General features: G+C 69.2%; 52 protein-coding genes, 1 tRNA gene and 2 pseudogenes (1 of these 55 running past the window's edge). 34 read left to right on the top strand and 21 right to left on the bottom strand.

Going from position 1 to position 57671, the window contains the following annotated elements; genetic code table 11:
- From IE245_RS32880 to IE245_RS32830, 11 genes are all read left to right on the top strand, one after another.
- A protein-coding gene (locus IE245_RS32880) for a type II secretion system F family protein (RefSeq protein WP_189954391.1) crosses the window boundary here: on the top strand, positions 1-655 show its 3' portion. The gene continues 266 nt to the left of window position 1, outside the view; 655 of the gene's 921 nt are visible here — the last part of the coding sequence; the start codon falls outside the window, past its left edge; its stop codon occupies positions 653-655.
- A gap of 5 nt (positions 656-660) precedes the next feature.
- Positions 661-1548, top strand: a complete 888-nt coding sequence (locus IE245_RS32875; RefSeq protein ID WP_229851882.1) for a type II secretion system F family protein — start codon at positions 661-663, stop codon at positions 1546-1548.
- Between the two features lie 23 nt (positions 1549-1571).
- A complete protein-coding gene (locus tag IE245_RS32870; protein ID WP_189954381.1) occupies positions 1572-1760 on the top strand; it encodes an LPXTG cell wall anchor domain-containing protein in 189 nt (62 codons plus the stop codon).
- Positions 1761-1807: 47 nt separating this feature from the next.
- Complete coding sequence (locus IE245_RS32865; protein WP_189954379.1) at positions 1808-2503, top strand: hypothetical protein; 696 nt, start codon at positions 1808-1810, stop codon at positions 2501-2503.
- 53 nt (positions 2504-2556) lie between these two features.
- Positions 2557-2901, top strand: a complete 345-nt coding sequence (locus tag IE245_RS32860) for a TadE/TadG family type IV pilus assembly protein (protein WP_229851873.1) — start codon at positions 2557-2559, stop codon at positions 2899-2901.
- Positions 2898-3362 (top strand): TadE/TadG family type IV pilus assembly protein, encoded by a 465-nt coding sequence (locus IE245_RS32855; protein ID WP_189954376.1) that lies wholly within the window; start codon positions 2898-2900, stop codon positions 3360-3362. The genes IE245_RS32860 and IE245_RS32855 overlap by 4 nt, the downstream gene beginning before the upstream one ends.
- Positions 3359-3841 carry a TadE/TadG family type IV pilus assembly protein gene (locus tag IE245_RS32850; protein ID WP_229851870.1) on the top strand — a complete coding sequence of 161 codons (483 nt, stop codon included), beginning with the start codon at positions 3359-3361 and terminating at the stop codon, positions 3839-3841. The genes IE245_RS32855 and IE245_RS32850 overlap by 4 nt, the downstream gene beginning before the upstream one ends.
- Positions 3842-3848: 7 nt before the next feature.
- Positions 3849-7496 carry an AfsR/SARP family transcriptional regulator gene (locus IE245_RS32845; protein ID WP_189954374.1) on the top strand — a complete coding sequence of 1216 codons (3648 nt, stop codon included), beginning with the start codon at positions 3849-3851 and terminating at the stop codon, positions 7494-7496.
- Between the two features lie 405 nt (positions 7497-7901).
- Positions 7902-9161: a hypothetical protein gene (locus IE245_RS32840; RefSeq protein ID WP_189954372.1), complete on the top strand. Its 1260-nt coding sequence runs from the start codon at positions 7902-7904 to the stop codon at positions 9159-9161.
- 39 nt (positions 9162-9200) lie between these two features.
- Positions 9201-9614 carry a hypothetical protein gene (locus tag IE245_RS32835; protein WP_189954370.1) on the top strand — a complete coding sequence of 138 codons (414 nt, stop codon included), beginning with the start codon at positions 9201-9203 and terminating at the stop codon, positions 9612-9614.
- Positions 9615-9657: 43 nt separating this feature from the next.
- Entirely contained in the window at positions 9658-9972 is a 315-nt protein-coding gene (locus IE245_RS32830) for a VOC family protein (protein WP_189954369.1), read from the top strand.
- A gap of 214 nt (positions 9973-10186) precedes the next feature.
- On the opposite strand, the gene IE245_RS32825 is transcribed toward IE245_RS32830, so the two are convergent.
- On the bottom strand, positions 10187-10738 hold the full coding sequence (locus IE245_RS32825) for a hypothetical protein (protein ID WP_189954367.1): 552 nt from the start codon (positions 10736-10738) through the stop codon (positions 10187-10189).
- A gap of 94 nt (positions 10739-10832) precedes the next feature.
- Between IE245_RS32825 and IE245_RS32820 the strand changes: the two genes are divergently transcribed.
- The gene (locus IE245_RS32820; protein ID WP_189954366.1) at positions 10833-11603 is read left to right on the top strand and encodes a transposase; all 771 of its coding nucleotides are present in this window, start codon (positions 10833-10835) and stop codon (positions 11601-11603) included.
- A gap of 65 nt (positions 11604-11668) precedes the next feature.
- A pseudogene (locus IE245_RS32815) lies at positions 11669-12691 on the top strand (tyrosine-type recombinase/integrase); the annotation flags it as partial.
- A gap of 103 nt (positions 12692-12794) precedes the next feature.
- Here IE245_RS32815 and IE245_RS32810 read toward each other — a convergent pair.
- The 4 genes from IE245_RS32810 to IE245_RS32795 all read right to left on the bottom strand — a co-directional run bounded on the left by IE245_RS32810 (position 12795) and on the right by IE245_RS32795 (position 14813).
- The gene (locus IE245_RS32810; RefSeq protein WP_189954364.1) at positions 12795-13043 is read right to left on the bottom strand and encodes a hypothetical protein; all 249 of its coding nucleotides are present in this window, start codon (positions 13041-13043) and stop codon (positions 12795-12797) included.
- A gap of 8 nt (positions 13044-13051) precedes the next feature.
- On the bottom strand, positions 13052-13387 hold the full coding sequence (locus IE245_RS32805; RefSeq protein ID WP_189954362.1) for a hypothetical protein: 336 nt from the start codon (positions 13385-13387) through the stop codon (positions 13052-13054).
- Positions 13388-13620: 233 nt separating this feature from the next.
- Positions 13621-14091: an NUDIX hydrolase gene (locus IE245_RS32800; protein ID WP_189954360.1), complete on the bottom strand. Its 471-nt coding sequence runs from the start codon at positions 14089-14091 to the stop codon at positions 13621-13623.
- Between the two features lie 2 nt (positions 14092-14093).
- Complete coding sequence (locus IE245_RS32795; protein ID WP_189954407.1) at positions 14094-14813, bottom strand: helix-turn-helix domain-containing protein; 720 nt, start codon at positions 14811-14813, stop codon at positions 14094-14096.
- 281 nt (positions 14814-15094) lie between these two features.
- Between IE245_RS32795 and IE245_RS37440 the strand changes: the two genes are divergently transcribed.
- Both IE245_RS37440 and IE245_RS32790 read left to right on the top strand, forming a co-directional pair.
- Positions 15095-15337, top strand: coding sequence for a hypothetical protein (locus IE245_RS37440; protein WP_373305442.1), 243 nt, complete (start codon positions 15095-15097; stop codon positions 15335-15337).
- On the top strand, positions 15325-15570 hold the full coding sequence (locus IE245_RS32790; RefSeq protein ID WP_189954358.1) for a DUF7848 domain-containing protein: 246 nt from the start codon (positions 15325-15327) through the stop codon (positions 15568-15570). The genes IE245_RS37440 and IE245_RS32790 overlap by 13 nt, the downstream gene beginning before the upstream one ends.
- 586 nt (positions 15571-16156) lie before the next feature.
- On the opposite strand, the gene IE245_RS32785 is transcribed toward IE245_RS32790, so the two are convergent.
- A complete protein-coding gene (locus IE245_RS32785; protein ID WP_189954357.1) occupies positions 16157-17023 on the bottom strand; it encodes a GntR family transcriptional regulator in 867 nt (288 codons plus the stop codon).
- Between the two features lie 170 nt (positions 17024-17193).
- Here IE245_RS32785 and IE245_RS32780 point away from each other — a divergent pair, with 170 nt between their 5' ends.
- The 7 genes from IE245_RS32780 (at position 17194) to IE245_RS32750 (ending at position 23053) form a co-directional block, all read left to right on the top strand.
- Positions 17194-17547, top strand: a complete 354-nt coding sequence (locus IE245_RS32780) for an SCO3933 family regulatory protein (protein ID WP_189954354.1) — start codon at positions 17194-17196, stop codon at positions 17545-17547.
- On the top strand, positions 17544-17735 hold the full coding sequence (locus IE245_RS32775; protein WP_189954352.1) for a hypothetical protein: 192 nt from the start codon (positions 17544-17546) through the stop codon (positions 17733-17735). Before IE245_RS32780 ends, IE245_RS32775 begins: the two co-directional genes overlap by 4 nt.
- A gap of 1 nt (position 17736) precedes the next feature.
- Positions 17737-19155, top strand: a complete 1419-nt coding sequence (locus IE245_RS32770; protein WP_189954350.1) for an FtsK/SpoIIIE domain-containing protein — start codon at positions 17737-17739, stop codon at positions 19153-19155.
- Positions 19156-19193: 38 nt separating this feature from the next.
- Complete coding sequence (locus IE245_RS32765) at positions 19194-19961, top strand: DUF2637 domain-containing protein (protein WP_189954348.1); 768 nt, start codon at positions 19194-19196, stop codon at positions 19959-19961.
- A 154-nt stretch (positions 19962-20115) separates the two neighbouring features.
- Entirely contained in the window at positions 20116-21561 is a 1446-nt protein-coding gene (locus tag IE245_RS32760; protein WP_189954346.1) for a replication initiator, read from the top strand.
- Positions 21561-21788 (top strand): helix-turn-helix domain-containing protein, encoded by a 228-nt coding sequence (locus IE245_RS32755; RefSeq protein ID WP_189954344.1) that lies wholly within the window; start codon positions 21561-21563, stop codon positions 21786-21788. Before IE245_RS32760 ends, IE245_RS32755 begins: the two co-directional genes overlap by 1 nt.
- Positions 21788-23053, top strand: coding sequence for a tyrosine-type recombinase/integrase (locus IE245_RS32750; RefSeq protein WP_189954342.1), 1266 nt, complete (start codon positions 21788-21790; stop codon positions 23051-23053). The genes IE245_RS32755 and IE245_RS32750 overlap by 1 nt, the downstream gene beginning before the upstream one ends.
- A gap of 462 nt (positions 23054-23515) precedes the next feature.
- Here IE245_RS32750 and IE245_RS32745 read toward each other — a convergent pair whose 3' ends face one another.
- Positions 23516-31264 (bottom strand): ricin-type beta-trefoil lectin domain protein, encoded by a 7749-nt coding sequence (locus IE245_RS32745; protein WP_229851861.1) that lies wholly within the window; start codon positions 31262-31264, stop codon positions 23516-23518.
- 613 nt (positions 31265-31877) lie between these two features.
- On the opposite strand from IE245_RS32745, the gene IE245_RS32740 reads away from it, so the two are divergent.
- The 3 genes from IE245_RS32740 (at position 31878) to IE245_RS32730 (ending at position 36683) form a co-directional block, all read left to right on the top strand.
- On the top strand, positions 31878-35078 hold the full coding sequence (locus IE245_RS32740; RefSeq protein ID WP_189954338.1) for a VCBS repeat-containing protein: 3201 nt from the start codon (positions 31878-31880) through the stop codon (positions 35076-35078).
- Positions 35079-35435: 357 nt separating this feature from the next.
- A complete protein-coding gene (locus IE245_RS32735) occupies positions 35436-35870 on the top strand; it encodes a hypothetical protein (RefSeq protein WP_189954336.1) in 435 nt (144 codons plus the stop codon).
- A gap of 42 nt (positions 35871-35912) precedes the next feature.
- Positions 35913-36683, top strand: a complete 771-nt coding sequence (locus IE245_RS32730; protein ID WP_189954334.1) for a transposase — start codon at positions 35913-35915, stop codon at positions 36681-36683.
- Between the two features lie 9 nt (positions 36684-36692).
- Here IE245_RS32730 and IE245_RS32725 read toward each other — a convergent pair whose 3' ends face one another.
- From IE245_RS32725 to IE245_RS32700, 6 genes and pseudogenes are all read right to left on the bottom strand, one after another.
- Entirely contained in the window at positions 36693-37004 is a 312-nt protein-coding gene (locus IE245_RS32725) for a DUF2917 domain-containing protein (RefSeq protein WP_229851859.1), read from the bottom strand.
- A 99-nt stretch (positions 37005-37103) separates the two neighbouring features.
- A pseudogene (locus tag IE245_RS32720) lies at positions 37104-37361 on the bottom strand (site-specific integrase); the annotation flags it as partial.
- Complete coding sequence (locus IE245_RS32715) at positions 37358-37543, bottom strand: helix-turn-helix domain-containing protein (protein WP_079174983.1); 186 nt, start codon at positions 37541-37543, stop codon at positions 37358-37360. The pseudogene IE245_RS32720 and the gene IE245_RS32715, both read right to left, overlap by 4 nt.
- The gene (locus IE245_RS32710; RefSeq protein ID WP_189954332.1) at positions 37536-38882 is read right to left on the bottom strand and encodes a replication initiator; all 1347 of its coding nucleotides are present in this window, start codon (positions 38880-38882) and stop codon (positions 37536-37538) included. The genes IE245_RS32715 and IE245_RS32710 overlap by 8 nt, the downstream gene beginning before the upstream one ends.
- Positions 38883-39016: 134 nt before the next feature.
- Positions 39017-40345 carry an FtsK/SpoIIIE domain-containing protein gene (locus tag IE245_RS32705; RefSeq protein ID WP_189954330.1) on the bottom strand — a complete coding sequence of 443 codons (1329 nt, stop codon included), beginning with the start codon at positions 40343-40345 and terminating at the stop codon, positions 39017-39019.
- The gene (locus IE245_RS32700; RefSeq protein WP_229851880.1) at positions 40345-40671 is read right to left on the bottom strand and encodes an SCO3933 family regulatory protein; all 327 of its coding nucleotides are present in this window, start codon (positions 40669-40671) and stop codon (positions 40345-40347) included. The genes IE245_RS32705 and IE245_RS32700 overlap by 1 nt, the downstream gene beginning before the upstream one ends.
- Before the next feature lie 234 nt (positions 40672-40905).
- Here IE245_RS32700 and IE245_RS32695 point away from each other — a divergent pair, with 234 nt between their 5' ends.
- On the top strand, positions 40906-41775 hold the full coding sequence (locus IE245_RS32695) for a GntR family transcriptional regulator (protein ID WP_229851857.1): 870 nt from the start codon (positions 40906-40908) through the stop codon (positions 41773-41775).
- 70 nt (positions 41776-41845) lie between these two features.
- Here IE245_RS32695 and IE245_RS32690 read toward each other — a convergent pair whose 3' ends face one another.
- A complete protein-coding gene (locus IE245_RS32690) occupies positions 41846-42568 on the bottom strand; it encodes a GntR family transcriptional regulator (protein ID WP_189954403.1) in 723 nt (240 codons plus the stop codon).
- A gap of 156 nt (positions 42569-42724) precedes the next feature.
- Here IE245_RS32690 and IE245_RS32685 point away from each other — a divergent pair, with 156 nt between their 5' ends.
- The 5 genes from IE245_RS32685 (at position 42725) to IE245_RS32665 (ending at position 49162) form a co-directional block, all read left to right on the top strand.
- A complete protein-coding gene (locus IE245_RS32685; RefSeq protein WP_189954325.1) occupies positions 42725-42922 on the top strand; it encodes a hypothetical protein in 198 nt (65 codons plus the stop codon).
- Positions 42919-43149, top strand: coding sequence for a DUF7848 domain-containing protein (locus IE245_RS32680; protein WP_189954323.1), 231 nt, complete (start codon positions 42919-42921; stop codon positions 43147-43149). Before IE245_RS32685 ends, IE245_RS32680 begins: the two co-directional genes overlap by 4 nt.
- A 2391-nt stretch (positions 43150-45540) precedes the next feature.
- Positions 45541-46854, top strand: a complete 1314-nt coding sequence (locus IE245_RS32675; RefSeq protein ID WP_189954321.1) for a hypothetical protein — start codon at positions 45541-45543, stop codon at positions 46852-46854.
- Positions 46855-47042: 188 nt separating this feature from the next.
- Positions 47043-48767, top strand: a complete 1725-nt coding sequence (locus IE245_RS32670; protein WP_189954319.1) for a hypothetical protein — start codon at positions 47043-47045, stop codon at positions 48765-48767.
- Positions 48764-49162, top strand: a complete 399-nt coding sequence (locus IE245_RS32665) for a GNAT family N-acetyltransferase (RefSeq protein WP_229851854.1) — start codon at positions 48764-48766, stop codon at positions 49160-49162. Before IE245_RS32670 ends, IE245_RS32665 begins: the two co-directional genes overlap by 4 nt.
- 1588 nt (positions 49163-50750) lie before the next feature.
- Here the strand turns inward: IE245_RS32665 and IE245_RS37435 are convergent.
- Complete coding sequence (locus IE245_RS37435; RefSeq protein ID WP_229851852.1) at positions 50751-51047, bottom strand: transposase; 297 nt, start codon at positions 51045-51047, stop codon at positions 50751-50753.
- Between the two features lie 16 nt (positions 51048-51063).
- Between IE245_RS37435 and IE245_RS37430 the strand changes: the two genes are divergently transcribed.
- The gene (locus IE245_RS37430) at positions 51064-51288 is read left to right on the top strand and encodes an ATP-binding protein (RefSeq protein ID WP_373305443.1); all 225 of its coding nucleotides are present in this window, start codon (positions 51064-51066) and stop codon (positions 51286-51288) included.
- Between the two features lie 296 nt (positions 51289-51584).
- A tRNA-Met gene (locus IE245_RS32650) sits at positions 51585-51658 on the top strand.
- A gap of 496 nt (positions 51659-52154) precedes the next feature.
- On the opposite strand, the gene IE245_RS32645 is transcribed toward IE245_RS32650, so the two are convergent.
- The 6 genes from IE245_RS32645 to IE245_RS32620 form a co-directional block, all read right to left on the bottom strand.
- Positions 52155-52388, bottom strand: coding sequence for a hypothetical protein (locus IE245_RS32645; protein WP_189954314.1), 234 nt, complete (start codon positions 52386-52388; stop codon positions 52155-52157).
- 209 nt (positions 52389-52597) lie between these two features.
- The gene (locus IE245_RS32640; protein ID WP_189954312.1) at positions 52598-53131 is read right to left on the bottom strand and encodes a hypothetical protein; all 534 of its coding nucleotides are present in this window, start codon (positions 53129-53131) and stop codon (positions 52598-52600) included.
- 332 nt (positions 53132-53463) lie between these two features.
- Positions 53464-53835 carry a hypothetical protein gene (locus IE245_RS37425; protein WP_229851850.1) on the bottom strand — a complete coding sequence of 124 codons (372 nt, stop codon included), beginning with the start codon at positions 53833-53835 and terminating at the stop codon, positions 53464-53466.
- 126 nt (positions 53836-53961) lie between these two features.
- Positions 53962-54825 (bottom strand): hypothetical protein, encoded by an 864-nt coding sequence (locus tag IE245_RS37420; protein ID WP_229851848.1) that lies wholly within the window; start codon positions 54823-54825, stop codon positions 53962-53964.
- Between the two features lie 463 nt (positions 54826-55288).
- Positions 55289-56836, bottom strand: coding sequence for an RNA-guided endonuclease InsQ/TnpB family protein (locus tag IE245_RS32625; RefSeq protein ID WP_189954310.1), 1548 nt, complete (start codon positions 56834-56836; stop codon positions 55289-55291).
- Between the two features lie 104 nt (positions 56837-56940).
- Complete coding sequence (locus IE245_RS32620; RefSeq protein ID WP_189954307.1) at positions 56941-57108, bottom strand: hypothetical protein; 168 nt, start codon at positions 57106-57108, stop codon at positions 56941-56943.
- 132 nt (positions 57109-57240) lie between these two features.
- Here IE245_RS32620 and IE245_RS32615 point away from each other — a divergent pair, with 132 nt between their 5' ends.
- Entirely contained in the window at positions 57241-57501 is a 261-nt protein-coding gene (locus IE245_RS32615; RefSeq protein ID WP_189954305.1) for a hypothetical protein, read from the top strand.
- The last annotated feature ends 170 nt before the right edge of the window (positions 57502-57671 follow it).

The following is a 57671-nucleotide window of genomic DNA, read 5'->3' as shown; positions in this document are numbered from 1 at the left end:
CGCCGCCGTCCTCGGCCTGCCCTACGTCCTCAACCCCGGCACCGCGGCCTCTTTGCGGATCGAGCGGCTGGAGGCGCTGGGGCAGTGGCTCAACCACCTCGCCGGCATCCACCAGGCCGGCATCAGCCTTCCGCAGACCATCCGCGCCTCCGCCAAGGCCGCGCCCGGGCCGATCGCAGCGAACGTCCAAGCCCTGTCCGACCGGCTGCGCAGCGGCATGGAGGCCCAGGACGCCTTCGCGCTGTTCGCCGACGAACTCGCCGACGGCGTCAGCGACCACGTCGTGCTGCTGTTCCAGTCGCACGCCGTCTACAAGGGGCCCGGCCTGTCGGACGCCCTCGAAGCGCTCGCGGTCACGATCCACCAGCAGGCGGCGGACGCCCGTGGCATCGAGGCCGACCGGGCGAAGGTCCGCAAGTCCTCCCGCATGGTGTCCATGGTCATCTGCGTCGTCGTCATCGGCTGCATGCTCAACGACGCCTGGTCCGGCTGGTACCAGTCCCCGCTCGGGCAGCTCGTCCTCGCGGGCCTCGGCGGGGCGTTCGCCTACACGCTGCGGTGGCTGCGGACGATCGCGCGGACCGAGCCCGACCCGCGGCTGATCGACCCGCTTCCCGCCTCCACCCTGCTCGCCCTGACGGGAGGTCCCCGGTGATCCCGATGCACGCCGTCCTGCCCGCGGCCGCCGCCGGCGCGCTGATCGGACTTGCCGTCCGCGCGCTGCTGCCCGTCCGCCGGGACCTGGCCTCCGCGCTCGACCGCCTCGACGTCGCCAAGGCCGGCGGCCCCACCGTGGCCTCGGCCGCGCCGGTGTCCACCGGGAGCCTGCCCGAGCGGGTCGGTACCCGGCTGCTCGGCGAGTTCGGCGGCCGTATCACCCTGCCCGCGCAGGACCTGGCGCTGCTGCGCATCAGCCCCGCCGAACACCTCGGCAAGCGGGTGCTGTTCGCCCTGTACGGGCTGCTGCTCCCGCAGCTGCTGCAGGGGCTGCTCGCGCTGGCCGGCGCTCCGCTGCCGTTCGTGATGCCCGTGGTCGTGTCGCTGGCCCTGGCCGCGCTGTTCTGGCTGTGGCCGGGCAAGGAGGTCGCGCGCGACGCGGCCGCGGCCCGGCAGGTCGTCCGGCATGCGGCCGCCTCCTACCTGGAGCGGGTCGCGCTCGCCCGTATCGCCAACAGCGGCGCGGCCCAGGCCCTGACGGAGACCGCGCAGGTCGGCGACGGCTGGATCTTCGCCCGGATGCGGCAGGTCTTCCACCAGGCCGACCTCGCCGGCGTCACCGTGTGGGACGCGCTCAAGCAGCTCGGCGACGAACTCGGCATTCCCGAGCTGACCCGCCCGGCCGACACCCTCGCGCTCGCCGGAGAGGGCGCCGCCGTCTACACCACGCTGCAGGCCCAGGCCCGGCAGCTGCGGATCGCGCTGCTGTCCGACGCGAAGGCCGAGGCGAACGCGGCGTCGGCCGCGATGGTCCTGCCGGTCACGGCCGGCGTCATCCTCATGCTCGTCTTCGTGATGATCCCGGTCACGATCACCATCCTCGGAAGCTGAACACCCAAAAGGGGGAAATCACCATGGACATCCAGACCCTGACCGTGTGGATCAAGAGCCACTACCAGGCCCTGAAGAACCGCGGCGACGCAGGCCAGACCTCTACCGAACTCGCCCTGATCGCCGGAGCCCTGCTGGTCGGCGCCGGACTGCTGGTCCTCGCGATCCGGTCCAAGCTCCTGGAGAAGATCGGCATCATCAGCGGCGGCTGAGCCCGTCGCAGCCCGGCCGCTATCCCCTTCCTCACTCAGGAGAGCCTGTGCCCCCGCGCCCCGTGCCTTCGCAGGGCCCGCCCGCCTGGACGGCGCTCGACGAATACCTGTGGCACACCTGCGAGATCGTCGCCGACGTCGTCCAGGGACAACTCGACCGCCGTCCGCTCGTCGCGACCGTCGCCCCACTGCCCTCCGGTGACCGGGCGCTGGCCACCGGTCCGGCCCGGTCCTACAGGTGGCGGGCCCTGGGAAACGGCAGCTATCACCACAATCAGGTCGTGGCTGCGGGTCCGCCGGCGTTCGTGATCGGCAGTCTCCTCGGCGCCGCGGTCGGTAACTCCAGCCGGCGCAGGGAGGCTGCCCGCAACGCTCAGCCGCGGTGGGTCGCGGAGGTGTCCGGCGAGGTGACGGTCAGCCGGGAGGGGGCGTTCATCGTTCACCCCGTCCGCCCGGCCGGCTCGGTCGTTCTGTATTGGTCCGGCCTGGACTTCATCGACCTGGTCGCACCCGACGTCTTCCAGACCACCTACATCAGCACGGCCAACAATCAGGTGGCGATGCGTATCGCCACCCCCTGGGCTTCCCTGATGTTCGCGCTGGCCGCGCTCACGCGGTTCCCGGCGCATCCCCGGCTTCTCGGCCGGGGGTGGCTTCCGCCGGGATTCGAGCAGCGCAGCGCGGCTATCGGCCGACCCTGCCGGCCGGCTGCCGACCTCGTCCTGGGCGGAGGGGGAACGTGAAACGGTTCCTTTCACGGATACGGGGCGCCGGCGGCGACCGGGGGGTGGGCAGCGTGGAGTTCGCGGTCCTGGCCGTCGTCGTCCTCGCGCTGGGCTTCACCATCATCCAGACCGGTTTCTACTTCCACGCCAAGAGCGTCGCGCAGTCGGCCGCCCGGCAGGGTGTCGAGGCCGGGCGGCAGTACAACGCGGGCGCGGGTGACGGCGTGGCGCAGGCCCAGACGTATCTGGCCCGGTTCGGGGACAGCGTCCGGGGGGCGAGCGTGTCCTCCGGGGGAAGCACGGCGGAAACGGTCCGCATCACGGTTCGCGGCCACGTCGCGACCCTGGTCCCGGGGCTGACCCTGGAGGTCGCCGAACACGCCGACGCTCCCGTGGAGCGGGTGACCGCCCCATGACCCGAACGCTGTACACCCGGCTGGCACGAGCCGTACGGGGCCCGGGCCGCGACCGCGGTTCCTACGCCCTGGAGACCGCGGTCCTGGCCCCGGTGGTGATCGGCATGCTGCTGCTGATGATCGCGTTCGGGCGGGTCACCAGCGCGGCCGGCTCCGTGGACGGCGCCGCCCGCGCCGCCGCCAGGGCGGCGTCCCTGGAACGGGACGCCGGCAGTGCGCAGGCCAGCGCTCAGGCGGCCGCGGCCAGCAGCCTGAACGGCGAAGGCGTCACCTGCCGGGCCTCCAGCGTCACGGTCGACACCTCCGGCTACTCCCTCGACATCGGGCAGGAGGCGACCGTGACCGCGACGATCGCGTGCACGGCGGACCTGTCCGACATCGGCCTGCCGGGCCTGCCCGGCTCCAAGACCCTCACCGCGTCCTGGAGCAGCCCCCTCGACACCTACAGGGGGCGGCAGTGACCCCAGTGACCCTCCTGCTGCACCGGGCCGGGGCCCGGTGGCGGGCGGCCGCGGCCGCCCGCGTTTCCCGCGCCGAGCGTGACCGGGGCTCGATGTCGCTGTACTTCGCCCTGGTCGCGGTGGCGCTGCTGATGGTGATGGGCCTGCTGGTCGACGGCGGCGGCGCGCTGAACGCGGCGAACCGTGCGACGTCGGGCGCGCAGGAGGCCGCGCGGGCCGCCGGCCAGCAGCTGGACGTGGCCCAGGCCATGGAGGGCGACGCGATCACTCTCGACCCGGACGCCGCGGTCGCGGCCGCCCAGGACTACCTCGCGGCCGCCGGGCTTCAGGGCAGCGCCGAGATCACCGGGGACGGGCGCAGCCTCACCGTGAACGTCCAGGACAGCTACACCACCTACTTCGCGCAGTTCGTCGGCGTCGGCACGATCCACGTGACCGGCACCGCGACCGCGCACCTGCAGACCCAGGCCGGAGGCTGAGCCCCCTATGTCCCCCGCTCCCTTGCCCACCGCCGGACTCCTGATGCGGGCCGTGCTCGGGCTCGTCGTCCTGGCCGCCCTCGTGGCCGGTGTCCCCTACCTGCTGCTCACCGTCGGGCATCAGCCCACCGAACTCGCCGACGGCGGGTTCAGTCTGCTGGAACAGGACGACGGCCGGCTGTTCCTCGTCGTGCTGACCTGTCTGGGCTGGGCGGGGTGGGCGGCGTTCACGTTCTCGGTCCTGGTGGAGATCGTCGCCGTGCTGCGCCGCCGGTCCGCCCCCAGGATCCGGGGACTGGGGTCGGTGCAGTCCCTCGCCTCCTTCCTCGTCGGCGGCATCGTGCTGCTCGCCCCCACTGCGGCCTCGGCCGCGACCGTGGCGCCGGCGGTCGCGGCGAGCGCCACCCACACCGTGGGCGAGGCCACCACGACGGCCGGTGTCCCCTCTGCGGTCTCCGTGCGGACGGGCGAGACCGGGACGCTGCAGCACACGGTCGCCTCCGCGAGCGAACTGCCGTGGGACCTCGCGGAGGACTACCTCGGCGACGGCAAGCGGTGGAAGGACATCGCCGCGCTCAACCCGCACATCCCCCAGCTCGCCGCGGGCGACCAGTACCTCCCCAGGGGCGCCGTGATCAAGCTTCCGGCCGACGCACGGCCCGCTGCGGCCGCGGCCCCGGCCGCGGCCGCGGAGAGCTCCGGTCAGGCCCCGGCGTCCGTGACCCAGATCGGCGCTTCCCCGGCCACCGACGCCACCGCCCCGAAGGCGACCACGACGAACACCGCAGGCACCGCGGGCGCGACGGAGGCGGCGGACCGTGTCACGGTCCGGGCCGGTGACAGCCTCTGGTCGATCGCCGACGCCCACGGTGACCCCGAAGACTGGCCCGTGATCTACGAGGCGAACCGGGGCGAACCCGTCCCCGGCGGCGGGACGTTCACCGACCCGAACAAGATCTACCCCGGCCAGGTCCTCGACCTCGGCCCCACCGCCAACGACGACGGCACGGGCCCCGAGCGGGCCGCACCGAAACCGAAGGTGCCCGCACAGACCGAAACCCCCAAGCCCTCCACCCCCGACGCCGATACCGAAACCGACGGCGGGAACAGCGCTGGAGGCGGGAAGACGACCGGCCCCGCTGCGGAAACGCCCGCTCCCTCCCGCAGCGCCCCGGCCCCGGAGCGCACCGGCACCGCACCGGCCACCCCCGCCCCCAACCAGGAGACGCCCTCGGCCGCTCCGGCCACCCCCGCACCCCAGCCCACCGCCCCGGCCCCCGCGAGCGCCGCGCCGGCCACTGCCGAGCAGACCGCTGCGAGCAGCACCCCGAGCACAGTCCTGGCGGTAGCGGGCGGCATCGCGGCCGCAGGAAGTGTCGTGCTGATGCTCCAGCGCCGCCGCGCTCTGCAGCGACGCCGCCGCAAGGCCGGAGAGCACATCGCCATGCCGACCGGCCGGGCCGCGGTCACCGAACGGGCACTGCGCAGCGTGGACAGCAGCGCCGAACTGCTCCTGCTGGACGCAGCCCTGCGCACGCTCGCCGTCCAGCTGGCGGCCCAGGGCCGGGATCTTCCTGCTCTCGCCGCTGTCCAGCTGGGCGACGAGGGAGTTCTGCTGCACCTGTCCGACGCCACGGAGGACGGGGAGGGCCCCGGCCCGGTGGTCCCGTTCAGCCCGGTCGCAGACCGGCCCGGCGTGTGGTGGTGTCCGGCCGATTCCGGCGAGCTCCTCGACGAGGACGTCCTCGCCGACATCGCCGCCCCCTACCCGGCGCTGGTTCTCCTCGGTGGTGACACGGCCGGCGGACTGCTTCTCGTCGACCTGGACGAGTTCGGCGCGGTCCACCTGACCGGCAGCCGCCACCTGCAGATGCTGCGCACGCTGGGCATCTCCCTGGCGCTGTCTCCCCTCGGGCAGGTCGACGTCGCCGTCGCCGGCGAGGACACCGCCCCCGGGCTCGGTCTCCTCGACGCCCAGCGCGTCCAGGAGCACCAAGACCTGGAATCGGCAGCCGACGCCACCCGCAGGCACCACACCGGGCAGCAGCAGCTCATGGCCGACGCGGGCCTGCCGAGCATGTCCCATGCCCGGCTCTCACCGGAAGCCGAGGAATACACCCCCCTGGTGGTCCTGACCGACCTGGACACCTGCCCCGGCCCCGAGGCCGTCAGCCGTGTCGACGCCCTCCTGCGCGACGAGCCCCTGTCCTCAACCACTCTCATCACCAGCAGCACGCAGCCCGCCCGCGGCACGGGAGAGGTGTGGGAGATCGACACCGACCACCCCGACTTCCCGGTCCCGAACTCATCCCTGCGGTGCGTGCTGTCGATGTGCGATGACGACGAGTACGCCGACATCCTCACCCTGGCCATGACGGCGGACTCCCCCACCGGCGTCCCCGCGCCGCCGGCCGTCCCTCTCGACCGCCTCCTCCCCGGCGCCGAAGCCGCAGGTGTGGCCGCCCCCGCACCGCCGGGAGCCGTGCCGCAGGACGGCGACACACCGAGCCTTCTGTCCCGCCTGGCCGACCTCGACGACGAAGACGAGGACGAGGACGAGGACGAGGACGACTCAGACGAGAGCGACGGGCTGGAGGACGCCTCGATCGAGCGCACCCGGGACGACGCCGGGGACACCGCGGCCCCGGCAGCCCTCAAGGCGCCGGCCGATCCCGCGGACGCCACCGATCCCGCGGACGCGGACACGGCGGCCGGATCCGGCGCTGCACCCACCCCGGTGACGCTCCTGCCCGCCTCCGCCTCCCCCGGCCACATCGTCCTGCCCGCCGCCCGAGCCCTGCCCCAGATCACCGTCCGGCTGCCCGCCGCCTCCACCACCCCGCCCCAGCCCGCCGAGGCCGCCACCGGCACTGACGGTGCCGGTGCGGAGCTTCCCGAGATCGTCTTCCCTCAAGGCCAGCCCCTGATCAGCATCCTGGGCACCGTGGAGATCACCGGAGCGCGCGGGACCGTCGACTCCAACCGGCGCACCAGGGCCACCGAGCTCGCCGCCTTCCTGGTCCTCAACCCCGGGGCCACCGCACCTCAGATCGACGAGGTCCTCTCACCGCGCGGCGGCCTGACCAGCCCCAGCACCCGCAACACCCGACTGCGGGACGTCCGGCGCTGGCTCGGCACCGACGACGAAGGCCAGCCGTACTTCCGGCGCATGGCCAAGCACACCGACGGCCACCGGCTCGTCGGAGTGGAATGTGACTGGATCCAGTTCCAGCTCCTGCACGACGCCGCCCTGCAGCTCCCCCGCCCCCAGGGACAGGTCCTGCTGCGCCGCGCGCTCGAACTGGTCCGGGGCCGGCCTTTCTCCGGCGTCAGCTCCACCTACTACAGCTGGGCCGAGCCGATCATCGAGGAGATCAACGACAAGGTCGTCAACTCCGCCGCCCTGCTCGCCGACTGGTGCCTGGAGACCGGAGACGGACGCGGGGCACTGTGGGCGGCCGGCCGCGGCCTCGACGTCGCCCGCGAGCGCGAGGAACTGTGGCGCCACCGGTTCCGTGCGCTGGCACTGCTGGGCGACCACGACGGCCTGGAGCAATCCATCCAGCGCCTGGAGACCCTCCTGACCGATCACGGATGGGCCATGGAAGAAGAGACCGCCGACACCATCCGCATGGTGCAGGCCACCCGCGCCTGACCGGCAACAGACACCGCCCTCCCCACGTTGTACGCGGGGAGGGCGGTGTCGTCACTCCTGGAGCCACAAACGCTGCGCCGGCTGTACCGAGTCGGACGGTGTGGCGCTCCAGAGTGCCCGGGTCCGGCAGATCGTCCTGACCGTCGAGGACCTCGCGGCCGCCGAGGAGGGCCCCGGCACCCAGCTGCCCCTGGATCTCTGAGCGAGAGGCGAGACTGCGCATCGAACCCGTCCTCGACCGGCTCAACGCCCGCTGGGGCCACCGGGTGGTCCAGCCCGCCACCACCTACCGGCACGTGTCGTAAGGGGCTGCCGGTGGCGGGGATCCCGGGCGGGCCAGCAGCCCTTAGGCGGGAGTAGCTGGACCACGGAGGCTGTGTCAGTGTCTTCTGGGATCCTCCTTCGATGATCAACGAGTACGAGAAGCTGCTGGCAGGACTGGACGACGTGAACTGGGCCGGCCTGGACCACGCCTACGGGTCGGCAGAGGATGTCCCAGGGCATATACGGACCCTGTGCGGGAGCGACGACGAGGCGCGGGAGCAGGCTTTCAGGAGCCTGTTCAGCAGCATTTTTCATCAGGGCTCGCGGTATTCGGCCTCTCCGGTCGCCGTGCCGTTCCTCGCGAGGATCGCCGTCGCGGGGCCCGCGGCCGCCCGCGAGGACGCGATGTGGCTGCTGACCCGCCTGGCGGTGGACTGGCACGACGAGTACGACGTGACCACCGGCATCAACGTGACCGGATGGCGTGCGGCCGCGGCGGAGTGGGGTCCGGAGGAGCTTCTGCCGTGGTACGACGAGCAGCTGGCCGCCGAGACGGATCCCGACAAGCGCGCGGAGCTGCAGGAGACGCGGGACTGGGTGGCCGCCGGCAACTCGTTCGACTCCCGGTGGTCGGCGCTGCAGTCGTACGATGCGGTTCTGGCCGAGCTCCCGGGCCTTCTGGTCCTTCTCGATGACGGCGACGCCCGTCTGCGGACCCGGATCGCCTACCTCCTGGCCTGGTTCCCCGAGTTCGCCGCCACCTCCATGCCCCGCCTGACTGCCCTTGCCGGGCAGGACGAGATCCCGGTCACCGCGGCCACCGCGCTGCTCGCCGCCGGCCTCCTCGGCCCCTCCTCCATGGTCCGGGACATCACCCCGTACCTGGAGGCCGAAGACCCGCTGGTGCGGTGGGCCGCGGCCACCGCCCTCATCCGCCTCGCCGGCCTCGACGAAGCGCCCGTCGGCCCCGGCCTGGTCGACCGCGCCGTCGCGGAACTCGCCGCCGCGGCCCGCCACCCGTTCGACCGCGTGACCGACTACTGCGAGGGCGACCTCCACGCCCACATCGAACGCACCCTCCAAACCCTTCCGCCCGGCCCGGATTCGGCCGCCGTGCGCGAGACGCTCGACGCATGCCTGCCCCGCATCGTCTGGGACCACTACGGGTTCCGCACCCGCAGCGCGATCGAGAAGCTCTTCCCCGCTCCCCAGCCGCACCCAGCGCCCCGCTACGCCGACCTGACTACGGCGCAGCAGCAGCTCCTGAGCGATCTCGCCGGCCACCGGCACGACTGGCTCATCCGCTCGTCCGCCGACCGGCTGCGGGACCGCGGCCTTCCACACACGCGGGAAGCCCTGCAAACCTTCGTCGGAGCGCCGTCTGAAACCCCCGCGCAGTGACCTGGGCCGCGGCATCAGCGCACCCCGTACAGTGGTCTGATGTTCGACTATCTGGAGATCAAGGCGCTGCCGCCGGGGCCCCGGTTCGCTGCCACGCTGCGATTCTGGGTCAATGGTGAGGACGTCGTTCAGGAAGCGGTCGACGACGGTGGTCGCGGACCGTACGCGGCTCAGATGCTGCCGGCGGGGCTGCCCAGTCTGTTGCGAGCGACCGGTGAACCGCGCCGCCTGGAGCTGGGGGAACCCGAGTGCACGGGCGGCTGCTGCGGCTTCCTGACCGTGGTCGTACAGCGGTGCGGCGAGATCGTTCAGTGGTCGGACTGGGAAGTACCGGGGTTGTCCCCTCTTACTCCCAACCCCTACCCGCCGCCGGAGCTCCACTTCGACGCGAATCAGTACGACGCCGAAGTGGCTCGCGCTGAGGCGGACCGCTGGTGGCAGGTCTACTCGTAGTCCACCACGACGGGCCTCGCTCGTCAGTAAAGGCCAGGAATCGATGAGTGACCCGATGCCAGTCGGCGTGACGCTGCTGGTGCTGTACTCGCCGCGGCTTGAGGAATGCCGGCGCTTCTACCAGGGCCTTGGCCTGGACTTCGCCGCGGAGCGGCACGGCCAGGGTCCCGAGCACTATGCCGCGATCCTTCCGAACGGCATGGTGTTCGAGCTCTACCCAGCCCGCCCTGGACGCCAGACGGACGCACTGCGCCTCGGCCTGACCGTCGACGGCAGCACAGCCACTCCGCCACTCACACCGGGACGCCATATCCTCACCGACCCCGACGGCCGCACGGTCGAAGTCCACTCGACCTGAGCACGGTCCATCGCTCTCCAGGTCGGAAGTGTGGCTTTGTCCACGAGAACGGGTTCTGGCACAGGTTCCGTGCAGCAGTGACTGAGCGTTGCGAGCCGGGAGGTGGCTGCCTCGCTGGTCAGGACTGGATTTGATCCGGCCCGACGAGGTTAAGGGCTGTCCCGCAAAGATCTCGGTTGCGAGTGCGGAGCTGCCTGCCGAACTGGCGAGGTGCTCAGCCGGTGGTTCGTGAGGTGTCCAGGGACTGGGCGAAGTCGGCGAGCGTGTGGAAGTCGTTCTCGCGTAGGCCGATCCGCGGGTTGACGTGGTGGAGGGGCCCAGGTCCTTGGTGGTGGGCGGTCACGTAGGTCTGATCCAGCTCGCTCTGCTCGTCGTCCACCCAGGCGAAGGGACGGCCGCCTGCGTAGCTCACCAACGGTCCGGTCTTCCAGTGGACTCCATCAGGGCGCTCTTGGAACAAGGCGTCACCGAAGTCCACAAAGGGAAGTTCCGGAAGGCCCAGGACCGGTGCGATCCACCGGTTCGCGTCGTCCATCCATGTGGTGGCCCAGCACAGCTCGAAGCCGAGCCGGAGCAGGATTCGTCCGTGCTCCGGGTTGAGCCAGACCCGCAGGGGGCGCCGTCGGGACGCAAGGCCCCTGTCGTCCTCATGGGCATCGTTCCGCGGAACTCGGAGTGTGGTGTAGCCGTCGGGACGCCTCTCCGGCTTGGCCGCATAGGGGTTGAGCGGCCCGTCCACGTCGAGGAACAGCAGAGGTCGGTTCACGGTTCCCCCCGGGTCTTGCTCACTGTGGACTGCCCCCAGCAGCGTAGCTGTGGGAATGTCTCGGCATGAGGCCGGCCTGCGCGATGATCATGACGTGGCGAGTGTGATCACGGCATCGGAGCCGTCCTGGATAACCCCGTTCGCGGGGCTGAGCCCCCGCTGCTTCGGCAAACTGCTGACCATGCTCCGGCGCCTTGGAGCAGATGCGGTCCACCAAGGGCGGCCGTGGAGCCTGCCTCTGGAAGACCGAGTGCTGCTGGTCACGGCCTACTGGCGACCCAACCTGACGTTGCGGCAGCTCGCTCCGCTGTTTGGTGTCTCGAAGTCGACGGCCGGCCGAGTCATCAACCACCTCGGCCCCCTGCTGGCCCTCCAGCCCCGCAAGCGGTTCGCCAAAGACACCGTGCTCATCGTGGACGGCACCTTGGTCCCCACCCGCGACCACGCCATCGCCGAGAGGTCGAAGAACTACCGGTACTCGACCAACCACCAGGTCGTCATCGACGCCGATACCCGCCTTGTCGTCGTGGTCGGTCGGCCGCTTGCCGGGAACCGCAATGACTGCAAGGCGTGGGAGGAGTCCGGCGCCAAGGCCGCCGTCGGCAAGACCACCACGATTGCCGACGGCGGCTACCCGGGTACCGGCCTCGTCATCCCGCACCGCCGACAGCGCGGCCAGACCGAACTTCCGGACTGGAAAGAGGAACACAACAAGTCCCACAGGCAGGTCCGTGCCCGCGTCGAGCACGTCTTCGCCCGGATGAAGACCTGGAAGATCCTGCGTGACTGCCGCCTCAAGGGCGACGGCGTCCACCACGCCATGCTCGGTATCGCACGGATGCACAACCTCGCTCTCGCCGGTTAGGCAAGCGGGCCGCACGGTGGCCCGCCATGCCCGAGGCGCCCCGGAGATCATTTGCGGGACAACCCTTAGGCAGTGTCGCGGTCCACCAGCTCCGCGAGAACACCCACACCCGCTACGCCGCCTGCGTCCGCCTCCACCTCATCCCCAGCCTCGGCACCAAGAAGATCGCGCGGCTCACCGCCAAGGACATCCGCACCTTCCTCGACCGGCTCCGCGCCACCTGCCAGTGCTGCACCCAGGGACTCGACACCGAACGGAAGAGGTGCTGCACGGTCGGCGAATGCTGCCAGAAGCGACTGTCCGCCTCAACCGTGACCTACGTGCACTCGGTCCTCAAGTCGGCGCTGGAACACGCCGTCCGCGAGGATGAGCTGCCGCGCAATGTCGCCCGGAACGTCAAAGCCGGCACGCACCGGCCCAGGCGCTTCCGGCCCCTGACTGCGACGGAGGCCCGTCGGTTCCTCAACGCCGCCCGCACGGACCGGCTCCACGCGTTGTACGAACTCGCCCTGCGCACCGGCCTCCGCAAAGGCGAACTACTCGGCCTCCGCTGGGAAGACCTTGACCTCAACAGTGGGACCGCCAGCATCCGCCGCTCGCTTCAGCGCACCCGCAGCGGTGGCCTCACCCACCTGCCTACCAAGACCCGCGCCTCCGAACGCCGCATCGCCCTCCCCACCGAATGTCTCCGCTCCCTCAAGGAACACAAGAAGCGGCAGGGCAAGGAGCGTGAGACGGCAGGACCGGACTGGAGAGGCAGCGGCCACGTCTTCACCACCCCGACTGGCGGCCCGCTCGACCCGGCCAACCTCACCCGCCGTTTCCGTAGCTTCCTCGACCGAACCGGACTCCGCCGCATCCGCTTCCACGACCTACGCCACTCGACCGCGACGCTACTCCTGGAGCAAGGCGTGGACCTCGTTGTGATCAAGGAGCTGTTGGGCCACGCACACATCGGCGTCACCGCTGGCGTCTACGCCCACGTAAGGCTCCGCCTCCAACGCCAAGCCATCGACACCCTGAACGGCGCCCTCGGCCCTGTCAACGACAACCCGGACGACCCACCCGCCGCGGCAGGCGTCCGCTGACGTTGCCGTCAGCGTTGCCGTCAAACGCCCGAGAGGCCCCACCGAATACCCATTCGGTGGGGCCTCTCGAAATGTCCACAGCATGCTATGGACTGAGGCTGACTTACCGAGTCACCTGAAGGTGCTCCTCCAGTGTTTCCAGTGAAATCTCACCTTGCACCCATGCCGTGACGTATTGCAGGTCACGAACCGAAAGACCGAAGGCCGATCGAAGCACTTGGGCCAGCCGGAACGGCGCCAACCTCAAGTTTGGATGCTTGTCGATTAGGAAATCAGCGATCTCTGCGATGCTGCACCCAATTCCGCGGTACTCGACGGCCAAGCGCGCCAATCGTTCAATTTCCTCGTCCATCAGTTCCCTTATCTTCGGAATGTGGCAAGGACTTGCTGGAAGTCCCCGTCGAGCCTCGGAACTGCTTCATCGATCCTCGCACGAGTGAAGCCATATCTGGCTGCCTGTCTTCCAGTCCAGGTTCCCTTGGCTGCCGACACAAGGCTCGCACCTCCACGGACAGCTTCATTGAAGCCTCCAAGGTTATCTCCGTAGACCCAGATTCCCTGAACGCCCTGAACTCTGTCCCCGAAGTGTCCCATAACTTCGTCGAACATCGCCTTACCCCGCAACGGCGAACCCTTGTCGGGATTGTTGTGCATCATCATGGTCAGAATGCCATCACTATCGAGGTCGGCAATCACGCCACTTCCACTCGCATCATGCGAGATAGAGTAAGTGCTTTCGTTACCGCCACGCGTAACTCCACAGTTATGAACCAGGACCGGAGTAGCCCCCGCCAGCACATAGTACGTGTGCTGCGCGAGCCCCTCGACCTGCTTTTTCGCTGGTCAAACCCAGCCTGCTGGTCCGGCGACGTGCGTGGGTGTCCGTGGTTGTGCGGGGTTGTTGCCGTCAGCTACTGCCGTCAGACAGTTCAGCCCAGGTACGGCTTCTCGCGGTGTTCCAGGAAGTGCTGGATCCTGAGCCGTTGGGTGTGGTGCATCGGCAACTGCTCGATCTCTTCCGGCGGCACGAACCGGAGTTCGGTGGACTCGTCGGAGATAGCCAACTGACCGCCGGTGATGCGGGCGGTGAAGCAGACGTTGAACTGGCGGCGGACCTCGCCGTCGGTGTAGGCGATGATGTGTTTCGGGTCGGTGTAGGTGCCGACCAGGCCGGTGATCTCTACGTCGAGGCCGGTTTCTTCCTTGGCCTCGCGGACGGCCGCGCCTGGCAGGGAGTCGGTGAGGTCCATTCCGCCTCCGGGCAGGGCCCACAGGTCGTTGTCGCGGCGGCGCTGGAGGAGGATGCGGCCGTGGTCGTCGGTGACGACGGCGGATGCGGCGACGACCATGCTGTTCGGCTTGGGCGCGTTCGGGTCGTCGTAGTACTCGGTGCGGGCCACGGTCAGCCTTCCTCTCGTACGGGGGTTGCTGTCGTCCACACGGCGTCGAAGCTCTCGGCGTAGGTGTCGAACATGCCGCCTGCCTCGTGTCGGCGAAGATGCCATACGGGGGCGGCGTAGGCGTTGACACCCCAGACGTGTGCGTTGACGAGTTGCTGGTCGTCGGCGCGGTAGAGGGAGTTGTAGAGCGTGGTGCTGTGGGTGCGGACTTCGATGCCGGGGGTGCCGGCGAGGGGCCTGTAATGCATGAGCGCGAGGCGACAGCGGGATTCGATGCCGTGGCCGAACCGCTCCTCCTGACCGCGGGCTTGGACGTTGTCGCTGTCGGCATCCCCGATCGCGACGCGGACCGTGCAACCTTCGGCGGCGCGTTCGGTGAGGAGTTCGTTCAGTCGCGGGTACGCCTCGTGGAGGAAGACTGCCGCGTAGACGAGGATGTCGATCCGTTCCCGGGCCTGGGCCATCAGGTCGGTGAACGTCGAGGCGGGGATGTCGGCCCGCTGCTCGTAGAGCGCGACCAGTTCGGGGCTGATGGCGCGGGCGGGGCGGGCTTGGCGGAGTGCCGGCCAGAGTGCGTGCACGTCTTCTCCCAGGGCTTTGGCCGCCTGGAGGGCTGTGGCACGACGTGGGATACGCCCGAGGTTTACCCAGCGCTCGACCGACTTGGGGTCGACCTCCACCTCCTGGGCGAGGGTCGCGTACGTCCAGCCTCCCGCCGCCATGACGGCTCGTAGTCTCTCGTTCGGCACGAGTCTCCCCCTTGTCTCAGGACGACACTAGGGACGTTCTACACGGTGCAGGACGTCCCGAAGTGGGGTTTGGTGGAGGTTCCTTCGTCCCGGTGACCGGCGTGAGGATCGGTGCCGACCCTGCGGCACCAACAGGCCCAGGGGTACACATCAACGCCGCCGAGGAGCGTCACCGTGCGAATGAGCGCCACCCCATGTGTTCCCGCCCTGCGACTGGACGCCCGGTCGCGCGCCGCCTCGCCGGGGTGGTCACGATGACGTCTCCCACCCCTAATGCCGACGGGCACACCGACTCGCCCGATGCCGGCGCCCTGGTGGTCGACCGGCGGAGCGGCAAGGTGGGCGTGGTGATGGGGCACGTGGGGCCGTACGTGCAGCTTCGGCCACCGCGCGGTGGCCGGGAGTGGGACGTGCCGCCAGAGGACGTACGTACGCCGACTCCGACGGAGGAGCTGAGCGCGAAGGTGGCCGTGGCCAACCGGCGGTGGGGACGGTGACCCCTCGCTCGGTCCTGCGCTACGAGACCTGGACTCTCCAGCCCGACCGCGAGCCGGACGCGGAGCCGGTCCTGTACGCGATGCAGTGCGCCGTGGACGGAGAGACCTCGCCGACAAGCGAGGACTTCGCCGAACCACAGGAATGGGTGCTGCGGCACTGCGGCCAGAACCCGTCCCACCACACCTACCGGGAGATCATCACCCGCCCCTGGCGGACCTGGCGCCAGATGTGACCTGCCTCGCTCGCCCAGGCGCCGCACCACGCTGACCCACCCGACTCCCGTCCCTGCCGGGCGCGGCCAATCGAGGCTCCCCCGTCCTCGTCAGCCCCAGCAGGGACGGGCCTTCACATGTGCGCCGTGCCCATGACCGTGAGGTTCTGGCCTCAGCCCCAGAAAGTCAGCCACGACGGCGGGCGCGCCAACGGATCACCCGCCACGTGTGTCTCGCTCAACCCCGCACCGGCATCAGCCCAGTCATCTCCATCGTCACGGCCCCAGCCAAGCACAGTGGCCGCGTTCCGGACGACAGCTCCGCCGGGGTGCCGACGCCGCACGGTACGAGATAGCCGGACGGCCTCTCGGGGACCCGGTCGGACAGCGGGGCTTCCGATTGACAGTCCGGCCTGTGCCTCTGGGCCCTGCGCGCCGAGTGGTCGACGGCCGTCGCCAGCGGGGCGGCAGACAGGAGCGGGCGGCGGTCACCGACCGCCGGCGCGCGGCGGCCCGCGTCAGCGGGACGCCCTTGATCAAGTAAAGAAACTCTGAACAGCTCTCCGGAAGTCAACCCCCTGCTGCCACGCCGTGGCGTGGTTCGGGGTCAGCGTCGGCGTCGGCCTTCGGCAAGTCTGTCGCGGAGGAGTTGGGCCTTGGCGGCCTTCTCCTCGGGGCTGTAGTTGCCGCTGAGGCGCTTGCGTTGCTCCATGACGGCGCGCATCGCGTCCCTGTGGGCTGTGGCGGCTTCGAATTCGACGCTGGCCTTCGTGAAGCGTTCCTCGGCGGCTTCCAGTTCGGCGGCGACTTCATCGTCGGTCTTGCCGCTAAGGCGTACAGCCTCTTCGTCCGCGCGGCGCTGGGCCGCAGACTTGTCAAGCATCTCGTGGTAACGCTTGAGGAACTGGTCGTGCGCGCTGAGTTGGCGGACGAACACACCCCGGCCCTGGACCGAGTAGATCAGCCCCTCGTCCTTGAGTAGCCGCAGGGCGTTCTGCGCGGTGGAGTTGGCGATGCCGAACTGCTGTTGCAGCTCGCGGGCGGAGGGGAGCTTGGCCCCTGGTGCGAGCCGGCCGTCCTGGATCTGCTTGCGGAGTGCGTCCGCGGTCTGCACGTACGGGGGGCGGGGGTCGTCGGTGGGCGCCACCTGCCATCCCCGCCGAAGGTCACCGAGTCCGACGTACGCGGGGTCAGACTCGCTGGCGGCGGCCTCTTCCTCTTCTGGCTCGGGCTCGCCGTCGTGGGCGCGCACGTAGCTGCCCCGCCCCAGGACGGAGTAGATCAGCCCCTCCTCTTTGAGCAGGCGCAGGGCGTTCTGGACCGTCGAACTCGCGATACCGAAGCGCCGTTGCAGCTCGCGTGCGGAGGGCAGTCGCTCGCCCGGACGCAGCTCGCCGTCACGGATGGCGGCGCGTAGGACGTCGGCGGCCTGCACGTAGGGCGGCCGGGGGTCCTGGTCCAGGGGCAGCGTCATGACACGAGGGTAGCGGCGGACCGGCACCCACGGCATACCCGGCCGCCCCTGCGTCCGAGACGCACAGGTGTATCGATACGAATCGAGTGTTGCGGGTGTAGCGGGCGTGCGGTTATGGTCGTGTCGAGTCGATCAAGCGGCTCCATCTCGAACGATGAGGATGTGATGGCATGGCCATGTCTCGAATCCGTGTTGCTCTGCTGCCGTCGGCGGTGTGCATCGCGGGCACCGAACCGGTGCTGAAGATCAAGGACCAGCAGACCGGGGAGGTCGCCTCCGACCGGGAGACCGGCGCATCGCTGTACACGGTGACGGTGATGCTCATGGAGGACGGCCGGGCCGAGGTCCTGAAGATCACGGTCCCGGAGACCGGCCTGGCGGCCGGGCTGAAGCCGGGCGTGATGGTCCGGCCGGTGGAACTGTTCGCCACCCCGTGGGCGCGGATCTTCAACGGTCAGCTTTCCGACGGCGTCGCCTACCGCGCCGCCCGCCTGGAGCTGGTCGCGGCGGAGGCCGCCCAGTGACCGGCCCCGCCAGCCAGGGGCCGCAGCGGGAGCTGCATGTGCTGCGGCCCCTGCCGGGCACCGAGGGCAAGGCGACGTTCTCCGCCTCCGGCGCGGTGCTCGCCCTGCTCGGCCTGACCCCGGCGGACGCGGCCGGGCTGGACCTGGCCGACATCCTCCGCCTGATATCCGAGACCGAGGGGGACTGACATGGAAGCCGTGACGGATTACGGACCGGATGCGCTGCTGGTCGCGACCGTGCTGGTCAGTGTGACGCTGCTGCTGGCCGTGGTGCGCTACGTCCGCGCCGACCGGGGCACGCGCGCCAGCATGCGGCAGGCCCTGCTGGTCCGCTGGGGCTGGGCGCGCCTCGCGCGGATGGCCGGACTGACGGTCACCGACAAGACCCCGGGCCTGCTCGCACAGATCACCGCACAGAAGGACGGCCCCGCCCCGGCGCCCCGGGTGCTGACTCCGAAGATCAAGGTGAAGCCGGACCGGTTCGGCGTGATCGTACGGGCCAGGACCCTGCCGCAGGTCGGGCTGGAGGAGTACCAGAAGGCGGCACGCTTCCTGGCCGACGCCTGGCGGTGCACACGGGTCTCCGTCCTGCCGGACGGGCCCGGCAAGGTGGTGATCCGTGGCGTACGCTCCGACCCGTTGACCACGCCGACCGAGCACCGGCCCACCGGCCGCCCTCCGGGGGACGTGGCCCGCTGGGAACTGGGGGTGGACGAGTACGCCGCACCCGTCTGCGTGTCTCTGGCAAACGTGCCCGGGGTGACGGTGGCCGGCACACCCGGCGCGGGCAAGACCTCGGGGATCAACAAGTTCGTCTGTGACCTCGCGCCGTCGGCGGCCGTGCAGATCGTGGGCTTCGACGGGAAGGTGTCGCGCGCCGCCGAGGGCGACTACGCGGACCTGGTCAAGCGGATGTTCGCGTTCTGCGGCGATGACCTGGACGAGGCCAACGCGCTGTTCAAGCGCCTGGTTCAGCTGCGTCGGCGGCGGTCCTCGGTGATCCGGGACGTGCTGGGCGTGAAGAACATGTGGCACGTCGGCCCCTCGCGGCTGTGGCCGCTCACCGTGGTGCTCATCGACGAGGCGCACACGTACTTCCGCGAGTACAAGGGCAGCGACGCCGAGACGAAACGTTTGGCCGCGCTCACGGCGGAGAACGCCCGACTGGTGGAGGACCTGGTCAAGAAGGGCCGCAGCGTCGGCATCCTGACCATCCTGATCAGCCAGAAGCCCACCGGCGACGCCATCCCGACCTTCATCCGCGACGTGTGTCCGGTCGGGCTGTCGTTCGCGCAGAAGACGGTGGAAGCCGCGGTGGCCGCACTCGGTGACGACATCCGCAACTGGCCCGATGCCAGCCCGGTCACCTTGCAGGACCCCGCCTATGTCGGGGTCGCGGTGATGGCGATGCAGGGCCGTCCCAGCTTCACCCGCATCCGCACCCCGTACGTCTCCGACGCCGACGCCGCCCGTATCGCGGAAGCCACCTCCCACCTGACCGCCGACCCCGCCCTGTGCCTGGACGCCCTCCTCGACACCGCCGGCCACACGGGCCCCGGCGACGACGAAGGACCGGACGGTCCAGCCGTCTCCCTGTCCAAGCCCTGAACGCCCCGATCCCCACGCCCCGAGAGGAGGTTCCGCGCATGGCGGAGGAACGGTTCACCCGGCGCACCGTGACCGTGGTCATGGCGGTCATCGCGGCCTTGGCCTTCGTCTTCTCCTTCGGCAACGTCTGGGCGCTCGCCCTGCGGCTCGGCGTCCCCCGCCCGATCGCGCCGCTGATCGCGCCCATGGTGGACCTGTCCGTCGTCGGACTCCTCGTCGCGCTGCGGTTCCTGGCCCTGCGCGGCGTCCCCGAGCACGACCTGAAGGCCAGCACCCGGCTGTTGCACCTGTGCGGGCTGCTCACCCTGGCGCTGAACACGGCCGAACCCCTGTTGACCGGACGCTACGGCCGGGCCTGCCTGGATACCGTCGCCCCGCTCCTGCTCCTGGGCTGGGGCCACGTCGGTCCTACCTTCCTGGCCCACTTCCACACCGCCGCACACCTGGAGGACGCCACCACATCTGCCCCCGCCCTCGCACCCATCGCTGAGCCGGCGCCCAGCTCGGCGCCCGCTCCCGAGACGGCGGCCTCGGCCCCTGAGCCAGACCCCGCCGCGACACCTGCGCCGACCCTGGCCGAAGTGCCTGCCGTGATCGAGGTACCCGGCTCCGTCACAGTCCCGGCCGTCGCCAAGGCGCCTGCCTCCGGCTCCCGTCCGGCCCTGCCCGCCGCACTGCTGAGTGCGGCCCGGCGCATCGCGGACACCCACCACGCCGAGCACGGAACGCCGGTCACCGCCGCCCAGCTCGCGACCCGCATGGGCGTCGCCCTGCCGGTGGCCACCGCCGTCCTCGCTCAGCTCTGAGCCACCCCGGCCTCCGGCCGGATCGCCCCTCCCTCGAAATTCACGCCCACCCGATGGGCCTGGTTCGTCATGCCCCGAGCAACACCAACACGCCTTCCTGGCTGGCTGGTTGCTGCTCGGGGCCATCCACCCGAACAGAAGGGACACGCCCCGAATGGTCACCCTGGACCTGCGCCAAGTGGCAAGCCCCGCCGTGCGGGACCTGCTCCACCTCGTCAACCACCCCGACTTCGACCGCGCAGAGCAGCAGATCGAACGCCTCGGCGGCTGCACCGAACCCGTACGCCTGACCGGCCAGAGCGCGACCGTCGACACCATGACCGGTGAGGTGCTGCGCTCCTACACCTCGTCCGAGGAGCCCACGGGGAGTCTGCTCACCGCGTGCGGAAACCGCCGCGCCTCCCGCTGCCCGGCCTGCTCCCGCCTCTACGCCGCCGACACCTACCACCTCATCCACGCCGGCCTCTCCGGCGGCAAGAACGTCCCCGACACCGTCCGCACCCACCCCCGCGTCTTCGCCACCCTCACCGCCCCCTCCTTCGGCCCCGTCCACAACCGCCCCACCACCCCCGGCGGCGACATCCGGCCCTGCCGCTGCCGCAAGCTCCACGAACCCACGGACGCCCTGCTCGGCACGCCCCTGAACCCGGCAACGTACGACTACACGGGCGCCGTCCTGTTCAACGCCCACGCCGGAGCCCTGTGGGCCCGCTTCACCACCTACCTGCGCCGCGAGCTCGCCGCCCGACTCGGCATGACCCAGAAGGCCGCCCGCGCGGTCCTGCGGGTCTCTTTCGCCAAGGTCGCCGAGTACCAGCAACGCGGCCTGGTCCACTTCCACGCCGTCATCCGACTCGACGGCCCGGACGGCACCAGCCAGCCCCCGCCGCCGTACGCCACCGCAGCCATGCTCACCGACGCCGTACGCGCCGCCGCCGCACGGGCCCGCGTCACCGTCGAGTCGGACGCGATCGGGGAACGCGAACTCGCCTGGGGCGAACAACTCGACGTACGCGAGATCGCCGCCTTCGGTGCTGACGCCGAATTCACCGACCAGGCCGTGGCCGCCTACGTGGCCAAGTACGCCACCAAGTCCGCCGACGCCTCCGGCGCCCTCGACCGCGCCCTGTTCTGTCGCCCCTGCCAGGGACACGGCGCCACCCCCCTGCCCCACGGCACCCCGCTCCCGTGCACCGCCTGCGACGGCACCGGACAGGCCCGCCCACTGCCACGGCTCGCAGTCGCACGCCATGTGCGGCAGATGATCCGCACCTGCTGGGAGCTGGGCAGGCTGCCGGAGTTCGCCGAACTGAAGCTCTGGAAGTGGGCACACATGCTCGGCTTCCGGGGCCACTTCTCCACCAAGTCCCGCGCCTACTCGACCACCCTCGGCGCGCTGCGCGCCGCCCGCCGCGCCTGGCGCACCGAACAGGCCCGCTCCCACGCCGGCCTGCCCGAGCCCGACCCGGACACCACCCTCGTCGTCGGCCACTGGACCTACCTCGGCTCGGGCTACAGCCCCGGCGCCGCGCTCCTGGCTGCCGCCGTCTGGCATCGCAGGGAGCTGGAACGCCGGTTCATCGCCGAAGGGGGCTGCTGATGACCTTGCCCCCGCCCGCTGTCCTCCACCCGGAGACAGAGCCAGCGCTGGACCTGCTGACGGTGCCCCAGGTCATGGCCCGCCTCCAGCTCGGCCGTTCCGCCGTCTACGACCTGCTCCGCACCCGCCAGCTCGCGTCGATCACCCTCGGCCGCGCCCGCCGCATCCCTGCCCACGCCCTCGCCGACTTCATCCTCGCCCGCCTCGAACAGGAAGCCGCCGCCTGATGACCACGTCCCGAGACACCCCCGCCTCCCGCCGTGTGCGCGCCAACGGCGACGGCACCGTCTACCAGCGCAAGGACGGCCGCTGGGAAGCCGCCGGATACGTCCTCGCCCCCGGCAACACCCAAATGCGCGTCCGCGTCTACGGCACCACCCGCAAGGAAGCCCTGGCCAAGCTCACCGAGAAGATCGCCACCAGCAACCGCGGCCTCCCCGTCCCCTCCGCGCAGGGCAGCCTGGCCGCGTACCTGACCTACTGGCTGGAGAACGTCGCCGTCCACCACCTCCGAGAGAACACCCACACCCGCTACACCACCTGCGTCGACCGCTACCTCATCCCCGGCCTCGGCAAGAAGAAGCTCACCAAGCTCACCGCCAAGGATGTCCGCACCTGGCTCAACCAGCTCCGCACCACCTGCCAGTGCTGCACGCGCGGCATCGACGCCCGGCGCGATGAGCCCCGCTGCTGCGCTGCCGGCCAGTGCTGCCACAAGCTGCTCTCCCCGCTGACGCTCACCTACATACACTCCGTGCTCAAGTCCGCCCTGGAGCACGCCGTCCGCGAGGAAGAGATCCCGCGCAACGTCGCCCGCAACGTCCGCACCGGCACCCCACGACCCCGCCGCTTCGAACCCCTCACCGCCGACGAAGCCCGCCGACTCCTCACCACAGCCCAGGGCCACCGGCTGCGCGCGCTGTTCGAACTCGCCCTCCACACCGGACTCCGCAAAGGCGAACTTCTCGGCCTGCGCTGGGAAGACCTCGACCTTGACGCGGGCACCGCCGCAATCCGTCGAACCTTGCAGCGCACCGCCGCAGGCGGGCTCACCACGCTGCCCACCAAGACCCGGGCCTCCGAACGCCGCATCGCCCTCCCCACCCGCTGCGTCCAGTCGCTGAAGCTCCACCACGAGCAGCAGCAGCGCGAACGTGCGGCCGCGGGCACGACGTGGCGGCACGACGGGCACGTGTTCACCACCGCGCAGGGCCGACCGATCGACCCGACCAACCTCACCCGCGCCTTCACCACGCTCCTCCGCAAGGCCGGCCTCCGCCGCATCCGCTTCCACGACCTCCGCCACTCCACTGCCACCCTCCTTCTGGAACAGGGCGTCGAACTCGTCGTCATCAAGGAACTCCTCGGCCACGCCCACATCGGCGTCACCGCCACCGTCTACGCTCACGTACGCATCCGCCTCCAGCGTGACGCCATCGACACTCTCAGCACGGCCCTCGACGGCCCGACCGGCGCTGCTCTCGTCCGTTGACGTTGCCGTCAACTACTGCCGTCACCCCGTGCAGAAGCCCCGCCAGGAGTCACCTGGCGGGGCTTCTGTTTGCTCGTGTTACGACATAATCGGCACTCTGCTACCGCGTCCAGACGACGCTTTGCGGCAGCACGCCGTCCTCCCAGAGTCGGTCGAGCCTAGCGAAGAGCCTGGGCAGGCTGGTGTCGAACTGTTCCCACGCCGCCGGATCCAACTCCCGCCATGGATCCGAGATGGTCAGACCGGGTGGCAGAGGACCGGTTGAGCCAGACATCTTGCGGCATGCAGCACACCACGTGTAGCTGATTACTGCGGGACGATTCGCGTGTTTCGTATTTCTGAGGTAAGTGCGAACCGAAACCTCTCCACACGAAGGGCAAAGCCACTCTGACTGGTCTCGGAGGAAGTTTCGATCTCGCCCGAGTGCCTCGACTTCCGAGGGAGTGAAGCGCGTTAGCTGAATCATGAACCCGTCCTTCGCCTGAAAACGCCGAGCATAGATTGCCCGAATGCCTCCGCAGCGGACTCTGTTCCACCCATGGATCCTGGCCAAGTGGCATACATCCGGTGATGATGGATCTCGTGGAAGATCGTGGCCACAGCCGTATCCATATCAGCCAGTCCCATGTTGGAGATCTGGATTACCGGACGTCCTCGCGGGCCCAGATTCGGCATCCCATTGCCGTCGTGAGGACTGTTCCCATAGGCAGGCAGACCGTCTCCTGCAGTGCGGATCTCTGGCACGTGCACGATGTCGTACCGGGAAACGCTCATGCCAGCCCTACCCAGTGCCATTTTCACCTGCTTGATGCTAACGGCAGCGCCGTTCTTCCCCCCAGGGGCGCTCTGAGGGTCTACATTGCAGTTGTGAACGAGGATCGGAGTGGCGCCTGCGAGCACATAGTACGTGTGGAGGTCGGAGACAGTCAGGTTGTGAACTGTGGCGGCCTGGGCGGTCCATCGCTCGATCGACGCGATCTGGACGTAGGTGCCCGTGCTGGTACGGAGCCACTGGCCGGACTTCAGGTCGGTGGCGTCGATCCACTTGCCGACTTCGGGGGCCCAGAAGGGGTGGCCGTCGGTCGCGGTGACCTGGGTCTTCTTCGTGCCAGTCTTGCCGTCGGTGTCGATGGTGACCTTGACCAGGTGCTTGAGGCCCTGGCCCTTGATCTCCGCAGTGACCGTTTCGACCCGGGTCTCCCCGGTCTTCTCGTCGGTCGCGACGATCTTGTCGCCGGTCCTGACCTGTTCAATCGGCTTTGTGGAGCCGTCGGCCATCAGGACCTTTGTGCCCGGCGTGAAGCTGTTGTCCGAGGTGGAACACGAACCGCCGCTCGATCCGCCGTTGCCGCGTGCGGATGCTCCGTTGGAGCCGCCGCCCTTGGAGCCGCCGGACTTGGAGCTGCTGGACTTGGTCGTGCCGGCCTTGCTACCACTTCCGCCTCCCTTGCCGTTGCTGGCTGATGAGACCTTCGGGGCTGCCTTGGCCTGGGCCTGCTTCTGGACCGGGTTACCGGTCTTCTTCGTTTTCTGGGCCGCTTGGTCGGCGATCTTCTTGGCTTGTTCCGCGGCTTTCTTCTTCGCCGCCTGAGCCGCCTTCTTGGCTCTCTCTATCGCCGCGATCTTGGCTCTCAGCGCTGACGCTTCGGCCGCCTTCGCTGTCCTGAGGACGACCTCGGCTGCCCGCTTCGCAGCCCGGAACGCCTGGACCGCGTCAATCGTGCGGTTGACGGCTCTCCAAACCGACGGAATCTTGCCGAGCTTGGTCCACGGGATCGCCTCAACGATGAGGCCGCCGCACGACCACATGTCGCCGCCGAAGCAGGCCCTGGCGCTGTCGAGGCCGATGAACTCGCTGAGCGTGCTCCAGGCGACCGAGAGGATCACCGAGGTCAGGGACTTGCCCATGGTCGCCTGTGCCTGCGCGACCTGTGCCGGACTCAGCCCCGCTCCCGCGAGGGCCGCAGCGCGTTCCGACGCGGTCAGCGAGATCGCCAGACCGGTCGGGTCCGAGTGAGTGACGGGGTTGTTGTGCGCGTACGCATAGCCGCTGGACTGCTGCGGGTCGGTCAGGTCGACGATCGGGTCAGCGGAGAGGAAGCGTCCGACCACCGGGTCGTACAGACGTGCGCCGAGCGGTGTGAAGCCGGAGGCGTCGTCGTTCGTCGCGCCGAGGAACCCCTGGTGGCTGAAGAGGCCGGCGGCGGTTGCCGTCGGACTGCGCAGGTTGCCGAAGGGATCCTGCTTGCGGACGCGGACCGGCTGGGTGCCGTACAGCGCCACCTCGGCGTACGGAGTGCCCTGGTGGTCCATGGTGATGGCCACCAGTTGCGAGGCGCTGGTCCCGTAGGAGATGCGCATGACCGCGCCGCCCGGAGCAGAGTACGTGCGCTGGGTGGTGACCAGCGCGCCGCCCTTCTGGACCGTCACCTCGGCCTCGCCGAGGTGCAGCGTGGCCTCCTTGCCCTTGATGGTCAGCAGCCGGCCGCCGTCGGGACCGTAGATGTGCCGGGTGTCGTCCTGCGCCGCCCACTGCTGGGCCGCAACACCGGAGGCACAGGTCGCCAGGACCAGCGGCGTGCTGTTCACCGTGGCGGCGTCCTTGACCGCGATGCACCGACCCGACGCGACATGCGTCAGCTGCCCGGAGGCGTTCCGCCGTACCTGCTGCGCGGCGGTGCCGTCACACTTCTGGACCTGCACCGCCGAACCGGCTGTGTCGGCCGCGGGGTCGGCACACCAGGTGTCGTGCACCGTCAGCGTGCCGAGGTTCGGGTCGGCCTGACCCGGTGCCACGACGAACCTGAACTTCTGCGCCGCCGAGGCGTTGCACTGGTACAGACTGAGCGCCTGGCCCGCCTTCGCCACACCCGAGTTGAGGTCGAGGCACTTGTCCCCGAGCCCCACGTACGAGGTCTTGCCGCCGGTGCCCGTGCCGGTGATCCGGTCGATCTGGCCGTCGTGGGTCCAGGTCAGCGTCTGGCTGTCGCCGTTCTGGATGGACGTGACCGACTTCGTCTCGCCCGTCAGCTCGTACAGCCGTGTCGCCTCGGCCTTCACCGATGCGCCGGCGGGCGTCTTGTAGGCCTTGGACACCTTGGTCAGCGTGTGCGGCTGGGTGCCGTCCGCCTTGCCGTAGGTGTAGTCGGTGACGGCGTCCTTGGTGGTGTCGCCGGCAAGGTCCTTCTCGGTCAGCTTCTTGCGGTTGCCGAGGAGGTCATACTCGTACTCCTGCCAGTAGCCGGAGCCGTCGCCGGCGGAGACAGTCGTGGCCGTCGGGGCGGCCGTGCATGCGGTCTGGTCCTTGCTGGTCCAGGCCTTCTTCAGCTGGCCGAGCGGGTCGTACGTGAAGCACTGCCGCTCGGCGATGCTGGCGGCGTGCTCCCGGATCCCGGTGACGTTGCCGGCCGGGTCGTAGCTGTAGGAGCGCTCGGAGACGAGGACACCGCCGCCGAGGGAATCGTCCCCCGTCTGCTCGCGGTAGACCTGCTGTTTCTGCAGCTCACCGCTGGCCTCGTCGAAGGTGTTCTGCGTCCACACCCGGTACGGCTGGGCACCGAGCGTGGAGCGCATTACCTGGCCGTACGGCGAGTAGACGGTCTCCGAGCCGTACCAGTCCTTGCCGGATATCGAGAGCGGCAGGCCGTCCGCGTTGTAGCGGGCGACGACCTTCTCGGCGGCCAGTCCGCCGACGGCCGGCAGCGTAACCGACTCGACCTGGCCGGTGTCGGAGTACTGGTAGTTGTACGTGTACGAGGGCTCCAGACCCCACGTGTCGGCGATCGACTGCGGCAGGCTCAACGTCGTCGAGGTCGGCTGGTAGTCCTTGTCGTACCCGTTGACCTGCTGCTTGTAGGCCAGACCGTCCGTATAGCGGGTAGCCGCCTGCGGGAGGCCCTTGCCGCCCGGGGCTCCGTCGTAGGTGAAGTCGGCCAGGAGCGTGCCACTCTTGCCGCCGAGCCTCTGCTGCGTGGGACGCGACAGTTCGTCGTAGTCGTTCCATACCGTGACGCCCCGCGCGTTGGTGAGCGTCAGCGGCCGGTCCCTGTGGTCGTACGTCATCGTCGTCGTGCCCGTGTCCGGGTCGGTGGACGAGGACATCCGGCCGCGGTGGTCGTACGTCCAGGACCACGGGTGCCCCGGGGTCGCCGAGGCCGTGGCCTTCGCCAGCTGGCCGCGGTCGTCGTACGTGTAGCGCATCGATGTCGCCAGCGCGGGCGTGCGTGCCGCGTCGGTGTACGTGTCGATCCGGGAGGAGCGGCCCAGGGCGTCGGTGTAGATCCGGTAGGACGGCGAGCCCTTCGGGTTGATCACCGTGGACCAGTCGGAGCCGTACTCGTAGCGGGTGGCCCGGTCCGGGAACGCCTGCGAGGTCGCCCCTTCGGAACCGGGGGCCTCGTACTTGAGGTAGGGCATCTCCTCCACGACGCGGCCGAGCCCGTCGTAGGCGTACTGCGTGACGTTGGGGACGGCCGTGTCGGCGTCAGGGGTGAACAGTTCGCCGGGCACGGCCTTGTGGGTCAGGTAGGCGTTCCGGGTGCGCCAGATCTCGCCGGAGCCGTTGTACAGCGTGTCCGTGAGCAGCCAGCCGCTGCCGGTGGCCTGTTCCTGGGTCTGGCGCTGGCGGCCGAGGCCGTCGTAGATCACGACGGAGGTTTCGATGCGGTTCTCGTGGCCCCGCGTCTTGGTGGTGACGTAGGGCGGTTTGCGCACCGGGTTCGCCGGATCGACCAGGGGGATCGAGTAGATGGCCTGGAAGTCGGGAACGGACGAGGTCGCGCGGCCCACACCCCATGCCTTGGAGAGACGTCCGAGCGGGTCGTACTCCGCCTGGGTGACGCGGTCGTTGAGGTCGGTGGTCTTGAGGCCGACGGAACGGCCGGGCTCCAGCTCCTGGGTCTGTGTGTGGCCCAGTGAGTTCTTCTCGGTGACCGAGAAGACCTGGCCCTCGGACGGGGAGTAGGAGATCGTGGAGATCTTCCCGTCGGGGTCGGTGCGGGAGATGACGCGGCCGATGTCGTCGAAGTGGGTGGTGCCGTCGCTCTGGAAGCCGGTGCCGTCGCCCTTGAGCGACCAGGTGTCGGTGGCCAGACCGCGGGAGCCCGCGGAGAGCGCTGCCACGTCGTAGGGCTGGTGGTCGTAGGCCACGCGGCTGCCGCCGCTGAGCGTCGTCCAGTTGTCGGCGTCCGCCTCCGTGCAGGTGGCGGGTGCGGTGAGGATCTCCTTGGTGACGCCAATGATGTGTTTGGCCGGCTGGTCCAGGTAGGTCATCCTGGTGCAGGACTCGTCGCCCTGCTTCCCTGTGTCGCCGAGGGACTCGACGAGCGTGGGAAGGCCCCTGTCGGCGTCGAAGGTCGTCCTGGTCTCAACGCTGCGCAGGGTTCTCGTGTCGTCTCCGGTGCCGGAGGACTTGGTGAACGACACCGTCTTCGGCTCGGTGACGCGCCAGGACCGCAGCGGGCTCAGGCCGTCGTCGCGCTCGCGGCGGGCGAGTTCGCGGGCGTGCGGGTAGGTGACGGTGCGGGTCAGCCAAGCAGTGTCACCGGCGTTCGCGTAGGTGAGCTCCTCAGCGATACGGCCGGCGAACGGCTCTGCGTCGGCGGCGATCGGCTCGCCCTCGCTGTCAAGAACCGTGCCGGAGCCCATGCCCCGGAAGAATCGGGCGACTGTCTTGGTCCGCTTGCTTCCTGTGCTCGGGGCGTCCACGCCGGTGATCGTGGTGGTTGAGGCGAAGCCCGCGAACTGGGAGTACGTGCGGGTGGATTTCTTGGTGAACTCGCTCTCGGCGAGCTTCCAGCCCGCGCCGCCATAGGTGTAGGACGTCCGCGTCGGGTAGGAGCCGCCGATGTTAGGGAGTTCCTCGACCGATTCGACGACGTACTTGTGGAACCAGTCGATGTCCTCGACGTTCGGGTCCGGGTGCCAGAACGCTGGGTAGCACAGGCGGGTGTTGTTCTTGAGCGCGGTCGTGTCGGTCTTGCCGGGCAGCCCCGCGCCGTTGCTGGGACACTCGGGTCCCGGCTTCTTGTACGTGACGACGGTCTCGCCGCCGTACTCGTTGATGACGCGCGCGATGCGCAGCCGGGAGAACGACGGCTTGTTGTCGTCCTTGATCCGGTTGGGCATGTCCTCGGCGTTGTGCTCGAAGCGCACCGGGTTGAGCTTCGTTTTCGTGTCGCCGGCACCATTCCGGGCGAAGCCCGTGCGCTGGATCGACTCCAGCCACAGTGCGGTGTTGACGCCCGTCGCGTGGACCGGGAAGTTCTGCTTCAGCTGGTACTCGTCCACGTCCTGGCGGGCGGTGGTCGAGGTGAGCCGCTGCGCCGACGTGGTGATCTTGTCGAGGCGCTTGCGGGACCAGAAGGTGGGTCCGGCGTTCCAGCACGTCCTGCCCGACGCGGCGCAGCGCAGGCCCGCGGGTGTGTCGTACCAGGGGCGGAAGTTCCGGGGCAGCTCGGACGTAAAGTTGGCCTCGGTGCAGGTCACCGAGTCGACCGTGTAACAGCGCTCCTCGACCGAGAACCGGACACTGGCCGGTGCCGTCTTCGAGAAGAGGCTGTCGGTGCGCTGTCCGTAGTCGATGCGAGAGAGGTAGCCGTCACGGTGGTACCGCGCGGGCTTGAGCCAGCCGAAGTTCTGCGCGTAGTAGTTGTCGGCGCGATTCCACCATAGGGACATGGCGTTACCGTGGACGTCCTCGACGTAGTCGAGGTTCCACCGCCAGGCCTGAAGACAGTCTGAGTCCTCCCACTTGGCCTGGTAGCAGGGCTCGCCCGGGTGATTGCCGTAGACCGGGACGGCGAGCACGGAGTCCGTGTACGGGTCGTCGGCGGCGGTACCGTGGTCGGACCAGCCTGGCAGCTTGTTGAGGCCGAAGTAGTACTTCGTGCCGCTCCTGTCCGTGACGACCCAGTACTCGCCGTCGGCGTCCTTCAGCCCCGCGCGCGGGTCGTTGGCGGTGTTCTTGAGGCGCTCGACCTTCGAGCCGTCGCCGTTCGCGGTAAACCAGGCGCCCAAGGGCTTGCCGTCGGACCCCTCGGGCCCCTTCGTCTCGTCCCACACCAGCTCGGTGGTCATACCGCCGAGCGAGAGGGTGGCGTTCTCCGAGCCGTAGCACAGGTCCGCCGGGCCGTGTTGCGGGTTGTTCGACCCGGCCTTCTTGCCGTCCTGACGGCAGCTGGCATAGGCACGGGTGATCGAGCCCGCGTTGTAGTCCCAGCCGTCACCGATCCAGGATGCCTGGTTGTTGGTGGCCGAGGTACGGCCGTCGACCGTCTGCGAGGAGTACGACAGTTGCACGTTCGGCGCGAGGCCGCCGGCGACCTCGGGGATTTGCACCTGATAGCCGTAGGTGAAGGCACCACTCGACGAGCCCGACGCCCAGGAGCCCGAGGACAGCAGGGGCGAGGCGGTGTAGTCACCGGCGCTAGAGGCGCCGGTGTCGGCGACACCGACGGTGGTGGCGCCCGGTGTGCCGGTCGCGGCGAAGGCTGCGGTGCGGACCTGGGAACCCGTCGCAATGGGGGACGGCCCACTGTCCAGCATCCTGGAGACAGGAAGGACGCCGCTGACGATCGTGCGGACCGGCTCGTCCGTGGCCGTCGTCGCCCGTGTGGGGGCCTCATCGGCGGGCACCACCTTCACCGAGCTGGTGAGGTGCTCAAACGCGTCGGTGTCCGCCACGCCCGACAAAGTCTGGGTACCGGTCTCGGTGCACCCTCCCGTCGAAGCCGCGTCGAAGGCGCAGTCGGGCAGCAGCATGGCCCCGAAGCGCTCGGCGGCCTGAGGACCGTAGAGGTCCTTGAACTCGCTGGTATCGACATCAAGCACGACCTGCGCGTCAGGGTCGACGCCCGTCGGCGGAGTGATCTGCATGATCAGTCCGGAGAGGCCCGCCTCCTGGGAGGCGGCGGGCGCGGCGAGGTCGACCGTCCACTGGCCCGCGAGGGCCGACGGTTCGGTGCCCGCAGGGACGCCGAGGGCGATCGGCAGGCCGTTGGAGACCGGAACCGAGGTGCCGGCAGCCGCGTTGCTCAGATCAGCGGTTCCTGTTCCCGCCTGCCAGGGAGTGATCTTCTTGGGCTCGTACGGGAGGACAGGGACGTCCTCGGAGGTGCCCAGCTCCGTGACGCTCGGCAGTTCGGGGAGGACCGGCACGCTCTCGGGCAGCTTGGGGAGTTTGACCTCGCTCGTCTCCCCCAGGCGGTTCATACCGGGCCCCGGAGCGGCCCATGCCTGGGCGCTCAGGCTCGTCACCGACAACGTCGAGGACAACAGAAGGACGGTCGCCGTGCGGCCTGGCCGCCGGCGCCGTCGTAGTGACTCCGTCATGGCTGGGCGTCCCCGCCCCAACCATGACAGCGGACCTGAAGCACGCATACGCGGCGACTCCCACTGAAGCAAATCCAAACAACGGATGAGGTGCGGAAACACCAAAGAGCGCACGCCCGGACCAGGCGCACGCGGGTGAACCCTCCGTCATGAACACCCCTGGTCTCAAGGGGAAGAGGCGACGGTTCCGCGCTTCGGTGTGAGGTCAGACACGGGTCATTGTGCGACGAACAGTCGTACTGGCGATCTTTCACCTGGATCATCTGTTTCGCCTTGAACCAGGTTCAAGGGGGCGCCCGAAAGCCGCAGGAGGGACCGCATCGCCCGCGTCCCGTCCGCCCACCGGCTCCACGTCACGAGTTCATAAATCCTTCATGAATGGACAGCCTGTGAAGTAAATGTGATCGTTTTCGCGCATCCGCCCCGTGACTGTCGTCCGGGGCTTTCCGTGCTGCCCCCCCATTCCGCTTGGTTCCCACGGGAGTAGACCGCCGTGACCGCGCCCCGCCTGCTCAGCCCCTTCGTGCGCACGCGCACCAGGCTGGCCTGCACCCTCGGCCTCGTACTGGCCGCACTCGCCGCATCCCTGCTGCCCTGGTGGCAGCCTGACGGCCCGCCGACCGCGCAGCCGAAACAGCCGATCGAGGCGAAGCCGGCCGCGGCCGCCCCCCGCGACGCCCAGACCGCCGCCGTCCAAGCCCGCCGCACCGGGAAGCCGGTCCTCGTCGAGACCGCGACCACGGCCACCGAGCAGACCTGGGCACTGCCCAACGGGCGCATGCGCACCAGCATCCACGCCGTCCCGCAGCGCGCGAAGAACGCCGAGGGGCAGTGGGCACCCATCGACAACACTCTGGAGCGGACCGAGAACGCGCCCCGCGGACTCGGCGTCCGGCCCAAAAACCCGGCCACGCTCGTACGCTTCTCCAGCGGCAGCACGGACACCTCCCGAGCCGACCGCTCCTTCACCCGCGCCCCGCGGCCCGGCGAGACCGTGCTGGCCGAGATGGACCTCGAAGGCCACACCATCACGTACACCTGGCCCGGCACCCTGCCCGAGCCGGTGCTCGACGGGCCACGCGCCCTCTACCCCGAGGTCCTGCCCGGCGTCGACCTGCTCGTGATCGCCCGTGAGAGCGGTGGCTTCGCCCAGCTCCTCATTGTCAAAAACCGCGAGGCCTCGCAGCAGGAGGCGCTCAGGACCGTGACGTACGGCTTGCACTCGGACACCGCCGTTTTCCAATACGAGGAGTACGGCAGCCTCGTACGGATCCTTGACAAGGCAGGAGACGAGGTCGGCTCCCTGCCGACCCCCTTCGCCTGGGACTCCAGCGGCCGCAACCCTGAACTCCGCGCCTCCGGAACCGCTCCGCGCACCTCGACAGCCACCCCCGCTGATGTCCTGAGGCTCAGCGGTCTGAGCGGTATCGAACCCGGCGCCCGGCGCGCCCCCGTCGCCGTCCAGCTGGACGGCGACGGCACCGGCGACACGCGCCTCCAGCTCCACCCCGCCGCCACCGGCCTCTTCACCGACGAGAACGTCCTCTTCCCGGTCTTCATCGACCCGACGATGAAGACCCCGAAGGAGTCGTGGACGATCGCCTACCGTCCCTACCCGAACAGCAGCTTCTACGACGGCACCAACTTCGGCTCCGGCACATCCGACGCCCGCGTCGGATACGAGTCCGACACCGGCGGTCTCGCCCGCTCGTTCTGGCGCATGGACTTCCGCACCATCACCGGTGCCACGGTCCACAAAGCCTCCTTCAAGGTGCTGAACAACCACTCGTGGTCGTGCAGCCCTCGAGAGTTCAAGCTCTACCTCACCGGCGGCATCTCGACCAACACCACCTGGAACTCCCAGCCGAGCTGGGCCACCTGGCTGGACAGCAACTCCTTCGCCCACGGCTACGACCCGGACCCGAACTGCGACGACGACTACGAGCTGTTCGAAGACGCCAACGTGACGGCCGCCGCCCAGAAGGGCGCCGACAACGGCTGGGGCAACATCACCTTCGGCCTGCGGGCCACGGCTGAAAGCGACACCCACACCTGGCGCAAGTTCCAGGCATCGTCGGCGGAGTTCGTTGCGGAGTACAACCGCCTGCCCAGCGAACCCACGCTGGTCGCCGGCAGCATTTGTGTGCAGTCCCCGGGTTCCAAGGTCATCGCGACGACGAGTATCTCCGTCTCCGTCAACGCGAAGGACGCCGACGGCAACCTCAGCAAAATCCGCTTCCGCTACGGCAAGGTCGGTCAGACCAAGACCGACCTGCTGATCACCCCGAACTCCAGCGGCACGGCCACCGCGTACATCACAGGCCTGGACGACGGCGCCACCTACAGCTGGATCGCGCGGGCTGAGGACTCGTACAGCCCACCAGGTCTCTCCACCTGGTATCCGGCCGGCAGCGAATCCTGCCAGGTCACCATTGACACCACGGCACCCCAGAGTCCCGACGTCGACAGCACCGTCTTCCCCGAGGCCACCAGCGACGGCCAGACCTGGGCCTCGGTCAAGTTCGGTGGCACCGGCGCGATCACCTTCCGGTCCCCGGGCGCCACGAAATTCACCTACAACTTCGAGGGCGTGACCAGCACCGGGGGAACGGTGTCCGCAACCAACGGAACGGCGACCGTGCCATATCTGCGGCCTCCGCACGCCGGTCCGAACGGCCTCCAGGTCTTCGCCCACGACGCCGTGGGCAACGTCAGCGCGCGGACGGACTACTCCTTCTACGTCCGGCCCCGCGACAAGGCCGACGGCCCCGGTGACGTCGGCGGCGACGGCATCGTCGACCTCCTGGTGATCGATGCGAACGGGAACCTCCGCTCCTTGAGCGGCGCCAAGGGCGGTGACCTCTACAGCACCATGCGCGGCTCATACATCCTGCGGCCCGACCCGAAGAACCCGGAGGTCCTCAAGGCGCACGAACCCCCGGCGGGCTACTGGTACGACGATGCCACCAACAAAACCGCCCTGATCAGCCACTACGCCGACGTCTACCCCGGCGACGGCAGCACCGACCTGTTCTCCGTCGCCCCCAACGGCACCTTCTGGCTCTACCCCGGCGACGGCTACGGCACCTTCAACGTCGAGAACCGGGTCAGCATCAAGCTCCCGTCGAACGCCCCCGCCCCGTCCACCTGGACGCAGCTCAAGGCCGTCGGCGACGTCACCGGCGACAAACTCCCCGACGCCTTCGTCCGCGCCGACTCGAACCTCTGGTTCCTCTCCGGCTACACCGGAGCCACGTTCCACACGGCCACCCAGATGATCGGCGAGACCTGGAGCAACCGCGACATCGTCAACCTCGCCGACATCGACAAGGACGGCACCGCCGACCTGCTGTTCCGGGACGTGACCAGCGGCGACATGTACCTGCGCCACGGCAAGCCGAGCGCCACCCCCGGCGGCGTCAGCCTCAGCTCTCTCATGACAGCAGCGGCCTCCCGACAGGGCGACGTCACATACGGCACCGGGTGGACGAAGTCGGCAGTCTCGACCGTCATCGGCATCCCCGACCTCCAGCCGGACGACACCGCCCACACATCCCACGAGGTCCCCGACCTGTGGACCCGGGACGGGGCGACCGGCAACATCCGCGTCTATTACCCATCCACGACAAACACCCACCCGGCAGTCAAGACCGTCCTCTCCGTCGACTGGAGGAGCGTCAAGGCCTTCGGCTGACAACCGAGGCGGGTGACACGAAGGAGGGCCCGGACGGCAGCCGGGCCCTCCGCCTGTATACCTCCCCCCATCCGGGCTGGGCGGCCTGCGCAGTTCACTGGCATCCGATGCTGCACCGTGGGAACTGCGGTCAGTACCTCGGAGTGGCCAGCCTCCTCGTCCGCAGCGAGGTGATCATCGCGGTCGAGGAGTTCACCAACCTGGAGATGTGCGGCATCTGCTCCCAGTGGGGGAGTCTCGCATCGGCCAGCCCGTCGGGCGTCCAGCCAGAGCCGGGGAGTGGGAAGTCGCTTTTCCCTAAGGGATGTCCCGTATAAGGACGTGAGCTGGAGGTTCGCCTGACGGTACGGTCGACGCGTGGAGTCGAAGAGGGGAAGCGAGTGCCCGTTGCACGGGGCCGGCGTGCGTCCTGACTACCTGATCGGACGCCGTCTTGAGCACGTGGTCGCCTCGTGGCACCTCTACGACTCAGAGGCTCCGTCCGGCCCGCTGGACGTGTGGCTGATCGACAGCGAAGCGGTCGCCACGCGCATCACGACCGGGTCGGACTGGTGCCTGATCGTGGAGACATCGGCCCCCTTCGCGGGATACGACATGGCGGAGTCAGGCCGCGTCAAGGTGGCACCGAACAGCGGCGAGACCCCGTTCGCCGGCCACCTCGGCGAGACGGTACTGGCAGTCAGCGAAGAGAGCGTCCGGGGCAACGGGCGGATTGCACTGGAGATCACTTTCGACTCCGGCCGTGTCCGGTGTGAGACCTGGTCCGGCGACCTTCGCCTGTCCAGCAAGTGATCAACGCACCAGCCACTGCGTGAACCGTGTCAGGCTCCCGCAGTGGCTGGTGTGATCACGGCGTCACAGCCGTCCTGGATAGCCCCGTTCACCGGGTTGAGCCCCCGCTCCTTCGGCACGTTGGTGGCACAGCTGCGGCATGAGGGGGCTGACGCGGTTCGCAGAGGCCGGCCGTGGAGCTTACCGCTGAAGGACCGGGTGCTGCTGGTCACGGCCTACTGGCGTACCAACTTGACGCTGCGGCAGCTCGCCCCGCTGTTCGGCGTCTCGAAGTCCGCGGCCAACCGCATCGTCAGCCACCTCGGCCCCCTGCTCGCGCTCAAGCCCCGCAGGCGATTCCGCAAGAGCACCGTCCTCATCGTGGACGGCACCTTGGTCCCCACTCGCGACCACACGGTGGCCGAGCGATCGAAGAACTACCGGTACTCCACCAACCACCAGGTCGTCATCGACGCCGACACCCGGCGCGTCGTGGTGGTCGGCCGGCCGTTGCCCGGCAACCGCAACGACTGCAAGGCGTGGGCGCTGTCCGGAGCCGAGGACGCCGTCGGCCGCACCACCGTGATCGCCGACGGCGGCTACCGGGGCACCGGCCTGCTCATCCCGCACCGCCGTGAGCGCGGGCAGAGCGAACTGCCGGCCTGGAAGGAAGAGCACAACGCTTCCCACCGCCAGGTCCGCGCCCGTGTCGAGCACGCCTTCGCCCGCATGAAGACCTGGAAGATCCTCCGAGACTGCCGGTTGAAGGGCGACGGCGTCCATCACGCGATGAGAGGCATCGCCCGCCTGCACAACCTCGCACTCAGCCGATGAGCGAGGGATTCAGCCCGGCTCAGCCGCGCCGGAGCCCGCCGGCTCCGGGGGTCTCTGGTGCCCGCACTCCAGCCGTTTGCCGTCCGCGTCAGTCACTGTGTATTCCAGGACGACCTTGGCTGGGTCACCGTCCTCATAGAGCCACACCGTGATGCCCTCCTGACTGACAGCGGTAGAGAACCAGACATCGATGCCCTCAACCTCCGGAGCGACCGTGAAGACCTCCCCGGGTTTCAGCCAGTAGTCCTCACCGTACGGCTCGACAAAGAGCCAGAGGTCGCCGGCGCCCACATTCTCCACAGGCAACCTGCTGCGTCCCACTTGTCCCCCAAGACCGCTGCCTCCATGAACCTCTACACGGTATCCACCCAGCCCGCATCGGCGCCTTCAGCTGACCCTCGCCCCACCGACCCTTTGCGGGACAGCCCTTAGCCAGTACGTCAGGTAGTCACCGAGCGTGCTGTCAGCGGTGGCAACCGGCAGCCCGCGGTTGCTGTCGGCGATCTTCTCGGTGAGCTTGTCAGCCGCGTTCTTGCGCGTGGTGCCGTAGACACGGACACGCTTTCGTCTGCCGTCGGCGGCGAGGACATAGCCGGCAGCTTCCCAGCGGCCGTCCTTTCGCTGGTAGATGGTGCCTTCGCCGTTGGCGCGGGCCTTCTTTCGCTTGGGGGCGGTCATCGGGCGGCTTCTTCCAGGTGGCGCTTGACGTAGTCGTCCAGGGCGTGGGTGGGGATGCGGCGGGCGCGGCCGATGGTCAGCGAGGCCAGGCGGCGGGTGCGCAGGAGGTCGTAGAGGGCGGAGCGGCCGATCTTGAGGCGGGCCATCGCCTCGGGGACGGTGAGGAGTTCGTCGTCACGCACCGGCTGTCACTCCCTGTTCGCATGTCGGGCCGCCGTGGATGAGTGCGGCGAGGCGTTCAAGATCGGGAGTGAGGCCGGTGCCGTCATAGGCCCAGTCGGCGATGACGAGGGTGGTCGGGGAGGGCGGAGGGGTGTGGCGGCGGTGCCAGGCGGCTCGGGCGGCCCGGAGGGCGCCGAGGGTGGTGGAGTAGGCGCGGGTCTTGGTGGAGAAGTGGCCGCGGAAGCCGAGCATGTGGGCCCACTTGCGCAGGTTCAGGTGCTTGAGGTCGTCGCGGGCGCCGAGGGTCCAGGCGGTGCGGATCATGCGGGCGGCGTGCTCGGGTACGGACTCGAACCAGAGGTCGGTGATCCTCTTCAGCCGGTGGTCGAGGGTGCCGGTCGCGGCTTCGGTGCCCTTGGTGGCGTACTTGGCGACGTATCCGGCGACCTTGCCCTCGGTGATCGTGGTCCCGCCCTGGAAGGCGGAGGACCGGATGATCCTGGTGTCGATCTGCTCGCCGAAGGCGAAGGAGCGGGCGCGGCCGTTGATTTCGGGCCCGTCGATGTGGGCACGGGTGGCCGCGATCCGGATGGCGTCGGCGAGGAGTTCGGGGGTGGCCCAGGCGGGCGGCGGGGTGTAGGGGCCCGCGCGGCCGTCGAGACGGATCACGGCGTGGAAGTGGATCAGCCCGCGCTGCTGGTACTCGGCGACCTTGGCGTACGAGACCCGGACGACTTTGGAGAGCAGTCGTTGCGAGACACCAGCGGCGGCGGCGATGGTGCGGCGCAGGTGGAGCATGAAGCGGGCCCACAGGGCCGGGGTGTGGGCGTTCCACAGCACGGCGCCGGTGTAGTCGTACCGCTCGGGGTCGAGAGGGGCGCCGAGGAGCGGGTCGCCCTTGGTGTGGGTGCGTCCGCAGCGGCAGCGGGCGGAGCCGCCCACGCGTCGCCCGTGGACGGGGCCGTATGAGGGCGCGGTGAGGGTGGCGAAGACGCGGGGGTGGGTGGCCACCTGTTCGGGGATGTTCTTGCCGCCGCGCAGGCCGGCGGCGATGAGGTGGTAGGTGTCCTGGCGGTAGAGCTCGGCGCAGGAGGGGCAGCGGGTGGTGCGGCGGTTGCCGCAGCGGACCAGGAGATGTCCGGCAGGGAGGTCCTTGGACTTCAGTTCGTGCAGGATCTCGCCGGTGAAGGCGTCGATCTCGGTGCGGTGGCCTTCGAGCCGGATGGGCTGGGCGCAGCCGCCGAGCGAGGACAGCTGCCGTATCAGGCCGAGCAGGTCCCGGTACCCGGTGAACGTGGGCAGCGCGGGTGCGGTCGGTTCGGGTCGGGGGATTGTGGTGGTCGGGGTGTGCGGTGGCATCCTGGCGGGATCTCTCTGCACTGCGGCACACGTGTGCCGTGGATGGATGGGAGGGAGCCCCCGGCAGGGGCGAGGGTTTGGCGACTACACGCCCTTGCCGGGGATCACTGCGAAGCGGGACCGGGAGGCGGCGGTCACGCGGCCTTGTCCAGGTCGACGTGGTCGGGCAGGTCGCGGACCTTGAGCCCTTCGGCGCACATGAGGTCGTTGATCTGCCAGCAGGCTTCGGTGGGCAGGTAGACCGAGCGCAGCCGGACGGGGGTGCGCATGTCGCCGACGGAGGCGATGGAGACGCCCTGGGGCATGGTGCGGTCGGCGGCGGTGATGTCCAGGTCCCGGCCGTCGGGGAAGAGGTGCAGGAAGTCCTCGATGGTGTCGACGCGGTGGCAGATCCGGGCGGACAGGTTGGTGCGTACGGCGGTGGTGAGCACGTCGGCGGAGGGTTTCTGGGTGAGCAGCCACAGCCGGATACCGAACTTGGCGCCCTGGCTGGCGATGGCCAGCAGCTCGGCCTCGAAGCGTTCGCGGGCCTTGCGGTCGGGGTGGCGGGTGTAGTTCGCGACCTCGTCGATCACCACGAGCAACAGAGGCAGTTCGGGGCTGAACTCGGTGATGCGGTCGGTACGGCCGGACCAGAACAGCCTCTCCCGCCGTTGCATCTCCTCGCGCACCCAGCGCAGGATCTCGGTCGGCTCGTCGGGATGGGTGGCGTCGGAGACCTTGGAGGCGGTACGCCACCAGGGCGCGACCGCAGCGAGGTTGGGGTCGATCACGATCAGCCGCACGTCCCGCATGAGGGAGGCGTAGGCGAGGAGGGTGTTGACGGTGATTGATTTGCCGGAGCGGGTGAGGCCGGCGATGAGGGCGTGGGCGGAGTAGGCGAGGTTGAGCACGATGGGGGTGCCGTCTTCGTCCCAGCCGAGCAGCACGTCATCGGTGGAGACGAACTGCCCCGGTCGGCAGACGGGGGAGCCGTCCGGGCCGAGGAGTGGTGAGCGGATCACCGCTTCCAGCGGCTCGCGCCGGAAGCCGCGCGCGACGATCATTCCGGGCTTGGGCTGGCTGATCCGGATGCGCCGCATGCCCCAGGCGTCGCACAGGCCCTCATTGGCGTCCTGCCAGGCGCTGAGCCCGACCTGCGGCAGGGCATCGGCGGTGACGGTGACGCCGAAGGTGTCGGCGCGGGTGTGCAGGCGCGGGACCAGCACGCGCGGCTTCGGTGGTTGTTCCTGTGGGGCGTACTGCTGGAGCACGGTCGGGGTGGCGTCCTTGACCGCCAGGCCGAGCATCGGCGCGAGCCGCTTCCAACCCCACCGCATCCGCCGCGCCTGCCTCAGACTGACCCGGGTCTCGGCATCGGCCCGGTACCAGCGGGCGAAGCAGTACCCCGCCCAGCCCAGCAGCCCGACCACGCCGAGGCCGACCACGGCCAGGAGCGCGAGCCCGAGGGAGTTCCCGGTCATCAGGCACCGACCTTGGCGGTGACGGCGTCGGCGCGCAGCGAGATACCGTGCCGGTCCTTACCGTTGATCTCGTTCTCCCAGGCCGACGCGACAAGCCCGGTGAAAACGACCGGCAGACCGACCTTCAGGCCCTTGCCGAGACCCGTCTCCGGGACCTTCACGGTGATCACTTCGGCGCGGCCGTTGAAGGCGAACATCACGTCCACCAGGTGCAGGTGGGCGCCGGTGGCCCGGTCGATCGCGGGCTGCTGACCTTCGCGGTCCTTGAAGTGCGGCCGGGACTCGGAGGCCAGGATCACCAGGGCCTGGGACTGGTCGATGGGCATGGTCTTCACGGCAAACCTCCAGGTAGAGGGGTGCGAGTCACCCGTGTGGGTGATCGCGTGCCGCAACCCTACATTCATTCCATCCTAAGTCCATCCCTATTGAGTTCCATCCGTTCGTGGGGTGGTCCATCCATACGGCGGTTACCCTGACCAATGAGGCCGCTGAACTGGTGAAACACGACAGGCAGCGAGCGGCCCGCGGCTGGTGGAATCGGACTGGGACCAGGGATGGACATGGCTGCTGCTGACGAAGCGCGCTTGACGTTCGAACGCATCGCGGACGACCTGCGGCAGCAGATCCGGGACGGCGAACTGCGACCCGGCCAGCTCCTGCCGACGCAGAGCCAGCTCATGCAGACCTACAAGGCATCGAGCCTGACCGTGCAGAAGGCGATCCGGCTGCTCAGGAACGAGGGCTGGGTCATCGCCCGCCAGGGGCGCGGCACGTTCGTCACGCGCTCGGCCGACTTCGAGGACGCCTTCGAGAAGGTCGCCGGCGATCTCACACAGCAGATCTACTCCGGCACTCTGGCTCCCGGCTCCCGGCTCCCGGCCCGCGAGGTCCTGGCGGAGCACTATGCGGTGCCGCTCAACGTGGTCACCAACGCCATCGCCCTGCTGGCCGGCAACTTCCTCCTGCGATACCCCGGTGAGCTGCCCGGCGACGAGGTCTACGTACGCGACTGGGACGACCACGGCTTCGCCACCCAGCTCACCCACGGCCGCCTGGTCCGCAAGATCAGAGACGGATCACTGGCCAGGGGCGCCAGAGTCACCGTGGACGAGGTGGTCGACACGATCGGCGGCGACCCGGAATCCGCAGACCAGGCCCTGACCTTCCTTACCCTGGAGGGCAGGATGAAGAAGGCTCACCAGCGCAACGGGTCGATGGCGTATGTCGTCGTGGGGGGCGAGTTCGGCACAGAGGTACCGGTCACGGTGCAGCCGCCGGACGAGCCGGACGAAGCGTCGACTGCTCCGCAGAACGAGTTCCCGGCAGCTGCCGAAGTGGCGGATCTGACCTACAAGCTGGAACGAGCCCTGGAGCGGATCGAGAAGCTGGAGGAGCGTGTCGAACGCCTCGAAGGCCGCGACGCCAACTGAGGCAGGCACGTGAACGACGGCGTCCCCGAAGGCCGCAGGCTGGCTTTCGGGGACGCTTCGCGTTGATCGGTCAGGGCTGGTACTCGTAGCCGATGGTGAATCGAGGCGGCAGGCACCATTCCCCGTACTCGATGATCCCCTCCGCGTCCGACCAGCGGTGGGCGCCGGCCAGGATCGGGGAGCCGACCGGCAGGCCCAGGGCGCTTGACTCTCGGGCGTCGGCGGGGCGGGCGTGCATGTCGTCGCGGGCGTGGGTGATCGTGCGCCCGGTGGCTTCCAGGACCCGGGCGGACAATCCGTGATTGCGGCCCGGGGCGGTGTTCAGCAGGTCCGGCACGAGGGCGGCGAACGGGGCCGGGTACCAGGTGACCGCGAACACGGTCCGGGTCTTGCCCCGTCCGGCCAGCCACTCGCGCCGAACCACCTGATCCCCGACCTCCAGATCGAAGATCTCCGCCACGTACAGCGGCGGGATGATCAGCTCGGCCGCCGTCACCCGGCTCGTCTCACCCTCCGCCAGGAACGACTTCACCCGCTGGACCCGGGCCAGCCGGTCCCGCGCCGACAGCGTCCAGCGAGGGTCATCGGCGACATAGGTACCCCGGGGGGTGGTGCGGATGAAGTTCTCCACCTGGAGAGCCTGCAAGGCCCGCGAGACCGTGGCGGCCGCGGCCTGCCACTGCCCGGCAATCTCCCGGTTCGTCGGCAGCTTGGCGCCCGGCTCAAGCTCTCCCGACAGGATGCGCTCCCGGAAGTGATCCGCGATCTTCGTGAACGTCTTGGGACTGGGCATAAGGCTTGCCCCTCCGTTGAGTTGACGTGCTGTCAGTGAGGGCACACTAGTGCACTACGAACCGTAGCGGGAGTGCTTCGGCCACTCGAATACTGAACTAGAGCACCGACCTGTCAAGAGGTCGGCCATGTGACGTTCGAGAGGTGGCGATGTGCAATGACGGAGCCGACCAGATACTCCACCCAGCCGGTCGAACTCCCCTTGCGCCTGGAACTGGAGCCGACTCCCGTTGAAGGCTGCGCGGGCTGTACCGAACTGGCCAACGTACGCGACCGGGCCCGCACGGTCGGCGACATGACCACCGTCAGCGACTGCAACGTCTACATGCGACGCCACCCGGAGGGTCACCAGTGAGCCCCCGCGCTATCTACCGGCACGTCGTTCACACCATCCGCCACGCGCCCGAAGGGGGCATCACCTACGAGGCGTTCTGCGTCACCGGCGGCTGCGGAGCCGAATCCGGACCCCACCCCGAGCAGGAAGCCGCACAGGACTGGGCACTCCGCCACACCGGACGCACCGGCCACGACCTGTTCAGGCGCGTCTTCACCGACCATGCCGAGGTCACCCGAGCCGAGTAGAACCACCACCGCCAGCCGGAACAGGACCCACAACCCGCAGGCCATCGCACCAGGCCAGCAGCCCAGCCGAACGCTCAACCGACAGCCACGGCGTACCGCCGAAGCGGGATGCGTCCAAACTTTCTCTACGTCTTCAAGGCGACCCGCTGACGCGGGTCGCGCGCGGCACGGCCGCCCACCCGGCCCGCTCTCGGCTCCGCCACCGCGGGCCGGCCAGCGACCAGGCCGCGCAGAGACAGCACAGCGGACGACCGGAAGCGCGGAGAAAGCCGGACACGCCAGCACGGCGAACGCCAGGCCGACGGCGAAGCGACGGCGGGGAGTTGGCCGGGGCGTAGGCCCGGGGGTGGGGCCGGTCGGCTCCGTGGGCTTTACCCACCTCCCCGGGCCGGGGCCCGCGTCGGGCAAGGCCAGGGGGCCACTCGTTCAAATTCCGGGCAGGTCCAAAGCCTGCCCGAGTTGCCGGCCAGCGTACGGCCCCCTGACCATGCCCGACCCCAACCCGGGCAGGACACCGGCCAAAGCCCACTCCACCGCCCTCACGCGCGTAGCCGTCTGACGGCAACGCCGACGGCAACAGAGGCGCACAGCACGGCACTTCCATGCACGCCCACGGACAGGCCGGAATTCGCTGACCAGCGAAAATGCAGGTGACGCCCGCCCGGCGAGCACACGTACTATGTGCTGGCAGGGGCCACGCCGGTCCTGGTCCACAACTGCAACATCACGGTTTATCGGAAGCAGGATACGTCGATTCCCGAAACTCAGAGACTGTCTGTTGACGCGGACGGAAATGTCTCACACTCGGGATCTGGATCGCTCTACCTCAACATGACTGGCGACATCAGCCATTCGACCGGATTTAAGGGCGATCAGCTAGTTGCCTTCGATGTGCCGGCCTCCTTCGTTCGGCAGCTTTCGGCAGCCTCCCTGCCTCAACGCAAGCCGCCCGGCTGGCCGGGAACGAGGCGTGAATGGAATCGTGCCCTTAAAATGGCGCCAGACCAGTCTGATGGGCCTGGGCTATTCGGCCTCCGTGATCACCACATCCCCGGCCTAATGGAGGCCATTATCCCGGGATCGGGTCGGATCATTGGATAGGGGTGGATTTGATGAGTCGTAACGATTCTGCAAGTGAATGGCACCGCTTGAGGAAGCGCCCCTCGGAGGACCCGATCAGTCTCCTGGGAGTGTTTGTGGTCACACCTGTGGCGGATAGTGTGACATATGCCCAGCGCCTCAGGGACTTGATTGCCGGAGCCGTAGAGATCTCCAGGTCGGCCGACTTTGAGAGCGGTGACGTATCGGACGACACGCTGCCGTCCTGGTTCCTGGAGCTTTCAAGCGGTGAAGCCGGGGATGTTCCGGGGGACCCAGTTGGAAGTGAAGGTAAGCGTCGATATCGGGACGCGAGGGATGATCGCCCCTGGGATTCAGGGGATTGGATCTATTGCTTCGACCCGGATCTTCGGGCTTGGTCCTGGTGGGATATAACCGTCGATCAAGATGGGAGAGTTTGCGTTTGGATAGACACGAAGGGGGAGGCTCATATTCCCTGCGAAGAGCTCTGGTGGGCGATTTTCGTGTCAGGAGCAGTGGATGCTGATCCGTTGACGCTGGAATTTGCTTCCGCGTGGAGCGGTCAGTGGAGCATTGGTCTCGCAAAATAGACTCACCGTAGTTCGAGGAGCCCCGCCGGAATTGTTTCCGACGGGGCTCCTCGGGTGTCTGACGGCAGTAGTTGACGGCAACGTCAGCGGACAGGTGACGCGCAGAGTGGCGGGGCATCGCCCTCGCCCGTCGGCCCCACGGGGTCGGTCGGGTCGGGGTACATGAGCACCATGTGCTCGGTGGACGTCTTCTCGGCGGTGGTCGTCGGGTCGCACCTTCCGTCTCGCAGCCGTGGGCGGCCAGCCGCCGGCCGACCGCCTCCATCTGCTGCTTGGCCTGCTCCCGCGTCCTCCTCGGTCAGCAGCTCGCTCCGGCGGCGGGTCAGACCCAGCCTGTGTCGCCCTGAACACCCCACTCGGGGTCAAAGCCCCATCCGACGTCCGCGCGCCGGCGGTTCCGCTCGGGGGCGGCCACACCCCACCCGGTGTCGCTGCTCATGACGTTCCCCTCCCTGTGTCCGGCGCCCTCGGTGCTGCGGCGTTGGGGTGACCGTAGCCGCAGCTCACGCGCCACACCGGCCCATGAAATCGAAGGGCTGCCCGCGGGCGGGGCGGGGCGCGCGCTTCAGATGGGCAGGGAACCGGCCACCTCGTAGTAACGGAGTAGCCAATCTCCGCTTCCCTGAGAGCAGTTGGCCGGTTGCGCCCCGGGCGGTCTCCCCTCTCGGGCACCATACGCAGCGAAAGTGATCAGCTACTTAAAGCAACATTTGGGGGAAAGATGGCCCGGAGCTCCGGTTTCGCCGAGATGGTCTCCATGCTGCACAACGCCGTCCTGCATGGGGACCAGAGCCTACGCGAAGCTCTTACCGAGAGCGTCGAGAAGATCGACGAATCCGGGCGCGATGCCCAGGAGGCCACCTCCCGGGCCGTCACGGAAGGTCTCACCCAGGTCTTCGACGAACTCAACCTGCTGCGCAAGGACGTCAACAGGGCGGTCAAGCCCGCCTCCGGCGACCTCTTCGCCAGCAAGACCGAGGAGGTCACCGGCCTGCTGCGCGTTGAGCTGACCGAGCTGCGCACCACCCTCAACCACCTCAACGCCCTCGCCCTCGCTCCGCTGGCGCCCGCCGGCCCCGGCGTTCCCAGCTCCTCCCAGGCCGACAGCCAAGGTGCCCATCTTCCGCAGGCGATCCCCGTCCAGCGCGGCCCCGGCCACGAAGACCCCGCCGTCGTCTCCCCCTCGGTGCCGGCGCCCACATCCGGTCCCGGGGCCGACGACGGGCGAGAGCCCGGGGCGCAGGAGCCGGACGGCGGCACGGCCGGAGAGGAACCGGCCGCCGAGACCACGCCGGAGGCGACCGCGCCGGCGCTGTCGGAGGAGACCGTGCGCCAGGCCGTCCGCGAGGTCCTCGCCCAGGAGCTCACTCCCCTTGTCGAGCAGCTCACCACCCCGGCCGCCACGGCCGAAGAGCGGCCGGACGGCGCCGAGCAGCTGCGCCAGGCGGTCCTCAAGGTCGCCGGGCAGGTCCGGGACGAACTCGCCACCGTGATGGAAGCGACCCGTAACGGCTTCGCCTCCCTCGCGCAGGAGATCGCCGGGCTGCGCAGGGCCGTCGACGAGCTCCAGGCCCACCCCACTGAGACCCCCGAGCCGGTGCTGCCGAACGAGAAGCACACCGCGCTGCTGCGGACCGCGGCCCGTATCTCCTCCGCCGACCTGCGCTGCCACCGCGACACCTGGGAGTTCCTCACCGCCCGTACCGCCGGCCACCCCCACTTCCGCGTCCCGCCGCGCGTCACCGACGAGGCCGACGAGCGCGTCTTCGCCCCGCTGTCCGGCCGCTCACTGATCGCCCTGCTGATCAGTCTCCACACCGTCACCAGCTCCACCCCGGACGGCAGCGGCGACCATGAGCTCGCCGCCACGCTCTACGACCGCATCGAGCAGCGCCTGACCCGCCTTGGCCCCGGCGACGGCGAGCGCGTCACCATCGCCCTCGACGACCGCGTCACCCCCGAACCGGACGACGACGGCGACGACCAGGACGGCGAGACCGGCGGGACCGGGGCACCGAGCAGCTGGGGAGCGTAGGAGAAGCAGGTGGGCCGGCGCCGGGCCCGCGCTCATCGGCACACGGCACCGGGGTGGCGGCGGAGCGCATGGCGGGGTGACTTCGTGGATCACGCCCCGCCCGGGCCCGGGTGCGCCGTACGGTCGTTACACAGATGGGGACCAGACCAGGCGGTGACGCCAGGTCAGAGGTGGGAGGGATCCCGAGGATGGTCAACGCCCGTACGTACCCGTTGTGGCGGGAGCTCGCGATGAGCGAGGACCTCCCCAAGGAAGCCCTCAAGGCCGCGCTGCCCGCGCTGCTGGCCCGGACGTCGGCCAAGCGGCTGCGCGGCCGGCTCCTGGTGCACGCCGACGAGAAGACGCTGGCCGCCCTGGCCGCCGCAGGCACGGTGACCGCCGCCGACGTGCCCACCATCCTGCGGCACCGCAGGGCCTGGGCCGGGCTGGTCTCCGCACTGGCACGACACCCCGAACAGGTCCAGGCCGCCATCGCCCTCCTGCCCCTGCTCTCCAGCCATGAGGTGGAGCAGGTCGTCCGGTTCTGGGATCCCGACCACTTCACCCGCACCGAAACGGACGCACCGGCCCCGCCCGTGCCGCAGGAACTGTTCGACGCCGTCCTCGAAGCGTGCCTGACCCCGCTCGCCGCGCTCCTGCTCCACCCCGAGCCCGAAGAGGGCTGGGAGGCCGTGTCCGACTTCTCGAAGGACTGGTCGCTGGACCTGACCGGTCACAGCGGCCGCTGGGAGATGCTGGCCCGGTGTCCCGAGCGGTGGGCGGAGCTCGCCGCCCACCCCACGCTCGGGCCGGCCGTCCAGCACCTGCTGCTGGACCAGGCCGAGACCCAGGCCCTCGAGGACGCCCGCCTCCGCGCCGCCGGCGCCGACCCGGACAGCGAGGAACCCCCTGCCGATTCGGCTCCCGCCCTGAGCGAAGAGCTGCTGCTCGCCTGCCTCCCGGCCCTGTGCCTGCCCGAGCTGGCCGAACTGCCCAACCCGCAGGTGACAGCCCGCAGGACCCTGCACCACATCGCCAACCGCGTCCACAACAACCCCCGCCTGAAGACCCTGGCCGCCGACCAGCTGCACGCGGCCGCCGACGCCCTCGTGACCCACGGCCGGCTGCTCAACCCGCCCGAGAAACAGGACGGCAACTACGACTTCGACGGCCGCGTCCTGCGCCTCGCCGAGGACCTGGCCCTCCTCAGCGCCAACCCCGACCATCTCGCCGGGGCCTGCGCCCAGCTCGCCAGGCTGGAGCAGTCGGCCGTCGTCTCCCCCGCGCCGAGCCGGACCCTGATCCGCGTCCTCGACAACGCCGATCCCGACCACGACCGCCCGGTCCGGCTCCTGGAACGCCACAACGAGCACCGCCGCGTCCAGACCCTGACTGTCCTCGCCGCCAACCCGTACACCCCGCGCGCTGCCGTCACCGGCGTCCTGGACGGCCTGCACCCCGCGGAGCTGGCCTGGATCATCGAGAGGTCCGGCGGCCCCGACTGGCTCCTGGACGCGGCGGCGGCCGTCCCGGCCGACGAGGACGAAGACGACGGTGTGCTGCGCCTGGTGAGCGACGACGAACTCGACCAGCACCCCGACCCCGCCGCCGTCCTGCAGTCCTGGCTCGACTCCCCCGCCACCGGAGACAGCCTCTCCCGCTCCGAGATCTACCGGGCCGTCGTCCAATCCCGCCACCACACCCTGCAGCACCTGCTCCAGATCCCCGCCGACGACGTCCTCTCCCGCAGCGAACCCGAGATCGCGGCGAAGATCCTGCTGGACCGCTGCGGCCGCAACGCCGACCGGTGGGCAGCGCTCGCCGCCGCGATGACCTCCGAGTACGACGAAGAGAAGATCAGCTTCGGAGAGCTCCTCGACTCCCTGGACCCCGCACCCGCCGACGCGCAGACCACCAAAAGCAGCGCCACGTGACGGACCCAGCAGGATCATGGGCCGAGGCTCTGGCCGAAGAGGTACGGGCGACCTACCCAGATGTGCGCCTTGAGCTGGGGATCGATCACGGCCCGTATCTCGTGCTCTTCTCGATCGTGCTCCCGGAGAGCCGGCGAGGGAACGGGATCGGCAGCCGCGTCATGCAGCACATCACCACCGCAGCCGACCTCCGCGGCGTGCCGGTGACACTCAGCCCGAGCGACGCCTTCAGCGGAGACCCGGTCCGGCTGGAGGCGTTCTACCGGCGTCTCGGCTTCATCACCAACACCTGGCGCGGCGAGCTCGGAGCCCCACGTGAGAGCTTGGTCCGCGTGCCGCCCGGCTCCGCCGCAGCCGACGAAGCCCCGCCGGTGTATCCGTGGCACACCTGCTGACGTTCTCGCCCCTGAGGAAGCCGCGCGCTGCGCGGGCCGAAGGCTGGCGCCTGAGCACTGGTCAGTCCGCGGTCCGGCGGTCGTCGTCGAGGTGGGCCATGGCGTAGACGTGTTCGTCCGGATGCCGGGCCAGGAGGGCCATTACCCACGCGGTCCGGGTGTCCATCCCTTCGCCGAAGTCGGCGGCCAGGCGGCGTGCCTGCCACGTCGTGCGCGGAGCCAGGACCCACCGCGCGAGCGAGAAGCGAACGCGGCCGGTACCGGCCTGTCGTCCGGCCCGCCCGGCCGGGGAGGTCCTCGGAGGCAGCGCCGGGGATGTTCAGGTCGGTCACAATCGCGAGTGTGGCGACGGCCAGGACATCCTGGCCGTTGCCGGGCCGCACTTCGGCCGTCACGGCTTGCTCGGTCGGCACGCCTTACACAGCCGGCAGCCCCATCCTCCGCGCGGTCCGATGTTCGCCGTAGGCAGCGGCGGGTACCGAGCCCGTCCCGCCGGCGCCCACCGTGGGGCGGACGTCCCTGCGGCGGAAACTCCTGTGCCCGCAGAGCCTCTTGCGGCCGCGGCCGCGGAGCCGTCCCCGTCCGTGGGCGCCGAGCCGTCCACGGACAAGGCGGCGGCCCCCGCAGAAGCGGAGGCGCCCCCGACCCCTTCCACCGATGAGCCTGCCTGTAAGCCCTGGTCAGACGACGAATCCCTGGAAACCGAGGCGCCGCTGCACAGGTGGACAGAGGAGCCGATGATGCGGAACCCGCAGGGGTTGGTCGGCACCGCGGCCATCGAGGCGGGCGCGGTGTACGGCTGGGCGGCGGCCGGGTCGGGCCTTCGGCCGCCCGCTGACCGATGATCTCGGAGCAGGACGCGCCTCGGTTGAGTTCCGATTTCTGAAACCTGCGCAGGTCGGGCCTACTGCATGCGAGTCGGGCCCGGCCCTTGTGAGGACCAGGCCCGAGTGGGGGCTGTAGGGCGTTTACGCGACTTCTCGATAGACGCCGGCGACACGGACGTCCACGAAGGCGTTGGTGTCGACGATGAGCTGGACGGACTGGGTGTAGCCGGTGGTGTTAGTCGCGACTCTCACGCGGTCTCCAGGCCCCATCCACTTACAGCCGAGATCCCAGCCGCCTCCAGCAGGTTCGACACAGACGTGCACGGGATAACCGCCGGACTCATGCAGGTCGACCTCGAGGGTTTCTCCACCCCCGAGATGGATACCCATCGCGCACACGGTGTAGATCGCAGCCCCAGCCGGATTAATGCAGCCGAAGCCATAGTCAGCGTGCGCTGGTGCGCTGCTCATGGTGGTGAGCAGGGCCGCCGCGGCTGCGGCAGCGGTCAAACTACCTCTGAGTTTCATGCCGGTGCGCTACCCAGGGAGAGACCCGTGGCTAACGGCAGTGTCACCCTGTCGGGGGAGCGCATCGGAAGCTGTCGAGAGGCGTGGACGCGGGAAAGGTGAGCGCTCCCGGGTCCTATGCCACCGAGACCACTCGGACAAAACGTCACGGGAATGAGCGGAAGTGCTCAGTGCACGTAGGTGTTGCGCGGGTTGCGTCCTGGGCTTTGCCGATCGACTTCGCGGATGCCTGCTCAAGACCGCACCAAGGGCGCCCCGTCCTCGGAGCCCAGCCCGGCCTTCTGCCGCACCCGCCGGCCCGGCGCCTCCACGGTGCCGCGGGCGCTCGCGGTCATCCCGGCGACATGGAGGTCTTCGACGGCCACGACCGCGAAGGCGGTCGCGAGCCGCTTCGTCACCGCGTGCAGCACGCCTTCGCGGCGTACGGCGACCTCATGGTGGAACCGGGCGACCTTCCGACGAGCCCGGTCCCGGCGCCGGGAGCCCTTCTCCGTACGGGAGAGCGCCCGCTGCGCCTTCGTCAGCCGCACCGGACCCGAGCTCGTCCTGACCGTTCGGGACGATGGCCCCGGCATACCGCCCACTGACCGGGCCCGCGTCTTCGACCGATTTACCCGCCTCGACGAAGCCCGCGCCCGCAGCACCGGCGGCGCTGGCCTCGGCCTCCCTATCGTCCGGGGCCTGGCCGCCTCCCACGGCGGCACCCTCGCAGCCGAGGAACCCCCAGGCGCCGGTCCCCTGCTGGTGGCCCGATTCCCCTCTTGGACATGACCACCGCCAGCGGTCCATCCCCAGCTCGCCTGCGGCGGGCAGAAGCGCTGTTCAGGAAATCTGCTCCCCACGCGCGCGGAGGTTTTCCGGCGGCGGCATGGTTTGTCGATCTACGCCTCACCCTTGCCGCAACCGGCGACAGGACGTGCACGACTGCACATGTGTACCCGACAAATTTTCCTGGCAGCCGCGATGATCAGGGTTCGGCACGGGCCGGCAGGATCACGGCGACGCGGAGGGCCTCGTTGGCCTGGTCTTGGGAGGTGCCGTGGGTGGCGTACAGTTGGGTCTTCCGACGCGGGGTGGAGCAGCTCGGTAGCTCGCTGGGCTCATAACCCAGAGGTCGCAGGTTCAAATCCTGTCCCCGCTACTGAAGTGACGTGAGGCCCGGATCCTGTGGATCCGGGCCTCACGCGTACGCCTGCATCTCAAGCTGCTTGTCCGGTTCTCGTCGCGCGAGCCGGCCAGGCCCACTGACATGTAGGAGGCGGGGCCATCCGGGCACGATAGGGCCCGAAGCGATCTCATCGGATCGACTTCAGCGAGTCACTGGCCCAATTGACCTCACCGTCCCGGAGATCCGCCGCCTGCTCGCAGCCGCATTCCACCCAGCGCTCCAGTCCCTAGCCTGGATCCTGCCCTGGTCAAACTGGCGCAGACGCCACTAGGCAACAACCCGGCGCAGCCAATACCGACGACGGCTCGCCCCCGCAGTCAGCACGTAGATCGCGAAGTCGGACTGGAGCATTAATGGGGGAGCGCGGATTCACCCGACACGCCCCAAGGCGCATGTACTGCCAGGCACCTCACCTAAAAGAGCTGTTGGCGATCTTGCCCCTCCAGGGTGCCACGCCAGTGAAATCAGCTCAGTCAGGGACCTGGATGTCAGCTATCCACTCGACATGACTCGTGGTCTCGATATGGAATCGACCCTTTCGACTTTCCGCCAAATCAAGCTGATTGACGCCGATATGAGACTTGTCGCTCGGGCAGGTGATGGTGAATTCACCTACCGTGTCGATGGTCAGTGTGAGCTGCCCCTTCCCATCGGAAGCGACGCAGTTCACATTCACCCAGGAGATTCCCTTGGTGAGGTTCACCGACCCCAGATCCCAGGATCCGCGACGAGGCCCTCCTGACGCGATCCGATGATGCCCTGGCCGGATCTCCGGAGCGGTTAGTTTTACGGCGGGGGCGGATGATGTGGTCGACAGCTGGGGCTGGGGCCGCCCTGCCGCCGAACAGCCGGCCACCGCTACTGCCGTCGTGGCGACTACAGCGCTCGCTAGGATCCGGCGGAGTGGGTTCATCAGTAGCTGGTCTCCCAGTAGCGGAATCCGATGGAGTTGTTTGCGATCTTCACGGCGCCCGAGGTTCGCTGCGACTTCGAGCAGCTGGGAAGCTCGTAGTACTTTTCCCAGGTGGCGTTGTGGCCCCAGGAGCCGTACTGGGTGTTCCCGTACTTCCCCGAGGAGATGTTCCGTCGGTACTGATGGTCGGTGCCCCAACTGATCTCGTCGGTAGCTTCGCGGCTGATCTCTGCCTTCGCCTCGCCGACGGCGAAGCTGATGGATACTCCCGCAGTCCCCGTGACCGAGGTCTTCGCCGATCCCGATTCGCTCCTGGTGACCACGATGGTTCCGCCGGGCCCATCCTTGTAGATGGGGCCACTGCCGATGTGGGTGGCGCTGTAGCCGTACACATTGCTGCGCCATCCTCCCGAGCAGACCCCTTCCGGGGCGGGTTCGGGACCTTCCTCGGCTAACGCAACCGTCGGGGAGATTATGCTCCCCATCATCATGGCCGCTGCCGCCAGCGTAATTACCTTGCTAGACCGATTCATTTAATTCCTCCCGTTTTGAAGCATTTAATTCACGCGCTTTGATGCGTACACCTATCCAAGCGGCGCAGGGGCTCGGACTGACTGATTCCGTGCAAGCGCTTATTGAATCGCAACGACTTGAGGTCCGGGGATTCGCTGCCTACTGAAACGGCGAACACGCACCACAGGTGCGAAAGTCACCGTCTTGAGTTACATCCCCCTTGCAGTCGATTAACGCCGCCAGGTTGGCGTCACTCAAAATAAGTTAACGACCCAGGAGGTGGCGCGCGAGAGATTTGCAGAAGTTTGAGCTTCACCTGAGGCGGCAATCTTGCGCAATAACGGACAGACCCTCACGTATCCCGCTCGAGAACCCATCTATTCGAAGTCGCTGAACTTGCGATTCCGATTGAAATTCCAGCCGATTGGCTGATTAAAGACCTGCCGAGCAGATTCGATCGGACCGCGACGCCCCACACAACCGCTACGGTCCGGGTGGACCTGGCGGAGAGACGCGAGCCGAGCCAGTTCTTCCACGCCCGGTCCGCGTCGAAGCCCACCACCTTCACGTGCCCGGCGAGTGCGGCCGCGGCCGCGGTGAACATGGTCTCCCACTGGGCCAGGACGCTGCCGTCGGCGGCCGGGGCGACCAGGCCGCGCTCGGTCATCATCATGCTGATCGCCGCGCCGCGCCGCGCCGAGCCCGAGCGGCTCGCGGCCGTCACGGCGTACGGGGGTGCCGGTGCGCCGCTTCGGCTTCTTGGTCGTGGCGCCGTTCTTCTTCGCCGCCTTTCGGGCGGCGAGCAGGGCCTGGCGGGCGAGGTCGACGCCGGACAGCTCCGGGACGGCGTTCACGCGATCACCTCCAGGGCTTCGCCGTCCAGCGGGCGGGCGGCGAGCTCGGGCAGGCGCTGCGACCACGGAGCGGGCCGGACCGGCTCGGGCCGGGCCTGCGCGTGTAGCTGCTCCAGCCGCACGGCGAGCAGGTGCTCGGCGGTGCGGGTCTGCGCCTTCGCGGCTGCCTCGGTCGCGGCGCGCTGGGCGTCGTCGCTGTCGGGCAGGGCCTGGAACCAGGGCTTGGCAAGCTCGGTCGTGTACGCCTTGCGGGCCTCGGCCTGGGCCTCCGTGCTGCGGCCGAGCATCACCAGGGCCTCGTGCCGGTACTCCCCGACGGCGCTCTCCGCGACCACGAACGCGTTGTGCGCGGCGGCGTCCTCGAGGGCCTCCGGGCCGGCTGCCTCCAGGGCGACCGGGTCGGTGATCTCCTGGAACTGGGCCCACGAGGCGGCGATGGCGTCCTCGATGGCCGTACGGACCTCGGCGGCGACGACCGCGACGGCGATTGGGTCGCTTGGGTCGGCCGACCAGGTCGCCGCGAGGAGACCGGTCTCGCCGATCAGGGCCTCGGTCTGGCGCCGGTGGTCGCACGCCTCGCACAGCCCGGCCGACCGCTCCCGACCGCAGTCCTCGCATGCCACGGCCTGCCGGACCGCCGCCTCGACCGCCGCCCGCTCCCGCTCGATGGCGGCCTGCGCCTCGGCCTCGGCACGGGCCGCCGCCCGCTGAGCCGCCCGCTGCTGGGCCTCGGCCTGACGGGCCACGAAGTCGGCGGCCTCGGCCTCGGCGTGACGGCGCATCCTGGCCTCGATCTCCCGGTACCGCGCGTCCGTCTCCAGGCCAGGCAGCTCCCGGTCGACCTCGGCCGCGATCCGCACCCACTGGCCTCGCAGGCGATCACCCCGTTCGCCCCGCCGCACGCGGACCACAGAAGCACGCACCCGGTCAGACCCAAGACGGCGCGGTCGGCACCGGCCGTTCGGCGCGCTCGGGACGGACGCGCAGGATCGAGGTGGAGCGAGCTCGTAGCGGCCTTGGTCCTGACATACGACGACCGCCAGGACCCGGGCCCTCCTGGCGGAACCTCAGCGGAACCCGACGCACTTACACACCCGCTCGGTCGTTCCACGCGCCGGGCCGCACCTCCCGACAGCGTATGCCGATGCGCTTCGCGGTCGTCCCCCGCGCGCGTGGGCCGCACGCAGCGAGTGCTGCGCGGCTGTGGTGGCCGTGGGATCGTCCCCTGCGTGTGTGGGCCACACCCATGGCGGCCTCACGGGTCTCGGCGGCCGTCGGATCGTTCCCTGCGTGTGTGGGCCCTACCCTTCGTGACCTGCTGGTTTAGAAGAGCGTGGCCTGGCTTTGCGCATGTAGGGACGCCAGCGGATTGCTCCGCTGGGGTGGCACCTGGCTGGGTGGCCGGGTGTCTTCCCGCTTCGTCGCTCCGTGCCGGGCGGCCTTGCGGTCGTCTGGTCTTACCGGTGCTCGGCGAACGTTTTGCGTCTCCCTTCTATCAAGGGCGACGGGTGGTGCTTCTGCCACGGTGGCGTGGCGGGCGATGTTCCGGGCGGCGTTGAGGTCCCGGTCGATCGTCAGCCCGCAGCCGGGGCAGGTGAACGTCCTGTCGGTGAGCGTGAGGCGTGGGTTTTGCCATCCGCAGGCCGAGCAGGTCTTGCTGGAGGGAAACCAGCGGTCGCAGATCGCGAGCTTGGATCCGTACCAGGAAGTCTTGTAGGTGAGCTGGCGACGGAACTCGCCAGGGGCGGCGTCGAGGATGCCCCGGTTCAGGCCGGCCTTCTGCCGCACTCGCCGGCCCGGCGCCTCCACGGTGCCGCGGGCGCTCGCGGTCATCCCGGCGACATGGAGGTCTTCGACGGCCACGACCGCGAAGGCGGTCGCGAGCCGCTTCGTCACCGCGTGCAGCGCGCTTTCGCGGCGTACGGCGACCTCGTGGTGGAGCCGGGCGACCTTCCGCCGGGCCCGGTCCCGGCGCCGGGAGCCCTTCTCGGTACGGGACAGGGCCCGCTGGGCCTTCGCCAGCCGCTGTTCGGCGCGGGCCAGGTGCCGGGGGTTCGCGATCAGGATGCTGCCCGGGTCGTTGGGGTCGAGGGGCTGGGAGAGGGCTGCGAGGGTCTTCACCCCGAGGTCCACGCCGACAGTCCCGCGCTCGCGCTGCCGCCGCGATGGCTGCTCGGGGACGGTCATGGTGACCTTGCACAGCACGGAGGCGTACCAGCGGTGCCCGGCGCGGGAGACGGTCACGGACTGCACGACCGCCAGGCCGCGGTCGACGAGCCGGCCGAGACGTTTGCCGGAGTCGTGCAGGCGGACCTCGCCGATCGTCGGCAGCCGCAGCCGCCGGTACGTCGCCAGCCGGATCGACGGCTTCTTCACGTCGTGGTGGAGGCGGAAGGAGTCCCGCGAGCGGCCCTTCTTCTTGAACCGCGGATAGCCGACCTTCCGGCCCGCCCGCACACCCCGCAGCGAGTCCAGCCAGTTCTTCCACGCCCGGTCCACGTCCGCGAACGCCGACTGGAACGCGTAGGTGCTCACCTCATGCCACCACGGGCACGGCCGCTCCGGCCCGAAGACACCCTCCGGCAGCCGCCCGTCGACCCGGGAGTCGCCCTTGACCTCGTTCAGCCGCTTCTGGATCTGCGGCTTCGACGGCACCGGCACCTTCACCCGCCGCCGCGCCTCCGCCTCCTCGACCCCTTGAGCGACGAGCTCATCGACCTCGGCTCGCCACCGCTGGTGCGCGGACACCTTCACGGCGAGTGCGTAGTTGAACGCCCACCGCGCCGCGCCGGCGTGCCGGGCCAGGGCGGCGGCCTGCGCCGGGGTGGGGTCCAGGGCGAACTTGAACGCCCGGAGCACTTCCCGCTCCATGAACCCACCTCCTCGCACGTCGGCCTGGTTGCCCATCAGCTCGGCAGGACCGTACACGGCCCCACTGACAACGCCGCTGAACTGCGACTATCCGCCATGGAGGGTCATGCGGCGGTGCGTTCGGCGCGGGCCCGGCGAATGGCGGCGTCCTGGGCGGCGGAGGCGGTCTCGCGTGCCTGGGCCCGGTAGTCGGCGAAGGCTGAGCGGTCATCGGCGGGGATGCGGGAGAAGTCTCCGGCGTCGGGTGCGGCGGGACGCTGGAGATCTGCCATGCCCCCTTCGCTGCAACAGCAGCAGGACCGTCAGGCCAGCACGCGGGTTCCACTTTGAGGTCGACGTGTGGCTTCAGTGGAAGGAAGCGGTCACTCCCGGCGTGCACCAGACCCGGACGGCAGGAAGAGGGCTTGATCACGATCCAGGGGGCCGTCGCTTTCCGTCGGGCTCTGGCCGATGCGAACCCTGACGCCTGCCTGCCCGATCTCGCCATGCCCCTCGACAACATCTCCATCCAACTGGGCAAGGCGGGGCGGCGGGAAGAGGGCTTGGCCGCAGCCCAGGAGGCTGTCACTATCCGCCGCATCCTCGCGAAGGAAGGGCCCAATCTCTCTGGAGATGATCTTCAGCGGTCCCTTGGGATAGCCGCATGGCTTGAAGAGCTGGAGTAACCGGCATCAGCCCAGACAAGGAATATCGCCGTAGCCGACCCGAGCGGCTTGCGGCCGTCCCGCCGCAGAAAGGGTCAGGGAGAGGACATCGGCACTAGGGTCTGTTGCGAAAGTGGATCTTGTTCGTTGATGATCACGTCCTGTGGGACGTGGGGATCTGACGAACGGCC

It is taken from the genome of Streptomyces roseolus (genome assembly GCF_014649855.1).
GTDB lineage: Bacteria > Actinomycetota > Actinomycetes > Streptomycetales > Streptomycetaceae > Streptomyces > Streptomyces roseolus.
Note: the sequence above shows the minus strand (reverse complement) of the source record. Positions and strands in the feature narration are given on the sequence as shown.

Bases quoted from the DNA above. Each gene is read 5' to 3' on its own strand.
- IE245_RS32875 (WP_229851882.1), top strand. From the start codon at position 661: ATGCACGCCGTCCTGCCCGCGGCCGCCGCCGGCGCGCTGATCGGACTT.
- IE245_RS32870 (WP_189954381.1), top strand. From the start codon at position 1,572: ATGGACATCCAGACCCTGACCGTGTGGATCAAGAGCCACTACCAGGCC.
- IE245_RS32855 (WP_189954376.1), top strand. From the start codon at position 2,898: ATGACCCGAACGCTGTACACCCGGCTGGCACGAGCCGTACGGGGCCCG.
- IE245_RS32845 (WP_189954374.1), top strand. From the start codon at position 3,849: ATGTCCCCCGCTCCCTTGCCCACCGCCGGACTCCTGATGCGGGCCGTG.
- IE245_RS32840 (WP_189954372.1), top strand. From the start codon at position 7,902: ATGATCAACGAGTACGAGAAGCTGCTGGCAGGACTGGACGACGTGAAC.
- IE245_RS32835 (WP_189954370.1), top strand. From the start codon at position 9,201: ATGTTCGACTATCTGGAGATCAAGGCGCTGCCGCCGGGGCCCCGGTTC.
- IE245_RS32830 (WP_189954369.1), top strand. From the start codon at position 9,658: ATGAGTGACCCGATGCCAGTCGGCGTGACGCTGCTGGTGCTGTACTCG.
- IE245_RS32810 (WP_189954364.1), bottom strand. From the start codon at position 13,043: ATGGACGAGGAAATTGAACGATTGGCGCGCTTGGCCGTCGAGTACCGC.
- IE245_RS32795 (WP_189954407.1), bottom strand. From the start codon at position 14,813: ATGGCGGCGGGAGGCTGGACGTACGCGACCCTCGCCCAGGAGGTGGAG.
- IE245_RS37440 (WP_373305442.1), top strand. From the start codon at position 15,095: ATGACGTCTCCCACCCCTAATGCCGACGGGCACACCGACTCGCCCGAT.
- IE245_RS32785 (WP_189954357.1), bottom strand. From the start codon at position 17,023: ATGACGCTGCCCCTGGACCAGGACCCCCGGCCGCCCTACGTGCAGGCC.
- IE245_RS32780 (WP_189954354.1), top strand. From the start codon at position 17,194: ATGGCCATGTCTCGAATCCGTGTTGCTCTGCTGCCGTCGGCGGTGTGC.
- IE245_RS32770 (WP_189954350.1), top strand. From the start codon at position 17,737: ATGGAAGCCGTGACGGATTACGGACCGGATGCGCTGCTGGTCGCGACC.
- IE245_RS32765 (WP_189954348.1), top strand. From the start codon at position 19,194: ATGGCGGAGGAACGGTTCACCCGGCGCACCGTGACCGTGGTCATGGCG.
- IE245_RS32760 (WP_189954346.1), top strand. From the start codon at position 20,116: ATGGTCACCCTGGACCTGCGCCAAGTGGCAAGCCCCGCCGTGCGGGAC.
- IE245_RS32755 (WP_189954344.1), top strand. From the start codon at position 21,561: ATGACCTTGCCCCCGCCCGCTGTCCTCCACCCGGAGACAGAGCCAGCG.
- IE245_RS32750 (WP_189954342.1), top strand. From the start codon at position 21,788: ATGACCACGTCCCGAGACACCCCCGCCTCCCGCCGTGTGCGCGCCAAC.
- IE245_RS32745 (WP_229851861.1), bottom strand. From the start codon at position 31,264: ATGAACCGCCTGGGGGAGACGAGCGAGGTCAAACTCCCCAAGCTGCCC.
- IE245_RS32710 (WP_189954332.1), bottom strand. From the start codon at position 38,882: ATGCCACCGCACACCCCGACCACCACAATCCCCCGACCCGAACCGACC.
- IE245_RS32705 (WP_189954330.1), bottom strand. From the start codon at position 40,345: ATGACCGGGAACTCCCTCGGGCTCGCGCTCCTGGCCGTGGTCGGCCTC.
- IE245_RS32700 (WP_229851880.1), bottom strand. From the start codon at position 40,671: ATGCCCATCGACCAGTCCCAGGCCCTGGTGATCCTGGCCTCCGAGTCC.
- IE245_RS32695 (WP_229851857.1), top strand. From the start codon at position 40,906: ATGGCTGCTGCTGACGAAGCGCGCTTGACGTTCGAACGCATCGCGGAC.
- IE245_RS32690 (WP_189954403.1), bottom strand. From the start codon at position 42,568: ATGCCCAGTCCCAAGACGTTCACGAAGATCGCGGATCACTTCCGGGAG.
- IE245_RS32685 (WP_189954325.1), top strand. From the start codon at position 42,725: ATGACGGAGCCGACCAGATACTCCACCCAGCCGGTCGAACTCCCCTTG.
- IE245_RS32675 (WP_189954321.1), top strand. From the start codon at position 45,541: ATGGCCCGGAGCTCCGGTTTCGCCGAGATGGTCTCCATGCTGCACAAC.
- IE245_RS32670 (WP_189954319.1), top strand. From the start codon at position 47,043: ATGGTCAACGCCCGTACGTACCCGTTGTGGCGGGAGCTCGCGATGAGC.
- IE245_RS32640 (WP_189954312.1), bottom strand. From the start codon at position 53,131: ATGAATCGGTCTAGCAAGGTAATTACGCTGGCGGCAGCGGCCATGATG.
- IE245_RS32625 (WP_189954310.1), bottom strand. From the start codon at position 56,836: ATGGAGCGGGAAGTGCTCCGGGCGTTCAAGTTCGCCCTGGACCCCACC.
- IE245_RS32620 (WP_189954307.1), bottom strand. From the start codon at position 57,108: ATGGCAGATCTCCAGCGTCCCGCCGCACCCGACGCCGGAGACTTCTCC.